Source organism: Clostridium sp. JS66 (genome assembly GCF_033561535.1).
GTDB classification, from domain to species: domain Bacteria; phylum Bacillota; class Clostridia; order Clostridiales; family Clostridiaceae; genus Clostridium_AM; species Clostridium_AM carboxidivorans.
In genome coordinates this window covers 2,652,891-2,710,561 of sequence record NZ_CP131467.1, presented here as the reverse complement: position 1 = coordinate 2,710,561, position 57,671 = coordinate 2,652,891, and the positions used below count along the sequence as shown (strand labels likewise).

The following is a 57,671-nucleotide window of genomic DNA, read 5'->3' as shown; positions in this document are numbered from 1 at the left end:
TATTATTAAAAATTCATTTTCTTATTTAATTTATACTATTAAAAATATAATACCACTTTTTAAACAAATGTCAATATTTTTTTATTATACAAATTCATCATATATACCTTTTTCTAAACCATTTTATTGCGAACACTTGTTCTCTGATGGAAAATGAGTTATAATAAATTCATAAAAATACAAAGATTGGTGATGAAGTATGGAAATAGATGAAAAGTTAAGAATCTTATCTTCTGCAGCTAAATATGATGTGTCTTGTTCATCTTCTGGCTCAAATAGAAGTTCAAAGAAAGGTAACGTTGGTTCTGTAAATAGAAGTGGTATATGCCACAGCTTTACTCCAGATGGACGATGTATATCCCTTCTAAAAATACTTTTAACAAATTATTGCATATATGATTGTTCTTATTGTATCAATAGAAGGTCTAATGATATTGAGAGAGCTTCCTTTACTGCTGACGAAGTTGTAAATTTAACAATGAATTTTTACAGACGTAATTATATAGAAGGCTTATTCTTAAGCTCTTCAATTATAAAAAATGCTAATTTCACTATGGAACTCCTTACAATAGTTGTTGATAAATTGAGAAATGAACATAACTTTAGGGGTTATATTCATCTAAAAGCAATTCCTGGAGCTGACGAAGAACTTATAAAAAAGGCTGGCTCACTTGTGGACAGAATGAGTGTAAATATAGAATTGCCTTCATCAAAATCACTTAAATTATTAGCTCCTGAAAAAAATAAAGATGATATTTTAAAGCCTATGGGTGATATTAAAAATAATATTATTGTAAATAAATATGAACGCAGAAAATACAAAAAATCACCTATATTTGTGCCTGGTGGTCAAAGTACTCAGCTTATTGTTGGAGCCACAAAAGAAAGTGATTTAAATATACTAAATCTAACGGAAAACCTATATAATAAATTTGATTTAAGAAGAGTTTATTATTCAGCATATGTTCCTGTTAATAATAGCAGAAATCTTCCTCACATTAAGACTCCACCTACTCTTAGAGAACATAGACTATATCAAGGTGATTGGCTGTTAAGAGTTTATGGCTTTAAAGCAAAGGAATTACTAAACGAAAAAAACCCCAACTTTGACATTAACCTTGATCCAAAAACAACCTATGCTTTAAATAATATTCACCTATTTCCTGTTGAAATAAATAAAGCTCCTTACAATACTCTTATAAGAATACCTGGTATTGGAGTACGTGGTGCATATAAAATAATAAGTGCTCGTAAAATTAGCTCATTAGATTTTCATGATCTAAAAAAGCTCGGTATAGTTATGAAAAGAGCTCAATATTTCATTACCTGCAAAGGTAAATATTATGGTTCTGTATCCTTTGATGATATGCGCATTAGAAAAGCTCTTACTCCCAAATTTGATTTGAATTCAATAGATAAAGGTGCTCATCAACTAAGCTTTTTTGACAACAATATAAGTAATTTAATTGCTCCTAAAGGTATTTCAAATAATAATAAATTGCTTTTATTAAACGATAAATCCACTTCAATTACTGGTGAACTATAGGAGGTTTTAGTGTGAAAGAATACATATATGATAACACTTTTGAAGGTTTGCTTACTGCCATTTTTTATGCTTACAGCTGCAAAGAAGATTGTGTTATAACAAAATCAAGTGAATATACCGCCTCATTTCTCAATGAGGTTTTAAATATTACCACTGAATATGATAAGTTCAATAGAGTTTATAAAAGTATTGTAGAGAAACTGAATACTGAAATTTTAACAAATGTATACTACTTATATCTTTGCGGAATTCCAGATTCTAGCTCTACTGCTTTAAAATATCTTAAGCTTTGTTATAAATATGGTACAAATATTAACTTGGCTAAAAATAATGACATTATAATTTTAGTTGATAAATATACTAAAAAAGTTACTCATGAAGCTCATATGTTCACTGGATTTGTAAGATTTAAAGAAATAGCACCCTTAAGCTTTTATGCTTCCATAGAACCTGATCACAATATTTTACCCTTAATACTTAATCATTTTACAACAAGATTTTCTGACCAAAACTTTATAATTCATGATTTAAAAAGAAACTTGGCAATTATATATAATAAAGAAAAAGCACTTATAACTGAGTTTGAAAGAGAAGATTCTAAAATTTTCTCTTCACCAGATGGAGAATTTGAAGCTCTTTGGAAAACTTTTTATAACTCTGTTAATATAAAAGAACGTGAAAATCTAAAACTACGCAGCCACTATATGCCTAAAAGATATTGGTCTCACCTTATAGAACTGAAATCATAATAAAAGAAGAGAAGGTTACTTTTTAGTTTTTCCTTCTCTCAATTACTTATCTTAATTTATAATTTTAAAGGATATTTTCCATAGGTTTTTCCAGCTTCCATAAACATTTCAACCTTTTCTATTGGCGTATTCATTGGAATTTGGCAGCCTGTGCTCAAAATGTAACCTTTTTTAGAATCATGTCCTTTTCTGATACATTCTTTAACTGAGTTAAAAATATCTTCTTTTGTTCCTTCATACATAACCTCCACTGGTGGAACATTTCCAGTAATAACCACTCTATCTCCCATGATTTTTTTAGCTTCTTCTAAATCTTCATAGTTATCAATACTAAAATTAGAAATACCTGCATTTACAACATCTTCCCAGATACCCTTACTTTTGCCACAAATATGTATTGCAGGAGAACTTCCTGTTTTTTCTTTTATTCTATTAATATTTTTCTTAAGAGCAGGTAATGAAAACTCTCTGAATTGTTTTGGACTTATAAGACTAGTAGATGAAACTGGATCTGCAAATCCAATAGATACACCTAACTTAGACACTTCATCTATATATCTATTATTACATTCTGCTATTATATCCATTAAAGTATGAACCTTTTCAGGACACTTAATTATCCATTTTAATAGATTTTCTGTTCCAACTACTGAAGCCGCAACACTAAAAGGTCCTGACATAGCAGCCCCAACATCTACTTCATCAAAAAGTGCATTTTTAGTGAGTTTTATAGCTTCAATTAAAACTGGCAAATTGCCATCTTTTAAAGGATCAATAATTTTAAGAGATTCTATTTCTTCTACAGATTTAATTGCTGGCTCTATTAGATAAGATATGCCATGATCAGGATATCCTATTTTTGCACCCATAGCTTCAGCAACCCCTCTAAGACTAGTAGATATACTTGCACCATCGTGGCGAAGTCTTTTAAATAGAGCTATTTCTAAATCTGACATAAGTTGTGGTGAATGGTAATATTCACTAGATTTAACTCCAATAAAAGGTGTCATGGTAACTCCCATATCAGGAACGCATACTATTCTATCAATTTCTTCTCCTTTAGAAAAAGCTTGTACTCTTTCTTTTGGTGTCATTTCTTCTTTAATCAACCAGATCAACTCCTTACTTTATGTCCTCAGTTGAATTTTATCATTACAATAATAATTTTTCCATAACCATATTAAATACCAATAGATCAAAGCTTTTCTATAAGCGTTTAATATAATGATTGATTTTATTTTTGTAAAGACACCTTTTCCACAAGCTTTTCTGGATTTACTATTTTACCTAATTTATATTCTTTACCCTGTTTATCAATTTGAATTACATCCCCTGTATCCATTACTGCTTTCAAAAACTTTTCTGGAGTTATATTTGGATTTACCTGACAACATAAAGTATATAAACCTGCCACATAAGGAACTGCCCAACTAAGTCCACCCTGTTTGTAAAATACATAATCTGATTTTCCAGTAGGAGATGCAGTACACCTGCTATCCATTGGTACCATAAAATTCTTTTCTATATCAAATCTTTTATTATCTTTAAAAAACATGCTTTCCCAGAACATTCCTGGTTCATAACTTTTAAAGTCATCTGGATTTTTCATATTTTCCCTTCCAAGCCCCCAAAAATCTACTCCATAATACTTGTCAAAGCTTGTAGAAACCACTAATATTCCTTCATCTTTAGCTCTTTTTACTGCTTCATCTACCTCTTTATAGCCTTTCTGATTTTCACTCCAGCCTACTGACATAGAAATAACTCTTATCTTTTTTTCTTTAGGCAGGGTTTTGTTTATTTCTATAACTCTATCTATAGATTGGGCTAAATATTTAAAATCGAAAGGAAATTTACCTAACATGCTGCTTAAAGTAAATTTTCCATGAGTTTCAGCAATGTAGTATAAATCTGCCTCTGGTGCAACTCCCACATTCTTCCCTACTGCAATTGAAGCAACTGCTGGTCCATGCATCTGTGCATCATCTTCTTTAGGATTATGAATTTCTTCATAAAACTTTAATCTGTCTTTATATTCTTCATGATCAGTTAAAAGAGTTTGATCAATAATAGCTATACTTACCCCTTTTCCAGTAATTCCTTTTTCATGGAGCTTTCTTATATTTAACCCTGGATTCTTTCCCATTTCCATAATTGCTTGAGCATCAAACCCTTTTGGCATATCAGAAGGCCATTTTGTCTTATTATCAAAATCTGCATGCATTAAATCTTTTAAATTATCCTTAACATTAAGTTCTGATAAGTCATAACTTCTTAAATCTACCTGCCAACCTTTTTCTGAGTTTTCATCATATTTAGGAAGATTTTTAAGCTTTCCTCTTTCATAACATGAAACCTTAGGTACCCTAGCTATTCCACTATTTCCATTCACCTTATAATTAGTATATTGGCCTAGTGGAAAATTGAAAGCAAATATTAAAAATACTCCTATTATAATGACAATAAAAAAAGTATCTTCTTTTTAAAACTAAGTTTTTTAATACTTTCTAACATACTTTACCCCATGAACTATTTATTTTTTAATTATTTTTAGTTTAGATTACAATCGTAATTAACGATTTAATATTACTATTGTAATCCAAACTTGTCAAGAAAGTATTTCCATTTTTATAATTGATATACATACTTATACATACTAAAGTTTTAAATTCCACTAAATAAAAAAGAGAAGGTTAACTTTTCCTTCTCCTTAAACTTTTATAATATCATTAAAATATTCAGTTATTTTTTCTCTATTGATTCTATTTAACTTTAGCACTTTACCATCAATATAAATGTTCAATCCATTAACTAAGTAAATATTTACGTCATATTTCAAATTTCTTTTTCTATACTCTAAAGACATAAATTCATTTATAATCTTCTCAATTTGCTTTAATGACATATTGTTTTTAGCCATTTTTTTCTCCAAAATAGCTTTTTTCAAAGAAGGCTTAACTTCCTTCATTATCTTATAAAGATTTATTTGCTTCCACCTTGCCACCCTAATATTTAAATCTCTAAAAATTTCATTTTCATTTTTTCTTATAATAGGAACATCATGAAGCTGACCTTCAAGCTTTTTTACTGTAGGATTAACACTATCAAACTTGCTCATAATAAATAAGTCACCATAATCATATTCAGTTCTTATAATTCTTCCATAAATCTGCTTTAAGTCTATGGACACAATTGGAAAATTAACCTTTGCATAAGCCTGCCAATAGTTTTTTCCTCTTTCAACTTGATTTTCTATTAAGGATTTATAAAAAGGTTCCTTACTATTGATATTAGGCACTTTATCTAAAATCACTGTAGTCATGGCATCTCCTGGAATATCTATTCCTTCAAAATATCCCTTTGACCCTAGTAGAATATATCTTTCATCCCTAGATTTCAATTTTTCTATGTCCTTTTTACCATATACGACCTTTATTCCTAAAGCTCTTAAACTTTCTGAAGCTTCTTCTTTAAAAGCATAAAGCCTTTTTCTACTGGTAAATAGAATAATAATATTTCCTTCAACATTATGTAAAAGCTTTATAACAAATTTTTTCATTTCTTCTGAAAAAGCACCTATATCGTTAGGATCAATATTCTCCATAGCATATATTACACTTTTACCTTTATAATCAAACACAGGCTTTATAGGCGGAACCTCTACTATTTCTTTATTTTGGGACTTTGCAATGTTTATTCCTAAAGTATTTCTCAAACTATTATAACCACTATCTGTGCTTAAGGTTGCAGATATAAAAAGACAACTCTTAACACTGCTTAGAACTTTTTCATAAAAAGCACCAGATACATCTAAAGGAATACTGGATATTTTCCACCATTTAAAAAATTTATCTACTTCAAAATAAAAACAATATCCTTCTTCACTTTGATTTATCACAGCTTCTAAAAGTCTACTGTAACTATTTATTCCTTCTACTTTTTCCATTAATATTTTAAGTCTTTTATCTTTTTGAAGAGTAGATATATCCTTTAAAACAGAAACTGCCTTCTCCAAGCTTATGTTCAAGCTGCTTAAATCTTCTTTAAGATATTCTAAATATCTTATTATAAATGACATTTTATCATTGTTTTTATTTAAATGATCTTTTATATTATAATCCTTGCTTATTCCACTTTGAGTTATATAATTTTCAAAGGCAGCTTTAATATTTGCCATTTGTCTTATGCACTGCTCTATGCAGGATTCTACTTCACTTAAAGGCAAAGTATCCTTTTTGGCTCTCCTTGATAAATAATACAGATATCCGCTTTTTTCCGGGCTATTATATATTTCCTTAAGATACTTTTCAAACTCATAAGAAACCAAAGCATTTTCAAAAGCATCATAAGCTTCCTGAGTGAGATTGTGTGCTTCATCTACCACAATATTTTCAAGAGGAACTATGCTTTTATACGGCCACTTTAACAATAAAGAATGATTTACCACAATAAGTTGAGCTTCCTTAAGTGCTTCAACCTTTGCTGCATAATAACATCGATCTTTATATCTACAAGCTCCCACATCACAAAGTTCCGAATCACAATTACACTGATTTATCAAAAAATCTAAATTAAACTTTTCCATTACAATAGGACTTATTTCCTCTATTTCTCCAATACCCTTTTCCAGCATTAGTCTTTTCAAATAGACATATCCAATGAGAGTTTTCATATCCACAGGATATTCTATATCACCAAACCTGTCAAAACAGAGGTAATTGCTTTTCCCTTTTATCAGAGTATAGCTTACATCTCTTTTTAAATTTAATGCTTCTAAAAGATTAGGAATATCCTTATCAACCAGTTGATTTTGCAGCCCCTTTGTATTAGTAGATACAATAACCTTCTGCTGCTTGAGATGCGTATATATAGCTGCTGGAAGTAAATACGCCATACTTTTTCCAAGTCCAGTTGGTGCTTCCATTATGGTAATTTTACCTTTTTCCAATCCTTCTCTTATAAATTTTGATGCATCCCTCTGTTGTGGCCTTAGGGTATAACTTCTCCCATTTCTTCTCCATATTTCTTTATGTTCAAAAAGTTTTTCATAATCCTTCAGTGCAAAAACAGGATATGGTTCATTAGCTTTCTCTTCAAATTCAACAGCTTTATTCTCTATAAAGCATTTTACATCCTCCATATTTACCTTTGTAATATGCTTATACCAATTCCACTTTTCCAGTTCTGTAATACTCATAGGCAGTGAATAAGCATTTTCATAATAAAAACGACTTATAGCATAATTAACCATAAGTATTATGTCTTCTACATAACTGAATTCTGTATAAGTATCTTCCCTATAATCAGGAATAAACTTCTTTAGTAAAAATTGAAGTTCAAAGGACCTAAGCTCTGGAAAAAGAATTGCAAGGAGTTCTATTATATCTAAAAATTCATTATGTATATTAAAAAGCTTTTTTTTAAAAGTTCCATCAAAACAAACCAATGGAATTTCTTCAATAAAAGTTTGTAGTTTATTAAGTACTTCTTTAAGGTTACACGAACTATCCAGTTCCTTTTGTGTAATTCCTCTTAAAAGCTGAGAAGTACTTAATTCCACTAATTTATCAGGATTAATCAAGCTTGAAAACCTTGAAATCTCATTATTTTTTATTTTAACAGCACAAATTCTTATAACTTTATCATCCCCATGTGCAGTTTCTATATCTAAAAATATTACATTATTTAGTACACTATATGTTTTCATATATTCTCCTTGATAAATAAGTTAGATATTAAAATACAATTTTCAATGTTAAAATGTCTTCTTCAATTTCTGCATAAGCTTTAGCATTTATCTTTTCAGCAAGTAATTTCACAATAGAAAGACCTAAACCTGTACTACCTGAACTTCTTGACCTGTCAGCTATATAAAATTTTTCAAATAATAGGTTTACATCTATTTTTTCGGGGTCTTTAACCTTATTTGCAAAGCTAAGTTCAACATTTTCTTTTCCTGTAAGTGAAATTTTAACATAGCTTGAGCCATATTTTAATATATTAGATATTAAATTTTGAACAATCCGTTGTAAAACCATTTTATCTGCTTCAATAAAAATCGTAGTATTTGGCAAGTCAAAAATCGGCTCAATCCCTGCTTCTTTAAAGGAAACAATATTCTGCAGCAAAGCATCTGAAAGAAAATTATTCAAATTAACTTTTTCTAAGTTTATATGTATATTATTATTTTCAATAACTGTTATCTCAAAAAAACTAGTAACAAGATTTTGCAATGTTTCTGATTTCTTTTTTAAAATATTTATTTTTTCTCTTTGCTTTTCTGATAGCTCACTTTTTTCTAATAATTGAAGATAACCCATTATAGAAGTAAGGGGTGTTCTTAAATCATGGGATATATTTGCAATGGAATCCTTAAGCTTTTGTTCATCCCTTAGAACCTCTATCCTCAGCTGCTTTTGAAAATTGATATTTCTATTAATATTACCTGCAAGATATTCTATATCCCTATCCAGCAGAGATATGTCTATTTTCTTTTCTGTTTTACCTTCCAGAATATTTTCTAACTGTTTTCCTATACTTCTTATCTGAGCCTTTAAATGAAATACATAAGAAATTAATAAAATAACAGAAAGACTTAATATTAGTATAGTAGCCATTATGATCATCCTCATATAATAAACTTATTTTAATTCACATTTACGAAATATATTATAGCTTACTAATAATATAACACTTAATAATACTATTGAATATAGAGAAAACATTACAAATTGATACCAGGAATTATTAGTTAAAACAGTTCTTAATAAACGCATTGGATGCATAGATATTGGTACTTTTAAATCACTGGCGTATGACAAATACAATGCATTAAAAAATATTGTAATAACTGATGCTGAAACTGTTCTTACTGTATCCCTAAATATTACTCCAAAGAATATTATAACTGAAAAAATAACAAAGTCTAGTAATGCAGTACAAACTAATATTTTAAATAAAGCAACTATTGATTGTAATATTGGTGCATTCCATCCATACCTTAATGTGATAACTATGCCTCCCATAATAGGAAAAATAAGCATAGCTATAGTTGAAACAGTAAATATTGAAAATACCTTGCATAAAAAAACATTACTTCTACTATTTCCAGACATTATTTTTAATGCTATTATTCTATTTGAAAAACTTTTTCCCATTAACAATGCTATAAAAGCACTAGTTAATATAATAAACCCTATAGAATCATGCAGCATTGCAATAAATACTTGATATCCACCTAAAGGTAAATTAAAATAATCATTCTCCAAATAACCGCTTGCCATAAAAATTCCAAGAATGAAATTCATTCCAATAGTTAATAGACAAATATAATCGTGTGTAAGTTCATACATTTCCCTTTTTAATAATTTTTTCATTTTATACACTTCCTTTTAATGCAGTTCTGACTTTTTAAAACATAAATATGAAGCTGTTAAAAAAAGTACTATTGTAATAAATCCAATTAATGCTGCTTTTCCAAATTGATTTGGTACTATTGGTCTATATAAAATAAGACGCATTTGTGCTAATGGTAATACTTTAAAAGAATTGTCCATTATATCACGTGTTGAATTTAAAAGAACAACACTCATCAAATATACTCCAGTAGAAAATCCAACAGATTTTCCAATGTCTTTAAATATAAAAGTAATAAATAAACTTACACTTGATATAGCCATTCCTAGTAAAGAGATTACTAAAAAAGTTTTTACTAAAATGTTTCCACTAATTACCAGATTATAAGAAGTATATCTGTAAGATACATTATTAGCAATTATGCTAATAATTGGTCTTGACAAAAGAACAATATTCACTCCAATAAGATAAGCTAAAACCTTACAAATAAATATTTTTGCTCTACTGTGTCCTGCACAAACTGCATTATTTATAGTTCTGTCAATAAAATCATTTCCAAAAGATAATGCTCCAAGTAATATAGGAAATATCATAAGTAAGCATGTATTATAAAAGCTGGCACCAACATTTTCATATTGTGTAGTGTAACCATAACCATCTAAAGGTATAGTGACTCCAATGAATGTACTTATGAAAAATATTATCCAAAAACTCTTGCTTTGAAATAATTTATAAACCTCTATGCGCAAAAGATTAACCACATTTATTACCTCCAATCCTACGAATAAAGTAATCTTCAAGATTATCTCCATCTAGAGAAATTCCAGTTATTATTAAATTATTTCTTGATAATGCTGTTGAAACAGATTTAATGTCTTCTAAATAATCATATAAGCGAATTGATTTATCTGGCATAATTTGATAGTTCATTGTATGAAGCTGTTCTTCCAAAATAGTTGCTGCTGCTGATACATCATCTACTTTAATTGAAATATGCTTTTTACATTTCTCATTTAGTTCTGCTTGAGTTAAATTTTCTAAAATCACACCATGAGAAATGATAATATAATGATCAACAGTTTGATAAAGTTCCTCCAAGATATGGCTGGAAATTAGAATAGTCATTCCCTTTTCCTTATTTAATCTTTTTATAAGTTCTCTTATTTCCACAATTCCAATAGGATCAAGTCCATTTACAGGTTCATCCAAAATTAAAAACTCAGGATCGTTAATTAAAGCAATAGCAATTCCTAAACGCTGCCTCATTCCCATCGAAAAGTCCTTTACCTTCTTTTTTCCTGTATCCTTTAATCCAACTAATTCTAATGTATCATGAATAACCTTTTTATCAGGAATACCTCTTTGAATACGCTGAATTTCTAAATTCTGATAAGCTGTCATATTAGGATATAAAGCTGGAGTTTCAACCATACAGCCTATACGCTTTCTTTGCTGTTGAAGCTGCTTTTCTCCAGTTTGTCCAAATAAATATAACTCACCAGAGGTAGGAAAAGATAAGCCAGTAATAAGCCTTATTAAAGTAGTTTTTCCTGCTCCATTTTGTCCAACAAAACCATAAGTATTTCCTTTTACAAGCTTTATATTTATACCATCCAATGCTTGTGTATTTTTATATTTTTTTGTTAAGTTTTTAGTTTCTAAAACGTAAGTCATAATTACATCTCCTTTGCTTTTCTATATTTTCATTTTAAAAATTTTGTATAAAGAAAAACTTAAATCAATTCTAAAGAAAACCTTAAATAATTTTCAACATAAGAAATAAGCAGGTGTTGTTCCTGCTTATTTATATTAGTATATAATTTATTCATGTAACTTATAGCCCATTCCCCAAATTGTTTCTATATATTCTTCATTAGGATTTGCACTTTTAAGTTTATTTCTAATATTGCTTATATGAACATTTAACGTATTATCCTCACTAAAATATTCCTCTTTACAAATGCTTTGAAATAAATTAGCCTTTGAAAAAACTTTTTGCGGATGACTTAATAATAACAACAAAATACCATATTCCTTTGATATGAGCACTAATGTATTTCCATTTACTACTACTTTTTTTCTTCTTCATTTAAAGTAATGTCTTTATAAGTTAAAATTGGCTCTTTTTCAATTGTACTTGATGTATCTGACTTACAGCGTCTTAAATTGCTTTCTATCCTTGCCAGTACTTCGTTTAAATCAAAGGGCTTGGTCACATAATCATCTGCACCTAAACGTAATAAATCTACCTTTGTATGTACCATATCTTTAGCAGATAATATTATTACAGGAATATCTGAAAAAGAATGAAGTTCTCTTAATATTTCATCCCCACTTTTAAATGGCAGCATTAAATCTAAAAGAACTAAATTATAATTTAAAGTCCTTAGTTCCCTCATGCCATCTATTCCAGTATGAGATACTTTTATATCATATCCACTTTCCTCCAAAAATTCCTTAAGTAAACTACAAATTTCCAAGTCATCTTCTATAATCAAAATCTTCTTTTGCATTCTTATCACCAACCAAATTAATACTTTTTTATTTATATGTACGAAAGTTGAGTAAATTTACAAGCTCAAGTATCATATTTAGTGAGACTTGAGCCTTCTTTACATTATAAAATCATTTAAATAATTCTTCTATATCTACTTCAAAGCTCTCGAAAATTTTTGATTTTACAATTCCAGTTTCAGTTTTAACTATACTTTGCTCATACATATTATCTGCATTCAATGTATACAGCATTACAGTATTTAATATAGGATTTACTATCCAATACTCCTTTACCCTATATTTCATATACAAATTCAATTTTGTAACTAAATCATGAGATTGATTTGATGGACTTAATATCTCTATTATGAGGCTTGGTACTCCTATATATTTATTATCCGTAAATCCACTTTTATCACATATTACTGATAAATCAGGTATTACTAATTTTTCCCCTTCAATCTCATCATTTTTTAATAATATGTCAAATGGAGCATGAAATACTTCGCAATCTTTTACTTCAAGTAAATTATACAATTTAGCATGTAACTTGCTTGATATTCTTTGATGTTTAGTAGATGGTGATGGTGACATATATACTATACCATCTATATATTCTAGTAATTTATCACTTTTTTCTTTAAGCTCTAAATATTTTTCATAGGATACTTTCTCATTTTTAAATAAAGGCTCCATTAAAATCCACCTCCTACTATTTGTATATTACTAAGTATATACTATACGCTTCAGCTTATCAAACAGAAGCTTTCAGCAGGCTTCTATTGACTATTAAATGCATTTAATTTAATGAAAAAATTACAATCTGTGTAACCCTTCCCAATTACAGGGGTTTTGCTGTATATTATAATAAGAAGCTATATAATTTGGTAACATTTATTATTTAATAGTTGAAGAAAATTTAAAATTTTAATGTCTAAAAGGTTACATAAATTAATTATTTGTGAAATCCCATAAGCAACTATAATAATAAATACAGCCGATATAGGGGGGTTTTAAAATGAAAAAAGAAAATAATGAAGATGGATTAAAAAGAGAAGTTGGTCTTGGAGTGGCTATACTTTTTGTAATCGGAAGCACCATTGGATCAGGAATATTCATGGCTCCGCAAAATTTAGCCAAATCATCATCGCCTGGTGTTTCAATTCTTGCATGGATTATTACTGGACTAGGAGCTATTATGATCGCATTAAGTTTTGCTAGCGTTGCTGCTAAAATTCCTAAAACAGGAGGTTGTGTAGAATATACTCGGGTTGCTTTTGGTGAATTTGCTGCTTTTATTGTAGCTTGGTTTTATTGGATTGGACAATCCACTGGAGGAGCCGCACTTATTATTGCTTGTTTAAGATACATGAGCAAAATTTTTCCTGTAATTGCAAATAGTAATTTACTGGCATTTGTCATTGGATGCACAATATTTTGTTTACTAACTTACATAAATATTAGAGGTATAAGACAAGGCATGATGGTATCAACAATAACAACCATTTGTAAGTTGTTACCTTTAGCATTATTTGTACTACTTGCAATTTTCCATTTTGATCCTGCGAACTTTCATACTGTTTCTCAAGTATCTGTTCAAAAAAATGGTTCAAATGGACTCTCTTCGCTTTCAGCTGCAATAGCAATTACTATGTGGTCATTTACAGGAATAGAAAGTGCAACAACAGCAGGTGGTGAAATCAAAGATCCTGAAAAAAATATAAAAAGAGCAACTATTTTTGGAACGTTAGGTTTAGTGGTTGTTTACTTATTAGTCAGTATCCTTTCTACAGGTATATTGCCACAAGATCAACTTGCACAATCAAAAGCTCCAATTGCAGATATGTTAAACAAAATGACAGGTGGAACTTGGGGTGGTTTGTTTATTGCAGCTGGTGTTGTCATTTCTACACTTGGATGTGCTAATGGTGGAATAATAGTAGCATCACGTTCAGCTTTTTCAGCTGCACAAAATAATTTATTTCCTCCAATGTTTTCAAGATTAAATAAGAAATACAATACACCTTCTGCTTCTATTATAATCAGTAGTATATTTTCATTAATACTAATTTCAATGAATTATTTTAAGGGACTTAATGCAGCCTATGAATTTGTTATGTTACTTGCAACAATGGTAGCACTACCACCTTATGTATTTGTTGCAGCTGCTGATATTGTAATTGCTAGAAAACAAGGTGATAAGATTACAATATTTAATTTTATCAAAAATTCACTTGTACCACTTCTAGCATTTATTTATGCTTTATATACAATATATGGAACTGGTTCTGAATCTGTTATGTGGGGATTTTTACTTATGCTTGGTGGTATTCCACTCTACCTATTTGTTAGATTAAGAGCTAATGTAAAAGAATCAGCTTAAATAAATTTATATTTAGGAAAACCTTATTAATTTGTAATTTAAATTATTTACAATTAGAAATTCAGATTAGCTAATATTAAGTATCTTGAATTTCTAATTGTTTTGATTATATAAAACAACCTATAGTAACTAATTCTTTAACTATGTGTATTTAATACCTTATTTAATAATCCTTTTGAATAAACATTTGTATAAATTTTTACAAATACAATCTGAATAATGATAACTATTATTGAAACTATGCCACAATACTTCGCAGCTGTCCATCCATAATTACAAATAGTATTAATGGAATAATTATAAAACATAGCAATGATAGCTCCAATAAATACAGGAACCATAAACATAAAATAATGCTTATTTAAAATCAAATGTTTAGCTTCCTCTTCCTGCATCCCCATTTTATACAAGTCTCTATATTTTCTATATTCATCCTCAAATTCTAATTGTAATTTTAAATGTAGTATTATGTTTGCTGAAAACCAAAACAAAATCACTACAAAAGCTACAGTAACAGTCAAAAATAATGATGATTGCTCAGCTGTTTTATATTGCTCAATTCTTGAACTAATTTTATAACGCTTTAACTCCGAACTATCTTCATGGTTTAACTTATTTAATTGCTGCTGTAGTGTTTCCACTGTATCCCCTGATTTTTTCCAATCCTCAAAGTTGAATAATTTTGAAACCACAATTTGATAATCCCTAGAAGTATTTTTAATTTGTTCATAATCATCATTATTGACTATTATTGTTCTGTCAGCCATATAATTTTTATCAACCAATATGTCTACTTTGCTTCCTGTAGATTTTAGATTTAATTCTTTGTCACTGCATGTAAAAAGCATCTTCTCTGGAGCACTTAAATCATGTCCATAACCATCTTTTAAATCATACATAAATATTGTCATGAAAGTACCCTTCTTTATATTATAATTACGTTTTAAAGTAGAATTTACTTGTGATTCCGACAATATATTAAATGCCCCATTTCTCAAGAATTCCATTGATTTTTCTTCTGTTACTTTTGTACTTCCACTATTCAATATTTCTTCTAAAGCTTTATCAGAAATTTGATTTATTTTGCCCATTTGAGCAAACTCCATTTCATATGGAGTATATGTAACAGCATTTTTAGTAAAACTAGGATATGTTATCATACAAAGCCCAACAAAAAATATGGCAAATTCAAACAACCATACCATTGAAGTTAAAATCCTCTTAGTGGAGTGAAAATGATACTTTAAATCAGAAAAAAACAAACTATTTTTCAGATAATATGATTTATTATTTCTTTCTAACCATAGTATAATAATATCCGAATTACCAATAATGAAATAAGTCCCTATAAGGCATAAAAGCATGCTGTAAAACCACACATCAGTAGAATGTCCTGATTTATAGTTTCTTATCATAATAATTACTGCAGTGATTAGCATAACTATACCAATATAAAATATTGCCTTATGAGTTTTTTTCTCTTTATCTGCTTTATATCGTTCCTTTACTAAATCTATAATCTTCATTTTTAATGATTGAAAAATACTTATTATTACAGTAATTATAAATACAACTCCATAAAAAAGTATTGTAACCCCATAAGCCTTAATATTCATCTGATATTTTAAAGCTGAAATGCCAACAAATTTTATGATAATTTCATAAAATGCCATAGAAATAAACGTTCCTATAAACAATCCAGATGCAACAGAAATTAAAGCAATTATTCCATTCTCAAACAACATATTGATTAAGACTTCTTTTTCTGTCATTCCCAGTGTCATCAAGATCCCATAATCATTTCTACGAAGTTTTTGAAATGCATTATGAGAATATGGAACAAACAACACAATAAATATTGAAACAAGAAGGCTTGGAGCTATAATATTACTTGAAATACTTGTATCAATTACTGATGGATTCTTCATGAATGAATTGTTTGTAAATAAAGCGGCAAAACAATAAAACAAGATAACAGAAAAGGTATTACATATAAAATACAGTAAATACCGTTTAAAGTTTACTTTAAGCATTTTTAAAGCTATCTTATTAAAATTCATCAAAATCACCACCAATTAAAGAAAGTACATCTAATATTTCATGAAAAAATTCTTTTCTTGATGCTTTTTTTGATATATCTGAAATGATCTTTCCATCCTTTAATAAAACTACTCGGCTGCAATAACTTGCAGCAAAAGAATCATGTGTTACCATCAATACACTTGTCCCCAAATTTTCATTTACTTTGCTCAAATAATTCATAACATCCTTTGTTGATTTAGAATCTAAGTTTCCTGTAGGTTCATCTGCAAATATCATATCTGGCTCATTTACAAGAGCTCTGCATATAGCTGCGCGCTGTTTTTGTCCTCCAGAAATTTCATATACATTTTTGTTCAATATATCTGAAATTCCAAGCAGCTGTGTAAGTTCTTGAGTTTTAGCCTCCATTTCTTCCATTTCCCTTTTGTCCAAAATCATTGGCATCATTATATTTTCTTTTACATTTAAGCTGTCAATCAAATTAAATTCTTGAAAAACCATTCCCATCTTATGTCTTCTAAACAATGCTAATTGTGATTTGCTCATATTAATTAGATCATTTCCATTAAATAAAACTCTTCCCCCATCAGCACAATCTATTCCACTTATTATATTTAATAAGGTGGTTTTTCCACTACCAGATGGTCCCATAATTGCAACCAATTCTCCTGCTTTTACTTTCAAATTAACTTCACTTAAAACTTTAACCTTATCTTTCTTGCTTAATTTATAGCTTTTTTCCAAGTTTTCAATATCCAATATATTCATCTTATTCTCTCCAATATTTTTACTATAATTATAATTTTACTTTTAAATCAAAAGTAACTACACCAGCTAATCAAGTGATTCTTAGACTCAGAATCCATGGGATAAAATTAGCATAGTTACAATTATACTCTTAGTTACTATACTTTTCCATAAACATAATTATTAACATAAATTTTATATGTATTGCTAATCATATTGAATTTATTAAAAGACATAATGATGTCATTACCCCAAGCATGGGAAGAATAAATCCTTATCATTTAGGTTTTGAAATGTTCAAATTCATAGAAAACAAATATGGCATAGATTAAATATTAAAAAGGCCATGTTGAATTTTAAATGATTTAACAATGGCCTTTTGTTTTATTATGTAATTGAGAAATTCAATCTATTTTTTTATCTTATGAGCAGTAATAATGGTATAGCTATATGCATTAATGTTATTTCACAGTTATCTATGTCTACATACCAGTTTTTACCCTTTCTAACTATTATGGCATTGGACTTTAATATTTTGCTGCTACACCATTTTACTACATCATCCACATCTAAAGAAAGATTGTTTTTAATTCGTCCAACTCCCAACTCGGTTGTGTGCAGCTTATCTAAGTTTTGTATTAATTCACATTTATTATCATTCATTTTCGTCACTATGTATTTTCCTTTGCAAAATTACTATTTATCTATAAGTTATATGATCAGTATTAATTTATATTAACAACACAACTAAAATATTTATATGCCTTAACTTCTTGTTATTGGCCTTATGAGAATGATAATAGCACTCCCAATTATATGAATAATTAGGAGCTATATTAGGTTCTTTTAATCCCATTACGCATTCAGGAGTTATGTCATAATTTATGAAAAATGCGAATCAATTGAGCTTATGTTTTAGTTTTTATATATTTGCTATAAACCAAGTACCTCAACACTTAATAAATTATAACATCGCAAAATATATCCCCATAAATATCTGTTCAAAATGATCTCTAAAGCTACATCATTGATTTCTACATTGGATAGTAAATAACCATACTTAATGAGCAAATTGCATCTCCGGTATTTTGATAAGCATGAGGGCAGTCTGCCTTAAATCGTATGGAATTACCTGTTGTTACAACAAAATTCTTACCATTTATACTCATAGTAAGATTGCCAGAAAATACAGTAATGAATTCCTGTGTACCTTGTTGGTGAATTTCTGAAGATAAATAACCGTTAGTGTCAATCTCAATAGAATACATTTCAAACCGCCTTACACTATCAAAGGTGAACACAGGAAATATCTTAACCCTGCCGTTATCTTCAACAAGTGGTTGCACTTGACACTTATCTACGATTTCAAAGTCAGCCTCTGGCATGCTCATAAGTTGGGTACATGATATTTTAAGCCCATTTGCAATCTTCCATACCGTTGACACAGTAGGGTTTGCTTCACAACGTTCAATTTGGCCTAGCATACTTTTGCTTACACCGGTCAACTTTGAGACATTGTCAAGGCTAAGCGTCTTTTCTGCACGAAGCTTTTTTAAGTTTTCAGCAATAATAAAATTAAGTTTTTCCAAAAAAATCCTCTCCAATCTATTGACATTATACTGCACAAATAGTACCATTATATTGCACAGTATAATATATTATCCTTTTTGTGCATTATACCATACAATAGTTAGGAGGTAAATATCCATGCCAAATTTTACAGCATTTTTATCCTATGTCCTTATTGCAAACTTTAGTCCAGGACCAAATACTATTATGTCAATGTCAAATGCAAGCCGATACGGATTTAAGAAGAGCATAATGTTTAATGTAGGCATATTCTTTGGTGTTTTTATTCTATTTTCCTTAAGTAGTATTTTTAGTATAGCGCTTTACAGCTTTATCCCATCAATCAAATCAATTATGTCATATGTTGGTGCAGCGTATATGCTATGGCTTGCATGGCAAACCTACAAGAGCAAACCTAACAGTGAGGACAAACCTGAAAAGCGTACAAATACATTTTTATCCGGCTTACTTTTGCAGTTTGTCAATCCGAATGTTATTATTTATGGACTTGCAACCGTTTCAACATTCATCGTACCATATTACAAATCTGTGTTCATGCTTACAAGTTTTTCTGTGATTCTTGCTTTCCTTGGCTTTGTAGGAACCTGCTGCTGGTCATTGTTTGGCTCTGTATTTCAGAAAGTTCTTGTAAAACATTATAAAGTCTTTAACACTATTATGGCGCTTCTACTTGTCTATTGTGCAGTGTCATTGTTTCGTTAATAAATATTATTTTGAAAATTAAAAAATAATCAAAGTAAATCCGCTTACATTTTCCAAGAGATGAAAGCGGATTTATATTGTTCAAAATATAGGCTAGTTCATATTATCTTACTATTGTGTCACTTGCTAAATTTTATTAAATGGGACCTTCAAGGCATTGAACTACCCATTATTAGCCTAATGGGTAGTTCTTAATTTAATGTCGTGTTTTAATAACATCTCTTCACAAAACTTTCAACTTTTACCCTATTAAAATGTGTATGCTAATCTATGTTATTTGTAGCATTAAATAATTCTCATACTATCTTAATGGAATCTTAGAAACGTCAATCTTTGTCTTATACAAGCCGCAAGACTTAAGGAAGCTCTTTAATTCCTTTTTATTTTGAAAACACTTTGGACCTAGAATAATTTCAGTTATTAATGTATCACTCCAAATTTCAGATAAATTCATTGAATAGTAACTTCTAATAATGTCTCCAAACACTCCATACTTTTTATTAGTTTTTAAAACTTGTAATAATTTCGCCAACTCATATGTATTTTTACTAATGTTAAAAAATAATTCTTTGCTTGTTGCTACAACTAATTCTGCATTACGTTTATAATATTGCGATACTTCTTCCGCTTCACCTTCTTCTAAATAAACACGATGCTCTCTCTCATCAGAAAACCCCAAATGCTTAAAACGTGGTCTTAACGTAGCCAAAGTTGAATAATAAATAGACGAAAAAATATGTTCTACATGTGTTAAATTGTTATCTGTCATCTTCTCAAATCCTTGAATTTTTGCCATAATTGATGCTTTAGCACACTCAACCTGTTCCTTATAAGAATATAATATTTCTGACGTTTGAAGCCAATTAGCAGTAATATTTGGAAGTGAGTAATTAAAAAATAGGTGTTCGATCAATGGAATGTTTAATCCAATACAAACCCCTTTACAATTATCAGCATATCGTTCCCAGTGCGTAAGACTATCTCTATTCTCTACAAATGAAAGCCCATAATATTTATACTTTGGTCTAACCTTTACATACTTTTCGTCATTCGGCGCATTCTCAATGTTTTTAAACATTTCCAAATAATCTGTTTCTTTATATTCATTCTTTAATTCCTTAATAGCTTGTTCTATAGTTTTTTTAGCAATTTTTAATTCCATTGAATCATTTGAAGATTCTAATGATGTTAACCAAAAAGATTTAGTATTTAATATTCCATACAATGCTCTGACACTACAATAATGATAAACAACTTTGTCTTTAAAACCTAATGACTCTCTAAGTTCTTTTTCATTCACTTTATTACCCCCAAACGTAATCATTGTTTATACAAAATTCAATATTTCGCATAATTATGTTATTACTGAAATTCACAAGGTAAGTATTGTTTTTCTAACTTCCCATTATAGACATTTTCTACATTAAAACCATCTACCTAATATTTCTACAAAAAAACTAAAGTTCCTGTAAATTATGGCTATAATGTATAAAATACCAAAATTAGTTTACATATTTGTACTCACAGACAAGGTTCCATTGTTATATTTAAGTTTTATTTACCTTAGGATATAATAAATATAAAAATATAAATTCCACATCCTTGAAGTAAATTAAAAGTGAGGTTTATTTTATGCCTAAAAAGCTTCTCTATAGTCAAAGTAATTATAAAATCATAGTAGAAAATAGCTATATATATGTAGATAAAACAAACTCCATTAAAAAATTCAAAAATCATGATTCAACTTATATAACTTTTTAAGATCAAAACGTTTTGAGAAAAGTCTTTTTGCCTATATACTTGGCTAATTACTAAAACTAACCTTAGACAGCTTAACTAGTGGATTTAACAAAACATGACGATTTTAATGAAATGATGGAATTTACCAAGGATGAAGTTACATAACTAATAAATAAGGTAATTACAGAACCTTTAAGTAAGACTGAGTTAGATGAAAAGATTGAAAATAAAACAAAAGAATTAACCCTATAGGTAAAATATAAGATTAATTCTTTTGCTATAATTATAAATTTTTTGTTTCATCAACAAGAGTTTTAGAAATTGTAGTTATTTCATCTATTGTGGCATTCATTTCTTCTGTAACTGCAGCATGATTTCCAGCAACTGCATTAGCTTCGTTTACTTGGCCCACTATAACATCAATAGATTTTTTCATTTCAACAAGGGCAGCCATAACTTTCTTAGAAGATTCGCTGCTGTTTTGTGATAGCTTTCTCATTTCCTGAGCTACAACAGAAAAGCCTTTGCCTGCATCTCCAGCTCTTGATGCTTCTATTGCAGCATTTAATGCTAATAAATTTGATTGTGAAGCTATGCTTTGAATAGAAGTAATTATAGAATCTGTTTCATTAATCTTCTCATTTGTATCATTAGCAGCAGATAAGATATCATTAATAACATTAGATAGCTTTTGAGAACCTCCAGCAATTTCTTCAATTGCTTCACTTGTTTGTCCAAGAGAAGTGAATAAATTTTTAGCTGAATTCTCTATACTTACTTGTTTATCTAAACTTTTAGCTAATCCTACAGCCCCAATTACTTTTCCATTAGAATCTCTTATTGGATAAGCAATTGCTTTAAAATCAATTCCAAAGGCTTCCTTAGGTACTACAGCAGAAAATACTCTATTTTTTTCCATAGCCATAAATAATGGGTTATCTTTTGGAACCCTGTCCCCTTCTTTAAAAGCCACTGGAACCTTATCATTTATAAATACTGCGATACATTTTTCCCTATCAGTAATGCATGTAGATACATCTTCTTGAATAAGTTCTTCCAAAATTGGTAGTACATTTTTTAAAGAGTCAATCATACTGTTTTCCATATTATTCCTCCTCGGGGTATTAAATATTTTGTTCTATAATTTGAATATCAAATAATATTTTATAAAATTTACCTTTTTATTATAGCATAAATAACAGAAACTTATAATTTATTACATTTAATTTACTAAAAATTGTTTAAATTTGTATTAAAGTGAAGTAAAAATGACATTGAAATTCATAAAAAATAAATTTTGATTAAATATAAAAAGCCATATTAAATTTTAATTCATTTAACATGACCTTTTATACATTAAATTAATTTTAGTTTTCATTATTTATTTTTCTAAAATCAAATACTAAAAGTTAACCTTCGACATTCATAAACTCTAAAGTTGAATCATTTCTTTAGGTGCAAAGTTTTTTTCCATAGTCCATATAGTAGCTGCACCATTTCTTAATTTTAATACTGCAAAGCTATTATAAAAATCCTTCAAGTCACCACTTTCTCTCCATGGCTTTAAGAATTTACGAGTTGGATGTTCTGATATTTCATCTTTAAGATTATTATCATCTACTATTTCTAACTTTCCACTTATACGTATCTGAGTTCCATTTTCACAAAAACATAATTCAGCCTTTGGATTTTTTAGTACTTGATTATATACATCCTTTGTTACAGCTGTATGAAATATAATTCCATCTTCATCAGCTCTATAAAGCAGCATTCCCCTAACTCTTGGTTGGTCTTCCTCTACAGTAGCCAAAAAAAATACTGGATGCTTCCTCATCAATTCAAAAATCTGTTCTTTTAACATATATGTTCCTCCTTTTAGTCGCAAACACTGAGTAGTTAATCCTACTCGCTTCCACTTGTGAACTACTCATTAAAGTCCATTTAGGACTTTAACCTCCTAATTTTGCTTTTTACATATTTAAATATACAAAAAACTTAAGAGGATTTCTTTCAAAATATTATCAACATATTTCATAATTTTGCTCTTTAGACATCTAAAAAATAGAAATGTCCTTAATATTTTTGAGAACATCTTATTTTGAATATAAATTTTGATATTCTGTTGGAGTAATTCCATATTGCTTTAAAAAACAGGAAGAAAAATGAGAGGAACTATTAAATCCACATTGTAACGCGATTTCTGTAATAGTGTTTGATTTTGCCCTTATAAGCTTCTTTGCCTTATCAAGTCTAAGTCTAATTAAATACTCAATTGGGGATAATTGAGTTTCTTTTTTGAATGTACGTATAAAATGAGATTCAGACATATTTACAAGCCTTGCCAAATACTCAACTTTCAATTTACAGCCAAAATTCTGATGCATATATTCTATAGCTTTTTCTGTTTCCAATTTTTCTATGAATAAATCTGATGAAGCAGGAACTTCAAGAATACTTCTTATTAGTTCATTTGTAATAATAGTTGATAGACTTTCCAGAATACTTTCATAACCTGGTCGTTTATTTTCATACTCACTCATGAATTTCTTTATATAAACCATAACATCCTGTTTGATTAAAAATTGCTTCCAAAAGTACCTTTCAGGACTTTTATCACTATATATACTATAATATTTTTCATAAAATTCGCTGGATATAAAAATAGCAATATATCTAGTAAAATTATCTGTTTCTTTTTCTTCATGACTAATTTTTGGTGACATTGCTGCAACTAAATAATGATTTGGTAACACTTGTATTTCTAATGGCACTATACTTTTTTCTTTAGAAAAGAATAACACAAAAGAATAAGCTGGATGGGTGTGATTAGGTGTGATAGCATATTCACAAAATCCAACACTAGGTATAAACATACTTAAATTCCGAGATGTATAAAAATCTACATACTTTAAATTTTCTTGTGTTATATTACCCACAAGGCTTTGAACTCTTTTTAAAGAATTTTTATCTATTTTCATGTAATCACTTCCCCAACTATCCAAGTTCCTGTTAAATCAAATTCTTTTCCAATAATTTTCTCATTGCTCTATACCTATATTCTATCATAGGTTAGACTTATTTAAATGAAAAACACCTAATAACTATTGCATTTTTTCATTTACTATTTTCTCAAACTTCTTATCTGAGAGAATTTCATTTGTCACAAATTCACCATTATAAAATAAACTATATATAACAAAAGGAGCTGGTGCCATTTTTGCTTCTTCAGTGGATTCAATTTTAATTGACTTAAAGGCAATTTTTTTCTCATGAGCAATTTTTTCAATGATAGGTACATATTTTGCAGTAAATGGACACTGGTTTGAATAATACAAAACAAAACCTTGCTCTTTAATTGAAGGTGATTTTATATGTTTCATAAAACAAGGTTTAGGTGTATTTTCATGAAAAGGTAAATAGAATAATTCATAAAAAGGCTCTGAAGTATCTGCTAGCTTAAATCCCTTATATTTTAAATACTTAGGATCTGAAATATAGGGAATTTTCTTTTTAGCAGACAATATTACTAATCCTAACTTTCCTTTTTTCTTACTATCAGCAATACAAGCCTTCAAAAGTTCATTTGAATATCCTTGTCCTTTAAATTTCCCTGATACCCACAAGCAATCAATAAACATATAATCATTTGCTTCAATAGGACACCATGCATTTTCTGCTGGCACATATTCTATAAAACATTTTCCCCTGACATTTCCCTTTAAGAATACCAAGCCTTCTTTAAAACGTTTCTTCAACCATTGTTTTTTGGATGCAACTTGGCAATCTTTATTGTTTGAAATTGCACAACAAATATGTTCTTCTTCTATATTTTCCTCTGTAACCTTTATCAGTTCCATCATATCCTCCTCCTGAATTTATTTTACCATATATCGTAATACTGTCTTCAATTTGTCTTTCTCAACTTTTCTGGCATCACTAAGGTAAATTTCTCTATGAATCATTGATTTCCTTTGAAGGCCACTATTCTCCATGAATTCTTTCATCTTTGCAAAGTTTTCTGGCTCATTGTCATAAGAACCTTTGTGCAGCATTTGAATACTTAAGCCATCCTCTAACTCATCAAACACAATTTCATCTAATAGTGGATGAGGTTTTTTCTTGCGGGCAATTGCTAATGCCTTTTGTGCAACATTTTCATCCACAAAGTCAGGCTGCCTGATCATAATAGTATATAATAACTCATCTTTATTTAAAGTATCTGATTTTTTACCTTCTTCTGTCAAATTCCACAAACCTTCTAGTGGATATACTGTATATTCAAAATATCCTTCTGGTGTAAATCCATTTTTAGGCATCATTCTAACAGCATATGACATAGTATATAGCACTCCTATTCTCTCAGAAAAATCTTCATCATTGGGGTTTCCTTTACCCTTTATCATAAAAAACTTCTGTTTTGGAATTTTAACTAACTCAGGAATTGCTTTTGGCAAATATAATTCTTTTTCATGTTTTCTCCATTCATGTTTCATGCTACTTATCTCCTTTATACTAACATTTACAATGATTGATTCTTAATGCATTTGATTTCAAATCTGCACTATGTAATGATCTTCTTGATCTTTCTTTTTTATAGTATAACAAAAGTAACATGACAACTGTATGTCATATTTCATAATTAATTATGAGATGTTTTATTCTATTGTTTATATTCTTAGATCCTAATTTTTCTACATAAAAAAAGCACCTAGTATATACATAACTAAATGCTATTTTCTATCACTTTATATTTGATAATAAATTTTCATCTGCTTACAAAAATCATCTTGTTATATTTCTACAAGTTCATATTTTCTGCTTCCCAAGCCTATCTTTTCTGCATAATCAAGAGTATATTTGCCTCTTCTGAATACACGTCTCCCGTTAACTTTGTCAAGTACATCAAGACAAGCCTGATCTATAGCAACCGGATCTGTAGCTGCAAATACTCCTATATCCTTTGCCACAGGTTTCATACTGTGACCATCACAATCACAATTTCTTGTTATATTAAAGGCAAAAGTTATGTAAATGTTATTCTTATCCTTTGAAGCTGCATAGGCATATTCAGCAAGTCTTTCATTAAAACTTTTTGAAAGTGATGCCAGCCAACTATTTGAAACTGCTCCAAAATTACAAGTTGTCATACAGGCAGCACAGCCAACACATTTATCTTTATTAATCTTAGCCTTTGATCCCATAACAATTGCTTTTTCAGGACAATTTTTAGCACATGATCCACAGCCTTTACATTTGAAATAACTTATTTTAGGTATGGAATTAGCATGTTGAGCAAGCTTTCCACCTCTTGAAGCACATCCCATTCCCAGCTGCTTAATTGCTCCTCCAAAACCAGCTAAAGCATGTCCTTTAAAGTGACTTATAACCATAACTTGTTTTTGTTTTGCAATTTCCGCACCTATTTTACACTTTTTAAAATTCTTTTTATTTATCTCTACCTCTTCATAATTTTCTCCATGATCACCATCTGCAATTACAATAGGTAATTGAGTGAATCCATGTTCTCCAGCAAGCTTAATATGATTTTTTGACGTAGTTCTCTCCCCTCTATAAAGAACATTTGTCTCCATATAAGCACTTTCTATTTCTCTTTCCTTAAAATATTCTAATATGCCCTCAAAATTTTTGGATTCTATATATGTCTTATTGCCTTTTTCACCAAAATGAACCTTTAGTGGTATATACTTTTCCAGTGTAATACTTTCGTCCTCCACCAAACGATTCAAAAGCACCTTTGTTGCTTCATTTATATCTTGTGTTTTTAAATATGAATCTACAGCCTTAAAATATACCTTTTTCATAAAAAATCTCTCCTTTAAATTTTCATCATTGAATATTCAACTATAATTATTTATTTTATCCTTTTTTTAGAAAGTAACTCTTCTAATTTTATATTAGGATTAATATATCTTTTTTTATTTATAGTTCTTGAATTGAAATAAATTGCTTTTTTAGGGCAATGCTGCACACATGCCATACAATCTTCACACTTATTTGACCATATAGGTATGCCGCTTTCCAATTTAATATTTCCAGCAGGACAAGTTTCTTCACATATACCACAACCTATACAAAAATTGTTTATCTTAAAACTTTTGCTTATTGATTTTAATCTGCTCTTCCAAATAGTATATACAACTGATGAGATTGATTTAAGAACAAATCCTTCACTTTCTCTATAAACTTGTTCATCTAGAACCTTATTTACAATTAAATATATATGTTTTTCTGCTTTTTCAAATACTTTAAGAAGAGTTTTCTCCTTAGGAGCTTCAGCCCATTTGATATAACTATCCGGAAAGGTTATGTACTCCCCATAGTTTATTTTAATATTCTTTTTATTCAGTAATGTATCAATATCCTGAAATATTCTTCCCTTGGTAATAGCTCTTGTTACAATTGAAAAAATGTAACTATCCTTTGAAATTTCCAACTTTGAAATAAATTTTTTTACCATATTAGGCATACTCATAAAATATAAAGGTATTATAAAACCAACTCTTTCATAGTTATAATATTTATATTGATTGTTATAGATAGCTTCTGGTATTGATACTAGCTTTGTATTTTCAATAATTTCAGCCAATTTTTTCGCTACATAAAGAGAGTTTCCTGATTGACTAAAATAAAAAATAATTGTTTTCTTGTTCATTTTACAACCCTCCTACAAGCTTTTATTTATCTTCATCATATTAAAAAACAATCTTAAAATAATTTTAAAGTTACTAATTACTTTTATATTTCGACAACTATCAAAGTATTGTTTAAAAATAAAAGAGATTTATTTTTTTTCATCTCTTTTAATTGTTAATATACTACAAATTTCATTTAACAATTCTTCATTTGCTCTTGCAACTAAAAATTTACCCTTTTTCTCTGTAAAAATTAAATTTGCATTGCTTAATTCCTTTAAATGATGCGAAATAGTAGGTGCACCTATATTTAATTTACTGATAACATCATTTATAAAGCATTCACAATTTGTATCAAAACTTTTTTCAGCGTTCCTTACTATTTGAAAATATAATTCCAATCTATTTTCATTAGAAAGAGCTTTAAATATCCTTGCTAACTCTTTTGTATCCATAATTGCTCCTAACACTTTGATAAATATCGAATTATTAATACAATCTTACATTATTTAGGAATGTATGTCAATAAACAAAAATTCAACAGTAAATAAGTTTTAGAAAAGTAAAACTATCCACTGTTGAATTTTGGATTACTGAGAAATTGTTGTGAAGTTTATTATTCTTTCTTGCTTCATCAATTTATTTGAAGTACTTTTTAAATTTTTGATATATATTGTATATGATGTACCAACATTATACTTACTTTTAGGCTGTATGAAAAAACTCTTATTATCATTTACAGCAGGTATTAAGTTTATTTCTACATTTTTCTTTGTTGCATTGTTTATTACAGTTACATTACTATTTGTTAATGTAGAGTAATCAATTCCTTGTGTCATAGTTACTGTCCATTTTTTATCTAATGCGACATTAGTTGTAAGCTTAGTAATAACAGCCTCCGCATTAGTTAACTTGCTGTAGTTAGCTACCAAAGATTTCTGTGCCAAGGTTAATTTATCGTAAGAAGCTCTGGCTTTAGCTATGGCATCATTATTAGGAATAACGATATTTGAAGGCAATGCACTAATCATATCATCAGTTTCTTTTGATATAGCTGGATCTATTCCCACCAAACTTGCAACTACATCTGCTGCCTTATTGGAGCCGATAACATTATTTATGTAAACATCTGCTTTTAAATTGTTATATAGAACACTTACACTATGCGGTCCAGAAGGTAAATTAGATATTGTAATCACACCATTGTCACCAACAACAGCTTGTACAGCATTACCATTATCTATAGCATAAGTTATTGACGAATTGGCAGAAACTAAATTTTGCCCATTTTTTATAGTTATGGCTGCTGTATATGGATTATAATTGAAATCAGAAGAAATTTTTATTCTCCCTTCATTATCAGGATATAAAAAAGCTCCTCCATTTTGTGATGTTAACTTTGTTATATACTGGGCAGTAACAACATCTAATGCATTTCCTTCACCTATATTTTTAAGTGATCCAAGCATTGTATAACCATCACCACCACCAACTTCATAATCATTAGAAACTAAAACTATCTTAGTAGCTGTATCATTTTTATCAAGCACATTTTTATCAGAACCATCAGAATTTAGCAAAACAATTTTAGTTATTCTATTTGAAACTGGGTTTAATGGATTATATTCAAATCTCATTCCTGAAATTTGAGGAAAACGTCCATCAGCACCGCTTATAACTCCTGTTGAAGTATCCTTTATTGTTATCTTTGAAACACCATTTTCAAGTACTTGGTATAGTAACGCTGGTGTTACTTCTTTAAGTGAAAGTATATTTCCAAAAGGAAGTACTGTTGTAATTTGTCCTTGATTTATATCACCTGCTGGAATAGAATCACGTACTCCTCCTCCATTTTCCAGTGCAACGACAGGCAATGAAGCATATTCTGTACCACTTATTTGTGATTTGCCACCATCTACCATAGCATCTGCTACTAAATCTCCCAAATTTGTTTCCACAAGTCTTGAAATAGATTGTCCATTTACTGTTCCAGACCAAAAAGAAGTATTGGTTCTTCCAACTTTTTGAGAAAACATAGCTTTTTGTGAATCACTTGCTTGTTTTGCAAGTGCTGCTACTGTCTGATCTGGACTATAAGCAGTTGTCGCTGCTGCTGCAGATATTAAATTTTCTGCTGCTGAAACCTTACCATCGCTTCCAATAGATACATCTATCCTACCAACATTTGAATTATAGCATCCTGTTTGTGCAATAAGGGTATTGTTTACCAATTTATTTTCCACAGTATGGCTGTGACCATCTATAATTACATTTATACCATCTACAGCTTTAGCAATATCCTCACTAATTGGAGAACTTGATGAATCATTACCCAAGTGCATTATTCCTACAATTACTGAAGCACCTTCTGATTTTAGTTTACTTACTTCATCTTTTGAAACCTTTATAGGATCTTCGAATGTTATACCAGGAATACTAGCAGGGCTTGTTTTATATACAGTTTCTTGGGTGGTAATACCAAAAAAGCCTACCTTAACGCCATTAACAGTTTTTATAAAGTCTTCTCCATTATTACCATTTACTCCTGAAAGAAAAGGTTGTCCATTATCCATGGTATTTGCAGAAATTACAGGAAATGAAGCCAGCTTTGCATTGCTGAGTGCTTGATCCTTGCCATAGTCAAATTCATGATTTCCAAGAACCATACCATCATAACCTTCTGCATTCATAAGCTTAATTATGTCAGCACCTTTACTTACTGTTGCAAAAGGCACCCCTTGAGTTGCATCGCCTGCATCTATAAGTAATGAATTAGGCACACTCTTTTTTATAGTTGCAGTATAATCAGAACCAATTTGAGTAAGTACAGGTGGTTTTGCACTATTAAAGCTGTCTAATAAATGTCCATGCATATCATTTGTATGAAATATAGTTATTTGTGTAACTGCTCCACTATTACTTGCTAGTGCTGGAAATTGAATGCTGTTAATTGCTAATAGAAGTGTTAATACCATTGTAAGTATTAAATTCTTCTTAAATAGTTTTTTTATCATATTTATATATCCCCCTTTTGCATAAAATGTATAATTATACTAAATTGTAACACAATATTAAATTGCATTAAATGGTTTTACGAGAATTTAACATAGATAATTTTCGGATTTTTGCAAAAAAACGTACTTTAAATATACACATCCTATATTTGCTAACATATCTTTTATTATTTTTATTAATTTTTATGGTAATTCCCTCTTGAATTGATAAAATATTAAAATTATAATAATTATATTATTATTTTCAGAAAGGACGTAATAAAATGAAAAATTATAAAATGAATACAAAATGTGTACAAGCCGGTTACAGACCAGGCAACGGAGAACCTCGTCAGGTTCCTATTATTCAAAGTACAACCTTTAAATATGATACCAGTGAAGATATGGGAAAATTGTTTGACCTTGAAGCCACTGGCTATTTCTATAGCAGACTTCAAAATCCAACAAATGACTATGTAGCTGCCAAAATTGCCGATATGGAAGGCGGTACTGCTGCAATGTTAACTTCTTCAGGTCAAGCTGCCAATTTCTTTGCTCTTTTTAATATCTGTAACTGTGGAGATCACATTGTTGCTTCTTCCAGCATTTACGGAGGTACTTTCAATCTAATTTCCATAACTATGGCCAAAATGGGTGTTACTGCTACATTTGTTTCTCCTGATTGTACAGAAGAAGAATTAAATGCTGCTTTCAAGCCTAACACAAAGGCAGTTTTTGGTGAAACAATTGCTAATCCTGCTCTTACTGTATTGGATATCGAAAAATTTGCAAATGCTGCTCACTCACATGGTGTTCCACTTATAGTTGATAATACTTTTCCAACTCCTATTAACTGCCGTCCTTTTGAATGGGGTGCTGACATTGTTACCCACTCCACTACAAAATACATGGATGGTCATGGTGCTGCACTAGGTGGAGCCGTTGTGGATTCTGGTAATTTTGATTGGATGGCTCATGCTGACAAATTTCCAGGACTTTGTACACCAGATGACAGCTACCATGGTATTACCTATGCTGAAAAATTCGGCAAGGAAGGAGCTTTCATTACCAAATGTACTGCTCAACTAATGCGTGATCTTGGTTCTATTCAATCACCACAAAATGCATTCATCCTAAATCTAGGACTAGAAAGCCTTCATGTACGCATGCCGCGTCATTGCGAAAACGGTCAGGCTGTTGCAGAATTTCTTCAAAAGCATCCAAAGGTTGCTTATGTTAACTACTGCGATCTACCAAGTGATAAATACTATGAAGTTGCAAAAAAATATCTTCCAAATGGCTCCTGTGGTGTTGTTTCCTTTGGTTTAAAAGGTGGTCGTGAAGCAGCTGAAATATTCATGAAAAATCTTAAGCTTGCAGCCATTGAAACACATGTGGCAGACGCTCGTACCTGCTGTCTAAATCCTGCAACAAGTACACATCGTCAGATGAATGATGAGCAATTAAAGGAAGCTGGTGTTCCAGCAGAATTAATCCGTATCAGCTGTGGAATTGAAGATAAAGAAGATTTAATTTCTGATATTTCACAAGCTCTAGATTGTATTAAATAATTTTACTTGTAAAAAGGGATTGGCTAGCATATCTAACCAATCCCTAATTAAATTATCCTCTATTTTAGATAGTTCTATTATGATATTTTATCCTTCCATATAACTATCTAGCCCATTTAGCAATAGCTTTAATATCCTCTGGAGTAGTTCTGCAGCAGCCACCAATAAGACTAGCTCCCTTATCGAACCAACCTTTGGCATTGCAACTATAGGATTCACAAGATGAATTACCATGCCATGTTTTGGAGTTAGCATCATACTCTTCACCTGAATTTGGATAAACTACCACAGGTTTATCAGAATTCTTTTTAATCTCTTCAATTAAGGATTGCACATACTGAGGAGCAGTACAATTTACTCCAATTGCAGCAACTTGTTCACAGTTATCCAAGAATTTTGCACACTCAGAAATTGGAGTTCCATCACTTATTTCAAGAGCATTTTTGCAGCTAAAGCTTATCCAACAATAAGTTTCAGGAAATTCTTTAAGTAATTTAACAATAGCTTTTGCCTCTAAAAGACTAGGTAATGTTTCACAAGCAAGTATATCCACTTTTTCTCCTACTAAAATCTCCATTCTTGGTCTATGAAAATTAATCAAATTTTCCTGATTAATGTTGCTGTAACCACGGTATTCAGAACCATCAGCAAGATAAGCTCCATAAGGGCCTACCGAACCAGCAATTAACGGAATGGGTCTGTTCACTCTATTAGACGGTTCTTTCCAAAAATCATCTCTTGCTTTCTTAGCAATTGTAACAGATCTTTTTATAAGTGATTTTGCTTCATCTTTTGAAAAACCTTTTTTTACAAAGCCTTCAATGGAAGCTTGATAGCTTGAAGTAATAGCACAATCCGCACCAGCGCAAAAATAATCATAATGAACTTTTTCTATCATTTTAGGATTTTCAGCAAGTATTTTAGCCGACCAGAGGGCATCATTTATGTTGCATCCTCTATTTTCAAGTTCTGTAGCTAATGCACCATCTAGAATAATTGGCGAAAATTCTTTTAAAATATTCTCTATTGGATTCATAGTAACACTCCTTTTTTATTGGTTTTGTGTATGATAACTATAACATTTTTTGATAATGCCATTCAAGTTATATATTTTATAAACTAACATCTTAACTAAAAAAGCCAGTATATATGTTTAATATACACTGGCTTTTTAAACTCACTATTTAATAGTTACTATATTCTTTTGTCCACGCTTTATTTGGCTTCCAGCTTTAACTGAAACTGTTTGACCTTCAGCTAAATTTGTGAAAACAATTGGAGTAATTAGTGTTGGAACTTTATCTTTTATTAAATCTAAGTTTGCTTTTAATATAGGCTGACCTGCTTTAACTTCAGCTCCTTGCTCTACTAAAGCTTCTAGTCCTTCACCTTTTAAATTCACTGTATCTATACCAAAATGAATTAATATTTCATTTCCGTTAGCTGCAGTTATTCCAATAGCATGTTTTGTTGGAAAAACAGTTGTTATTACTCCATTTACAGGTGATACAACTTCACCATTTGCTGGTTCTATAGCAAATCCATCACCCATCATTTTCTGTGAAAAAACTTCATCTGGAACTTCTGTTATAGGTAATATCTTTCCATCTAGTGGAGCTACAAAAGTTTTATCATCTGAGTTTGTTGCTGCCACTTCTTTTTTAACTGAATCTTTTTCAACTACAGGAACCTTTCCAGCCATAATGTCTTTAATTTGAGTCTTTAACTGGTCAGATTTTCCTCCAAATATAGCCTGAACGTTATTTCCCACTTCCATAACGCCAGCTGCTCCTAATCTCTTAAGTTCAGCCTTATCTACATTTTTAATATCACTAACACTTACTCTTAAACGAGTTATACAAGCATCTAAATTAGTTATATTTTCTTTTCCGCCTAATGCTTTTAATATTGCTGCTGGCAATTCTGACTTTTGAACATCACTTGTTGTTACTTCTTCTTCATCATCATCTTCACGTCCTGGAGTCTTAAGATCCCATTTTCTTATAGCAAATCTAAATCCAAAGTAGTAAATTACTGCAAAAACCAAACCTACTGGTATTACTAACCACCATGCTGTTCTATTTGGTATAACTCCAAATAGCATGTAATCTATTAAACCTCCAGAGAACGTCATACCTATCTTAACATTTAGCAATTGCATTGTCATGAAAGATAAACCTGCAAATACAGCGTGTATTGCAAATAACGCTGGTGCAACGAATAAGAATGAGAATTCTATTGGTTCTGTTATACCAGTTAAGAATGAAGTTAATGCTGCTGATGCAAGTATACCACCTGCAATAAGCTTCTTTCCTGGTTTTGCTTCATGATACATTGCAAGTGCTGCTGCTGGCAATCCAAACATCATGAATGGGAATTTACCTACCATAAATGTACCTGATGTAAATTGTGTACCACCGTTGCTAAGCATACCAAATTGAGTGAAGTCTTTTAATTGAGCCATAAATATTGTTTGGTCTCCTCTTACAATTTGACCAGTTGCTTTACTTGCATATTCTCCAAATTGATACCAGAATGGATTATAAAATATGTGGTGTAATCCAAATGGTATTAATGATCTTTCAATAACTCCAAATACGAATGCCGCCAATGTAGGATTTGCATCAATCATGTTGTGTGAAAATGTATTTAATCCATATTGGATTGGTGGCCATACAAATACAAGTATAATTCCTATAAATATAGATGTTACTGCTGTTACAATTGGAACAAATCTTTTTCCTGCAAAGAAACCTAAATATGAAGGCAACTCTATATTGTAGAATTTCTTATAAAGCTGCGCTGCTACAATACCAATTATAATACCACCAAATACACCTGTTTGTAATGATGGAATACCTAAAACTGATGCATAAGCTGGATTATTGCCACTTGCTAACTGTGAACTAACTCCTGCTACTATTCCTAAAGTCTTGTTCATTATTAAGAAACCAACGATTGCTGCTAGTCCTGCAACGCCTTCTCCACCTGCAAGTCCTACTGCAACACCTACTGCAAATAATAATGAAAGATTACCAAAAATAATATCTCCTGATTGCTCCATAACTTTAGCAAAAGTTTGGAATGCGTGATTATTTAAAAATGCTGCATGACTTAAGAAAGCCGGATTTTGAAACATGTTACCAAATGCAAGCAAGATACCTGCAGCTGGTAATATTGCAACTGGAAGCATTAACGCTTTACCAATTTGTTGTAACTTACCAAAAATACTACCTTTTTTAGACATATAATTGTCCCCCTTCATTTTCTATTTTTACGCTAATTGTATTCATTTTATAATTTAGATTAATCAATTAACTATTCTTATTGTGCCACAAAACACAAAAGGCATGAGCTAAGGTAGTTAAAACTATATTATATCTATCCGACTAGTATAAATAGATATAAATATAATCTAAAACAACCTTTGCTCATGCCTGATCGAATCAGTAACACGCAAATGTTAATATTTATTTTTTATAATTCGCAAACCTTTTCAGAATCTTTCTAAAACACTGTACTTGATTTGCTATGTGTTTATTATATCAAAGCATTATTATTCTTTCAATACCTTTTTATAATTTTTTTGATTTTTTTAAAGTATATTTAAGGTTGCAATGGTATATTTTATAGTAAGAGCTAAAAACAATTATTTCTGCAAGGAGGAATACCTAATGCAACAACATAATTATGATATAAAATATGAAACACTGTCACCAGAGCATGAATTCTATAAAGAATCTTATATCCTATTAGAAGGAGCAATTATTGAGGTCCTTTCTAGATTAGATATTATTCGAAAATATAAAGCAGCACAAAAATGTAAAGATCCTATTGAACACTGTAAAGCTAGAATTAAATCAGCAAGTAGTATGAAAGAAAAATTAAAGCGAAAAAATTTACCTGTTACAGTGGATAGTGCTTTAAAGGAAATTTATGATGCAGCTGGAATCCGCGTCATTTGCCCATTTTTAGATGATATCTATTGGATTGTAAATATGCTAAAAAATCAGCAGGATATTAAGGTTATTAAGGAAAAGGATTATATTCGCAATCCTAAACCTAATGGCTATCGTAGTTACCACATGATCTTGCAAGTACCATTACATTTGGAAAACCGAATTGAAATGGTTTACTGTGAAATTCAAATACGTACTATTGCAATGGATTGTTGGGCAAGCTTAGAGCATCAGTTAAAGTACAAGAAGAATATTCCCAATGAAAAAATGATTGCTGAAGAATTAAAACGATGTGCAGATGAAATTGCCTCAACAGATTTGAATTTACAGACTATTTCAGATATGATAAAGGAAATACAACATGAAAATGGAGAGGATACATATGAGAATCTTACTTGCTGAAGATTAAATAGAGAAAAATAAAAATCCTACGATTCTTTAAACCGTAGGATTTTTTTGTTAATCTAAGCTTTTACCTTCTGTTTTAAAATTATTTACGTTATTCATTACATCATTAACCATACCTAATAGTTTTTCAGCAGCATTACTAACTTCTTCTGTGGAGCCGTTTAATTCCTCAGATAAAGAACTTATCTCTTCTGAAGATGCTGAAATTTCTTCTGAAGCAGAAGATGAATCTGATAAATTACTTAATATTATAGATTTCTTACTATTTACTTCAAGCATAGAGTTATTGACTAAATTTATTCCTGGCAGCAATTTTTCCATATCACCAATTATTCCACCAAAAGAACTAGCAATACCATTTACAATTGTAATTTGATTTGAAAATTGAAAATCTACATTTTTAGTATTAATTACAACCATACTACTTTGCTCTGAAAGATTTTTTAAAAGCTCACTAATGTTTTTAGAGGATATTTTCGATTGTTCTGCAAGTACTCTAATTTCCTCTGCTACAACGCTAAATCCCTTGCCTGATTCCCCAGCTCTTGCTGCTTCTATGCTAGCATTTAACGCAAGTAAATTGGTTTGATCTGATATATCATTTATTAAATTTGTAATATCATTAATTTTGTTAATACTAGAACCTAATCCGTGAATTTTCTCTATAACAGCTTTAAAATGAATATTTAAATCATTTATTGAATTTATTAACAAACTTACATCCTTACTGCTTTCCTTAGATTTTTCTTTAATATTATTTGCCATAGTATCAAATTCATTTACTATTTTTACAGTGTTATCTATAACTCTTCCAAATTCATTGAAGTTTTCTTTTATGTTAAAAATATCTGATGCTTGTTTTACGGAATTTTCCGACACTCCCTGCGTAATTGAAGCAACATGCTCTGAAACTGATGCTATATCCTTAGCTGTATTATATAAACCATCTGAACTTTCCTGTGCAGTACTTACATCATTTTTTATATTTATTAACATATCATTAACCTTTAATCTAAAATCATTTAAAAAATTTGCTATTTCTTCAATTTCATCCTTTGTTTTTATCTCAATATTTCCTTGTAAATTTCCTTTACTCATATTTTCTAATTTGTTTTGAATTATGCCAATATTATACTTTAATTTCTTTGAAAATAACCATACTGATAATAAAGATATGATAATAGCAACTATGATTTCTAAAATGGCTATCCTAAAAAATAACTGTTTAATATTTTGAAAAGTTGAAATATCCTCGTCAGCTCCAATAATAGCTATAACTTGTCCAGATGAACTTTTTATTGGTGCATAGGCTGATACATATGTTCCCCACTTATCTGAATATGGTTTATCACTAACAACAATATTACCCTCAAAAGCACTAGAAATTTCCTTTTGCATTTCATAGTTTTCCATATATTCAGCAGGTTCTGGTGAAGCATCAAAAAGAAATTGAACATTTTTATCATCTTTCTTTATATAAATATAAAAGTTTTTTATATCTTTTTTTGCTTTAAATACTGTCATTGAATTTAATACTTCTTTATACTCTTTAGATTTATTAGAGTTATCTTTTAATACTTTTTCTATTTTATCTTTATCAACGGCATTAATTGATTCTACAATAGATGCTTTAGCACTATCCTTCAACTTCACCTCCACATTCTTAAATATAATGCCATAGCTTATAAAAGATATTAATACAACAATTCCAACTACTATGGACACTAGCTTAAGAACTTTTAAACCAAGTCTACTCATAATTTTCAAATTCCCCCTACACATAAATTCCATAATTATATTTGCTTTGACTTTTTTGTAACAATTCTACATGAACATTGATCTACTTTCAAAATACTACATTTATTACATTATATCTTATAAAGTTACTAATTAAAATTGTTTTTTGCATTATTTTTAATGTTATAATTCATTTTTCAACATATAATTTACTTTTTTTCACATATACATCAACTGCATTATCTTTGTTAAACATCTATTTTGAAATACTTTTTAAACATTATGAAACAATCATATATATTTTTATGAAAATTCAGAAAGTAGCATCTAACACACAACTTATATGCTTTATGGAAATGTAAATATAAACTTAGAAATTTATATTTTAATTGACAATTTAATTGATACTTCATATTTGTTATAATATATATATTAAATAATTATACAAATTACAGCATATTTTAAATATAAATTGTACAAATATGTTGAAATTATACATAATATGACTTCAAATAATTTATAAACAGTAATTGGATTAGTTTAGGGGAGTGCAATAATGTATGAAGTTTTATTCGATTTAAGTTTTATACTTTCTATAATTTTATTAGTTTTTTTATATAGGGTACGAAATGTTAATATTGGAGGAGTATTAATCAAATGTACTATACTTGTTTCTTTCTGGATTTTCATGGAAATCCTTAGTTATTATATTAGAATAAGTGAAATTGCAATATTATTTCAGAAAGCAAAGTTTATAAGTATTATATTTGCTTCTCCGCTTTACCTTTTAATGGTAAGAGAATATGCTAGCAAAAATGAAAATACCATTTACTACACACTAGCAATTTTTATTGTACCAATATTATCTTTATTATCATTGATCTCTAACAAAATACCTTATAAATTTATGTCACACGTTAGCATATCCTATGCTAAGGATATTCCAGTATTTTCGTTTTTTCCAGACGTGGGTTTTTATATTCATATAATTTATTCATATTCAAGTATTTTAATTGGATGTTATATTCTTATGAACATAACAATAAAGTCTTCAAAATTATACCGTAGGCAAAGTACATTCATTTTTATAGGCACACTTATATCCATTGCAATGAATTTTTTGTTTATTAGCCCTAAATTTCAATCAACTTTTATAGATATAACTTCAATTTGTGTACTATTAACCTTGATTATATTATACTGGGGATCATTCCACATGCCTAAGTCAATAGTAGTACCAATTGCTAGAGACCTTTTAATAGAAAATATTAAAGACTTTATTATTGTGGTAGATTCTTCTAACAAAATAGTAGATATAAATCCAGCAGCCATTAAATTTATAAAATTTTTAAGACATAAAAATAAAAAAATTAATACTGAACAAGAAATGAATTTTATAGGAACAAAAATTCATAAAATATTAGATTTTTTACCAGATATAAAACTTACTGCTACATCAAAGGATTCAAGCAATGAATCCATGCTTTCCTTTAATCTTAATGGCAAAACTTTTTATTTTACAATGTATAAATCTCCTATTTTGGATACAAACAAATCACAAATTGGAACATTATTCATGTTTCACGATGTAACAAAGATACAAGAATACACCAACAATCTTAAACAATTAAATGAAGAATTATCAATTTCAGATAGAATAATTAGTACTGCAATGGAAGGCATCTTAATAACAGATAGTTCAGGAAATATTACCAAAGTAAACAATTCTTTTGAAAGAATATCAGGATATAAAGAAGAAGAGTTAATTGGCAAAAAAACAAGAATACTTAAATCTGATCATCATAATAAGAGCTTTTATTTGGATATGTGGAATGATTTGCTTACTAATGGTTATTGGGAAGGTGAAATTTGGAATAGAAAAAAGGATGGTAAAGTATATCCAGAATGGATGTCAATAACATGTTTAAAGAAACAAGGTGGTATGGTAGAAAATTATATCGCTATTTCTACAGATATCAGTAAAATAAAAAAGACAGAAGCCAAACTTCAAAGTCTCGCCTATTATGATTTATTAACTGGAATACCAAATAGAACTTTATTTTATGAAAGACTTGAAAGTGCACTCATAAGGGCAAACAATAATAAAAGAGCAATAGCTTTACTTTTTATGGACTTAGATGGATTTAAAGTTATCAATGACTCCTTGGGTCATGCAGCTGGAGATTTACTTCTTAAAGAAGTTGCAGCTCGAATTGAATCTAGTATTAGTAAGTCTGATACTGTATCAAGATTAGGAGGAGATGAGTTCACTGTAATTCTTGAAAATGTGAACAAACATGAAGATGCAAAAGCTGCAGCAGAATCTATTATTGAAAAAATATTGCTTCCTTATAGTATACTTGGACGCGAAATAACTTTAGGAGTAAGTATAGGGATAGCACTAGCACCATATGATGAATCCACTGTTGAAGGTTTAGTGAGAAAAGCAGATGCAGCCATGTATGATGCAAAGGAATCTGGGAAAGGAAAATATTCATTTTCTTCAGATGAAATTGAAAAAAGAAACCATGAAATTCTTGAAATGCAAATAAAGCTTAATAAGGCTCTTGATAATAATGAATTCAATTTATATCTTCAGCCACAAATTATTTTTACTGAAAATGGATTTAAAATAATTGGTGCTGAGGCACTTATTCGATGGAAGACAATAGATGGTAAAATATTTACACCTGATAAGTTCATCCCTGTATCTGAAACTAATAGAATGATAATACCTATTGGTAACTGGATATTAGAAGAAATTTTTAGAATTGATAAAGTACTTAAAAACAATGGCATTAATATTAAATTATCAATTAATATTTCATCAAAACAATTTGAAAATGGTAACTTAGTTTCAAAAATCAAAGAACTTTTCAAGGAAAATGATTCTCAAAACATTAATTTAGTAATTGAAATAACAGAAAGTTTTTTATTACAGGATACTGAAAGTGCAATACAAAGTTTACTAGAAATAAAGAAACTAGGAATTGAAATTTCAATAGATGACTTTGGTACAGGCTTTTCTTCTCTCAGCTATTTAGCTCGTTTACCTGTAGATTATTTAAAAATTGATAAGTCCTTTATAGATGATATTCTAAGTACAAATCATAAGAACTTAACCTCAAATATTATTTCTATGGCAAAAACTCTTAATCTAAAGACAGTTGCAGAAGGAGTGGAAACAAAAGAGCAAGCTAACAGACTAATGGAGGAAGGTTGTGATGAATTACAAGGATATTATTTTAGTAAACCACTTATTATTGATGACTTTATCAAATATGTAAAGCAATTTAATTATAATTAGCATTTGATAATTGGTAGTGGACAAAAATAACCATTCACTAGCAATTATCAAGTGTTTATAAATTCAATTTAAGTATCTATTTATCCATTAAAAGCTCTATATTGCTGCTATTTAGCTGCATTGCATGCTATATGAACTGCATCCCATACTCCTGAAAAAGGAGGTGCATAACATAAATCTGTCATGCCTAAATCCATTGTAGTCATATTATTATGAATTGCTATTGCAAACATATCTATTCTCAGCACTACTCCTTTTTTACCTATGGACTGTGCCCCTAAAATTTTATTGCTTCTTTCCTCATATATAAGTTTTATCCAAATAGGTGTTGAATCAGGGTAGTATCCTGGATGATCACTTGCCTTAACAAATACAGTTTTGTAATTAATAGCTAAAGCTTTTGCTTCACTTTCTGATAAGCCAGTCTTTGCTACCTCATAATCTAAAATTTTAATAGCTGTACTTCCAAGGGTTCCTACATATTTATTATGCTTACCTGTAATATTTTCTCCAGCTAATCTTCCACATTTATTTGCATTAGTTCCTAGTGGTATAAAGGAATTTTCTTCTTTTACTTTGTTATATACTTCTGCACAATCTCCTGCTGAATATATGCTATCAATATTTGTTCTCATTTCTCTATCAATGACAACTGCACCATTTTTAGCTAGTGCAATCCCTGAATCTTTTAAAAATTCTGTAGCTGGTTTTACCCCTATCGCTAGTATAACTATATTTGCTTCATAACTTCCTTTGTCTGTTTTTACTCCTATAACCTTTTCAGAACCAATTATTTCTTCAACCTTTTCATTTAAATTAAGTTTGATTCCGCCTTGCATCATAATCTCTGATGCCATTTCGGTTATTTCACCATCAAAAGGTTGTATTATTCTTGATGCCAATTCTACAATTCTAACATTTTTACCCTTCCTGGATAATGTTTCTGCTGCTTCTATACCTATGTATCCTCCTCCAACAATTATTATATCTTTCACTTCTGGAGCTTCCACAGCTTTTTTTAATATTAATCCATCATCTAAAGTTTTAAGTACATAAACTCCTTTCAAACCCCTACCTTTTAATGGCGGTACTATTGGTACAGTACCTGTAGCTATCATAAGTTTGTCATAGGAATCTGTAAATACTCTTTCCTCTTCTAAATCCTTAACTAAAATTTCCTTATTTTCTGGTATGACCTTGATAACTTCATGCTTAATATTTATTTTCATTCCTGATTTTTGAAATTCTTCCTTAGTTCTTGCTATCATCTTAGTATGGTCTTCGTTCATACCTGCTACATAATAAGGGAGTCCACAAGCACCATAAGATAAATATAAACCTTTTTCATAAACTACAATCTCAGCACTTTTATCAATTCTCTTAATTTTAGACGCAGCTGACATACCTGCAGCAACTCCACCTATAATTACAACCTTCATAAAATCCCTCCTACTTTAAGAAACTCCTAAAATATTTATTTTATTATACCAATATGCATATATTTATGTCGAAATTTAATGAATTTTCTATAATATTTACTATTTTCCTACTCTTTTAAGGTAATAAAAACTTCTCCAATTGTTATCTCTATTTCTAAATTGAATTCTGCGACATTTTTTACGATACCACTGAAAAAAATTATGATATAATTACTAGTAGCTAAATTCAACGTTAAAAAGCAAAAAATCCTCATTGCTTATTTTATGAATACTAAAAAATTGATCTTTCATAAAATCAAAATATTATTACAAATCATTATTTTGTTATAGGAGGATGGAAACTATGAAAAAAATAGCAGGAATTTTAGCTTTGTTATTAGCGCTAGGACTAGTAGGATGTAAAAGCAGCGAATCAACAAAAGGAAATGCTAATGATTCAAATACTAAAGTAGAAGATAAAAAAAGTACTAAAGATAATGTGGATAGCATCATTGGTCAGTTGGTTACCTTAATTGACGAAAAGAAGTATGATGATGCAAAGTCATTGATGCAAAAATTAAATAGTAACGATCTCAGTGAATCTCAAAAAGTTACTGTTAACAAATTAAAAGAAAGAATTAATTCAGAATCAGCTAAAACAGAAGAAAGTAAAAATTCAATACAGCCGCAAGGCCAAAAACAACAATATGAAAATAAATTAGCTAACATTGAAAATTCTCTAAAATATTTAGATGAAAAAGAAGCTTCTGGAACAACAGCAGATATGCGAACTTCTGTTAATGAAAGATATAAGAAATGGGACGCCGCTTTGAATGAAATTTACGGTGTACTGAAGGGGCAACTATCAGCTAACGATATGAAAAATTTGCAAAGCGAAGAAATTCAATGGATATCAAATAGAGATGCTAAAGCTGAAAAATCAGCATCAGAAATGAAAGGCGGCTCAATGGAATCAGTATTGTATACTGGTTCATTAGCAGCTACAACAAGATCTAGATGTTACGAATTAGTAGAAAAATATATGCACTAATGAGGCTTTAATTTAAAAGGTGCTGTGGAACTAAGCTTAAATAATACAGTATATTGTTTTGAGTTTTTGTTTAGAAAACAATATTATTGTATATAAATTACTTAATACCACAGCCCTTTTAATAATCTTATATAACAGTATCCTGATAATAAAACTATTTTTTATTATAAATTACACTTAACTACTCATTTCACTTTAAACTCAATCAGTATGCACAATCCTTTATCAGGTAAATTTTCTGCTCTTATAAAACCTTCATGATTTTCTACAATGTCTTTACATATAGCAAGTCCCAATCCAGTTCCGCCTTTTTCTCTAGACCTGGAAGAATCTACTCTATAAAATTTATGAAAAATTTTGTCTATACAATCTTCTTTAACTCCTTCTCCATTATCCTTAACTTCAAATCTCAATACCTTCTCATTACTAGTGCCTGTTATATTAATAATACATCCTTCACCTGCATATTTAATTGAGTTATCTACTAAATTTACAAAAACTCTTCTCATTTTATTTACATCAAATTTTAGAAGTAAATTCTTATCTATTAAATTTGAATAATTAAACTTAACATTTTTGTTCTGTAATTCCGTTTTTAAATCCAGCATTAAGTTCTCAAACATTTTATTACAATTTATTAATTCTTTATTATATTTACTGCAAGAATTTATGTTAGAATAATCCTCTAATTCTTCTAAAAGCAGCTTTAAATCTGTTGATTTTTTATAAATAATTTCATAATAGTCTGTTAGTTTTTCTTCCTTAACCTTACCTTCCATAAGTCTTTTTGAATATCCCATAATAGAAGTCAAAGGTGTTTTTACATCATGAGATATAGCTTGAATAAGTTCTTGCTGGTTATCTTCTGATGCTTTAAGTCTCTTTCCCATATCTTCAAAGTTTCTGCACAAAAGACCTAGTTCGTCCTTGCCATAATAAGGGATTTGAACTAAAGTGTTTCCGTACTGTATCCCCTTAACAGACTTACTTAATTTCTTCAATGGATTAGCTATAACTCTATATATTGTAAAAAGAACTAATAAAGAAATGACTAATATAATTGTAACTATTAAGATTCTGATATTTTGTCCTTTTACAGCAATATCACTATCATATATTTTAGCTGGAAAATATCCATAAACAATATATTCTACTTTTCCTGATATTTTTAAATATCCCTCTTTTTCTATGCTAGTACTTGATCTTTTAGGTTTTTTAGAAGCATATATTGTATTTTCCTCTACATCCTTAACTACAAAATTAGTATTATATTTTTTAGATGCTTCATCCATAACCTTTTCCAATTTATCTGTTTTTTTACGATATTTTTGCACATCATCAATAGCTTTCTGTAAAATAGATTGTCTTCTATTTTCTTGATAATTTATTTCTGTAATTACCCTATTTATAACAACTTGTCTATAAAAAATTGCAAAACTTATAAGCTGAATAAAGAATCCAAAGGCTAACAATAAAGCTATTTTTTGATATATATTTTTCATTTTAACGCCCATCCTTTTAAATAAAAAAATATTACATTATAGCCTTTCTCCTATAAACTTGTAGCCAATTCCCCATACGGTTTTTATAAATCTATCACAGCCAGGTATCTTTTCCCTTAACTTTTTAATATGTACAGTGACAGTATTTATGTCACCAAAATCTCCGTTTCCCCACACATTATTATATATCTGTTCTCTAGTTAAAACTATATTATGATTTTCAATCATATAGTAAAGTACTTGAAATTCCTTTGTAGACAAAATTATTCTTTGTCTATCTACAAAAACTTCAAAGGAATTTTTATTTATTTCTATGGATTTGTACCTAATTGTTTCATCATTTTTTAAGTTCAAGCTGCTTAACCTTTTTTGCTTTCTTAAATGTGCCTTTACTCTTGCACATAGTTCACCATCATCAAATGGCTTAGTTATATAATCATCCGCTCCAATTTCAAGTCCTACTATTTTATCTACGCCTCTATTCTTAGCAGTTAAAAATATTATTGTTCCTAAGAAGTTATCTCTTATTTTTCTGCATACATCTATACCATCAATATCTGGAAGCATTATATCCAAAATAATTAAATCAAAACTTTCCTTTTCTACCTTGTTTATAGCTTCCTGGCCACTATAAGCCTTGTCCACTTGATACAGCTCATCTTCTAAAATATCACTTATTAAATTTACAATATCTTTATCATCATCTACTATAAGAATTTTTCCTTTATTCATATTAAGCACTCCTTTTATTATAGATACATAAATTAATGTTTAGCATTATTCCTTAATTTAAAATTATATCATTAGATTTCAGAAAAAAATACCTAAATTCTAAAAGGACTTAATATCATAAAAAAGTTATTATAAAAAAATGAGGGAATAAATATATTATTAATACATTTATCCCCTTATTCCCACCGAGGCTGATATCAAATACTATTTATTGTTGAGATCCATTTAAAGAATTTATGCTGCTAAGCAATTGATTCAATGTATCTCCTTTGGTCTTTATGTCATTAAGAATTTGAGTTTTGGCATCTATAATGCTTTGAAGAGTATTTCCTGCTGAAGTAAAATCTCCTGATTTTACCTGTTCCTTATATGATTCCCATAATTTATTCTTAGCTGCTTCTTCTTGAGCTATTTTTTGATGCAAATCTTTATTCTGTTGTATTAAAGGCTGTAATTGTTGAAGTTTTTGTTTTCTTGCATCATTAGCAGTCTTTAATTGTGTTGTTAAAGGCTGTACTGCTGATTTATCTGTCTGATACTGTTGTTTTGCAGTCTCTATTTGTGAGCTTAATGATTTTATTTGTGATTGTAAACTACTTATAGTGGATGTATCTTTAGCTTTTTTAGCAGTTTCTAACTGACTACGCAAAGTATTTCTTTGTTGAACTAAAGTTTTAAGCTCAGCTGAATCATTTTTCAATTTTTCCTTTCCTGATTTAACTTGTGTTTGTAAGTCACTAGAAGTACTCATTGATTTCATTGCACTTTTTATTTTATCTGATACAGCTTTATTTGAATCTAATGCATTTTTAGTTTGAGTTCTCAAATCTGTTATAGCTGCCATCTTATCCTTATAAACTGTGGAATAAAATTGCTTTTTAGCTGAAGTTTGTCCTGCAGTTTGCGTAACTGATGTAGAATTGTTTGTACTTGAAACACTTGTATTATCTGCTGCCAATGTAATTGTAGAAGTTCCTAATATTAATGAGGCGGTTAATACAGATATTATTGTTTTTTTCATTTTTAAATCCCCTTTCAGTTTCTTTAATATAATCTAATTGTAAAAAAACTTTATTAAATAAAAAGAAGATTAAAATTAAAATTTATAAATAATAATTAAAAATTATTAACAATATTACCCCCTTAAGAATTTATAATAAAATGTTATTTACTCTAATTATGATTTGCATTTTTCTCAATTTAGTGAAAGTATATAAATATAGCTAACGAAAAAATTTTGTTAATGTGATTGTTTTATGAAAGTATAAGTATTAACATTTATATAAAAAATAAATAAGTAAATATATTCATAAGGGAGATAGTATCACTTGGAAATAAAAGAATTAAGAATTGGAAACATAATTATACCCTGCAATGTTCTTCTAGCGCCACTTGCTGGATATACCTGCTATCCTTTTAGGATTTTGTGCAGCGAACTAGGCGCAGGACTCTGTTATACAGAAATGGTAAACTGCAATGCACTTAAATATAAGGATAAAGCAACACAAAAACTACTTTTTACAACACCAGGCGAAAAAATAAAAGCTGCCCAGTTAATAGGTTCTGACCCAAGGATAATGGAGAAAATGGCAAGAAGTGGTTACTTTTCAAAATTTGATATAATAGACATCAATATGGGATGTCCAGTGCCAAATGTATTTAAAAGTGGTCAAGGCAGCGCACTGCTTGGAGATCTAAAAAGAGCATCTTCTATCATTAAAGGTTGTAAAAAAAGCGGAAAAGTAATTACTGTTAAATTTCGCGTAGGAATTAAGGAAGATGAAATGATTGCAGCAGAATTTGCAAAAATGTGTGAAGCTTCAGGAGCAGATATGATTACTGTACATGGCAGAACCAGAAATATGATGTATAATGGTACTCCCTATTTTGACCAAATAGAACAAGCAAAATCGGTGGTTAGAATACCTGTGATTGCAAATGGTGGTATTTTTTCAAAGGAAGATGCTGATAAAATGATGGATCTTACAGGAGCAGATGGTGTTATGATTGCAAGATATGCCATTGAAAATCCATTTATATTCAGTGAACTTACACATAAAAAAATTAAAAAGGATAAGCACACCATAATATTTGAACAAATTGATTTGACAACCAAATACTATGATGAGACATTTACAATTTCTTATATCAAAAAACTTGCTTCTTTCTTAATGAGAGGAAAAAAAGGAAACAATAAATATAAAACAGAACTATACAAATCTGGTAATATACTAGAACTTAGAGATATTCTAGAGGAAATTTTTTACAAAGAGAGAGAGAAAGATTAATGGAAGATAAATTTATTATTCAAAATGGAGTTTTAGAAGCATATACACTTAGAGAAACCTTAGTTGAAGTTCCAAATGGAGTGAAGATAATAGGCAAAGGTGCCTTTAAAGGATGTGTATCTATTGAACAGGTTATTCTTCCTGAAACTATAACAGACATTATGGACGATGCTTTTAAAGGATGTAGAAAATTAAAAAAAATCAACTTTCCTTCAAAGCTTACCCATATAGGAGAATATGCTTTTCATAGATGTCATTCACTACATAGTGTTAAATTGCCTTTTACAGTTAGAGATCTTGAAAGCTGTGCATTTTTATATTGTGATAACCTTGAACAAGTTTCTATGTCTGGAGTAACAAAACTTGGCAAGCAAGTTTTTTCAAATGACACAAATTTAAGAGAAATAGAAGTTTCAAATGACTTAAACTTGTCCTGCATTTGCGATGTATTTACAGGCTGCAGTAAAATTTCAAAAATAACCTTATCAGATGGAACTGTTTATAATGTTGAAAGTGTCATTGATATTATATCTTCACATTCTAATATACATCCAGTAATTAAAGCAATTGCAACTGATATATATAGAATGATGAAAATTGAAGATGGTATGCTCTTAAGATTTCTTATAAATGTTAAAGATGTAGAAATCCCTAATGGAATAACTGCTATTTCTAAAAGTTGTTTTTTTGATAAAAAAGGTATAGTGTCTGTTAAACTGCCTAAAACATTAAAGGATATTGGAAGTAAAGCCTTTAGAAATTGTATCAATTTAGAAAGAGTAGAATTTGCTAGTGAAGATGTAAATATAAATGCAGATGCCTTCAAAAACTGTACAACATTAAAATATATCACATTATCTGATGGAAACACCTATGAACTTAAAGGGCTTCCAGATAAATATAATGAAAATCTTCCTGAGATAATACATACAATTCATTCTCAAATGCTGAATAACTTTTTTATTAGTGGAACAACCTTAATGCAATATAGAGGAAAGGAAGAAAGAGTAGTAGTACCTGAAGGTATTACTGTAATTGGTGAAAAAGCCTTTGCAGGTAATGAGATAATTGGCAAAATTATTTTACCAGCTTCTATAAAAGAAATTCATGAGGAAGCTTTTGTTGATTGCGTTCTTTTACAAACTATTACACTTCCAGAAGGTCTGGAGTATATTGGTCAATCAACCTTTGAAAACTGTGTAAAGCTTATACGTGTAAAATTGCCACAATCACTTAATAAGATAGAAAACTCAGTATTTAATAGATGTAAAAATTTAAATGAAGTGATATTTGGAAGCAATATTAAAGAAATAGCTAGTTTAGCTTTTTACGGATGCAATTCCCTAAAAAATGTGCACTTACCAGAAAAGCTCACAAGTATAGGTGATATGTCCTTTTATAAATGTGTTTCTTTAAAGGAAATAACGCTTCCAAAATCCTTAGTTAGGCTTGGTAATAACATTTTTACATACTCAGGTGTAAAATCAGCATCAATAAATTGTGATTTAAAAGAATGTGGAACAGATGTCTTTTCAGAATGCATCAAGCTTAGAAAACTGACTTTTGATGAAGGAGTTAAGAATATTGGTGACAAATTTGCATTTAAATGTATTTCTCTTAAATATGTAAATCTTCCTTCCACCATTGAGTACATTGGCAGAAATGCCTTTGAAGATAGCATTTATATAAAAGAACTTACGGAAAATGCAGCATCTAATATATTTATAGATGGAAGTGAACTTTCAGGAAATATTGTACTTCCTGATGGAATAACTGCCATTGCTGGAGGTGCTTTTTATGGCAATACAAAAATTACCTCTATAAACTTCCCTAATTCTCTTGTACAAATTGGTTCAAGAGCTTTTTGCGGATGTACTTCACTTAAAGATGTAATACTTCCTAACGGTGTAACTGTACTAGAAGAAGGAGTTTTTTCATATTGCACGTCATTAGAAAGTGTAAAATCACAAAGCAAAATTAAGCATATATCAGATAATGCATTTTATGGGTGCAGTTCTATAAAACAAGTTCCTTCATCAAACACCGTACATATAGGTAAAAATGCTTTTAATGGTTGTAAAAAGCTTGATAATATACAGCTAAATTGCCCAGACATACAAGCAGATGCTTTTAGAAATACTGCTTTTTTAGATAGCTTAAGGGTTAATTCATCACTTATCGTAGTATCAAATACTTTGGTAGACGGTAAATGCTGTACAGGTGATGTTATTGTTCCCAAAGGAATAGTCAGCATTTCTCCTTATGCTTTTTCAGGAAATGATAATATAACCAGTATAACACTTCCAGAAAGCCTCAAAATTATAGGCAGTGGAGCATTTAGTGGATGTAAAAGTATAAAGAAACTTGTTCTGCCTTCAATAAAATCTATTGAAAAAAAATCCTTTGAAAAGTGTATATCACTTGCTAAAGTCAGTGGCTGTGCTGAAATTATAGGAGAAGGAGCCTTTTCCTACTGTACAAATTTAGAAGATGTTACACTTCAAGAAACAGTATCTTTAAAGCAGGAAGCTTTTTGCGGCTGTGCTGCTCTTAAAACTTGTGAATGCAGTAGACTTCAATATATAGGTGATAATTGCTTTAATGAATGTATTTCATTAGAAAACTTTGATTTTTCCAATGTAAAATTCATAGGTATTAGTGCCTTTTCTGGCTGTAATTCTCTTAATAACATTTACTTAAACCAAAACACTTATGCTGCTTCCCATGCTTTTGAAGATTGTGGAAACTTAAAAGAAATAATTTTATCAGGTGAAGGCTTGAAATATGGTAGTTATGCTTTTTCAGGTTGTACTGCTATTAATGTAATATACATTGGCAATAAAAAGTATATTACAGATGAGTATTTAGTGATTTTTAAAAGAAATATTCCAGACATAGTAAAATCCATATATAATAGCGCAATGAGCTGCTTTAATATAGATGAAAATCTTTCACTATTTGGATATATAAATAAAGGCTCTTTAGTACATATTCCAAAAGGAATTAAAAGAATTGAACGTGAAGTTTTTAAAGATGCAATGAATCTTAAAGAAGTACATATATCTGAAGATGTAGAATATATTGGTGAAAGAGCTTTTTATAATACAATGTGGTTAGAAAAACAAAATTCTATTACACCTATGATAATTGTAAATAACATATTAATTGATGCTTCTTCTTGTCATGGTAATGTAATAATTCCTGAGTGTGTAAAAATAGTTTCTGGCTGGGCTTTTGTTAATTGTTATGATCTTACAGAAATCACCTTTTCTTCTTCAAAAACAATTATAGAAGAATATGCTTTTAGGAACTGTATTAATTTAAAAAAAGTAACCTTAGCTGATGGAAAAGAATATAGACTAACAAAAATTCAGGATAGAGAAAATGAAATGCTTCCTCAAAATGTAAAGCAAATTTTTATGGATTGTTTAAACTGCTTTAAAACGGATGAAAACAATGTTCTTGTGGAATGTACAGGAAATATCAACAATCTGGTTTTGCCAGAAGGTATCACTGATATCTATGATAATGTATTTGAAGATAGTAATTTACTTACAAACATAACCTTAACCAAAGATACTGTCACAATTGGTAAAAGTGCCTTTAAAAACTGTAAATGGCTTGTTTCTGTAAAAAATGCAGGTAATATAAAAAGGATAGAAAAATTTGCATTTTCAGGTTGTTATCTATTAGAAAGTATTGAACTTTCTAATAACCTTGAGTATATAGGAATGAGGGCTTTTGAATATTCCTCATTAAAAAATATTCAGATACCAGAAGGCATTACTGAAATTCCAGAAAAGGCATTTTACAGATGCAAAAATTTGAAAAAGGTTTCCCTGCCTTCCACTCTTAAAAATATAGGAAAAGAAGCTTTTGCTTTTTGTTATGAACTAACAGAAATAAATTTTCCAGAAAACCTTGAAACAATAGATTCAAGAGCCTTTGCCTGGTGCTCAAAAATAGATATTGAACATCTTCCAGAACATGTTTCAGTGAAGGATGATACCTTCAGTTTTAGGGAATCATGAGGTACAGAATTTTAGGTGGTACTGGACTTAAGGTATCCGAAATAGGTTTTGGAACAATTCCTATACTCAGTGGAAATGTTCCTGTACTACCTGACTATTTTAGCCCTGATGAAAAAACTGCCATAAACATAATGAACTATGCCTTTACACTTGGTTGTAACCTTTTTGATACTGCCATAGTTCCTGAATATGGAGATGCAGAAATAAAACTAGGCAAATTTGCAGCTTTAGTAGGAAGAGAAAAAATTATTATATCAGACAAATCTAGATTTTTCAACGGAGATGAAATGTATAATGCAGTTCATGAGTCCTGCAAAAATCTTGGTACCTTTGTAGATATTTATTTTGTACATCAGGTAGATGAAGAAAATGAGGATATTACCTTTGGAAAATATGGTGCTATCGATGCATTAAATGAACTTAAGTCAGAAGGTAAAATTAAATTTACAGGAGTTGCTACTCACTATTATGACATACTGTTAAGAGGTGCAAAAGACAAGAGAGTAGATGTGCTTCAAGGTAGTGGAAACATTCTTGAAAGAGGCATGCTTGATAGAATAGCATTAGAACCTTTATTTAAACAAAAAGGATTCATTTTAAATAAAGTATACGCAGCAGGAATACTTCCAGCCTTCTTCCCTATTAAAACTCTTTTGTCTGGTGTTCTTTCATATCCTATATCAAGTGCATTAATAGGTATAGGAACTGATGAACAAGTCGATGCAGTAATGCTAAAAGAACCTGAAGATTATAATTGTCCTACTTTTTCACAAGTAATATCAGTGCTTGAAAAGAATTTTGTTCCAATTCCATGTGACAGATGTCAAAAATGCAGATGCATATATGGCACTAAAATACATATAATTTTTAGGCAGTATAATTACTATTTTCTTGGTAAGGATTATTGGGCTCTTAGAAAACTTGATCTCAATATACAGGAAAGTGCTGAACTATGTAAAAAGTGTACAGATATGTCATGTATAAAAAAATGCCCTCAAACAATAAATATACCTGAAACAATGCAAATGATAAAAGAATTGGTAAAAAAACATATTAGGAACTCTATTATATAAATTAAGCAACAGCTTCTTTAACTTCTATTTTTATCTCAATACATATATACTGTATTAAGAACTTAAAAAATATATGTATTGATTTTAAATCTTAGCTATAAGATTTTTATTTGTGATATATACAAATTTTTAGACATATTATAAGTAATTTTTAAGTTTGACACAAATATATATCTACTTTATAATTTAGTAGGTAATTAAAAAGTAAGGAAGCGAAAATTAATATGGCAAACATTATAAAGACTGCAATTATAACTATAATAATATCATTTATATCTGGTTTACTGTTAGAGTATTATAAAAACTTAGCGCCTAGAATATTGTGTGCTATAAAAAGTTCTATGCCTGTAAGAATTAATAATAAAAAACTTTGTGCATATGTTGTTAATGTTAGTAATGTATCAAATAAGACAATTCATGATTTAACATTATATATACAAAGTTCTCAAGCTAATTTAAGATTTACAAATGCAAAAATAACAAAGGGTTTAAAATTTGATTCTTCAATAAATAATAACACTTTGGATATCAATATTCCTTTTTTAAGTAAGGATGATAAATTTTCGGTTACAGTATATTCTGATAATGAATATAAAATGAATAAGCCTGCTATTATACTCAGGTCACCAGAAAACTTTAAACAGATAGAGTCTTTAAAACAAAATGGATTATTATATACGTTGCTTAGTATACCTAAAAATATAAGTAATTCAATGTCTAATACGTCGAAAAAAACTGAGCCAATGACTCCTAATGAAAAAAATGACTTTACAATGGTTATGGATAGACCATTAATTGATGAGAGAAACTTAAATAGAGGAAATAGGAAAACACCTTATAAAAATGAAAAAACTAGTAAAATAAAAAAGGGAATAATAGTCGTTGTTTCTCTTGCTTTACTTGTATTTGTTGGAGTTTTAGCTAAATCTTATTTTAAAGGAACACCTAATAATACAGCAAGTTCTAATGAAAAAACTATAGTTCCTTCTCAATCCACCGATGCTAAAAATTCATCTGGAGGATCAACTAAAAATCCAAGTTCAAAAACATCTAATGGAAGATCAACTGGAAATACAGGCTCAAAAACATCTAATGAAAAATCAAATGAAAATTCAAAAGCAGCTAATAATGAGTCAACTAAAAGTGCAGATTTAAAGGCATCTACTGGTGATTCAAGCGGAAATACAGGTTCGAAGGCATCTACAGAAGGGACAAGTAAAAACACAGATTCAAAAGCATCTACTGAAGGAACAACCAAAAATGCAGATTCAAAGGCATCTACTGGTGATTCAAGTGGAAATACAGGTTCAAAAACCTCAACTGGAGGATCAACTGGGAACACAGACCCAAAAACACCTAGTGGAGGATCAACTGGAACTACAGGTAATTAACCTATTAAGAAACATAGCAGATTTGAATAAAATTCAAATCTGCTTATTTTTAACCAGCTACTTCTTTTCTTAAACACTTAGCAGTAATTGTATTACTTTTCTCTAACATCTCCTTTGGAGTTCCTTCAAATACTACCTGGCCACCATTTTTGCCACCATCTGGTCCTATATCAATAATCCAATCAGCTTGTTTCATCACTTCAAGATTATGTTCAATGATAATAACTGTATTTCCCCTATCAACCATTTTTTCAAAAAGCTGCAGCAGTTTATTAATGTCCGAAATGTGCAAACCTGTAGTTGGTTCATCTAGTATATAAATGTTCCCTTTCTTATTTATATATTTTGCCAGCTTCATGCGCTGCCTTTCACCACCAGATAATGTTTGAAGTGGCTGCCCTAATGTCATATATGATAATCCTACTTCTTTCATTGCCTGTAAAGTCTTTCTTATCTTTTTATCTTCAAAAAATATTAGTGCTTCCTCCACTGTCATAGATAGTACCTCTACTATATTCTTTTCCTTGTATCTGTAAGATAAAGCTTCCTCACCATATCTGCTCCCACTGCATGCTTCACATTCTGTTATAACAGGATCCATAAATACTAACTCAGTTACAATAACACCTTTCCCTTTGCAAACTGGACATGCACCCTTTGAATTGAAACTAAATAACCCTTCATCTACTCCATTTTCACTTGCAAATAGCTTTCGAATTTCATCAAAGAAACCTAAAAATGTAGCTGGCGTAGAACGGTTTGTAGCTGTTATTGGTCCTTGATCTACTTTTATCACATCTTCCTTATATATTTCAGCAAATACTTGAGATATTAAAGTGCTTTTCCCAGAACCTGCCACACCTGTTACCACAGTCATTACATTCTTTGGAATATTAACATTTATATTTTTAAGATTGTGCAATTTTGCATTTTCAATAGGAAAATATCCCTGCACCTTCCTAACTTTTTCCTTAAGGGGTACATTTATTTTCATGGCTTTTGAAGTCAACGTATCTGCCTGCAATAATTCTTTATAACTTCCTTGAAATACAATATTTCCACCTTCTTTTCCCGCACATGGACCTACATCAATTATTTCGTCTCCAATAGAAATTACATCTTTGTCATGTTCCACCACAAGCACTGTGTTTCCCTTATCTCTCAATTTTATTAGCAGCTGATTCATTCTATTTACATCCCTTGGATGAAGTCCTGTACTTGGTTCATCAAATATATATGTCATTCCTGTAAGACTACTTCCCATATATCTAACTAACTTAACACGTTGAGCTTCACCCCCTGATAAGGTAGAAGATTCTCTATTTAAATGAAGATAAGGTAATCCTATATCTATCATTCTTTTCAAACCACTACATATAGATTGTACTATTGTAGCCGTTCTTTTATCATCAACAGTTTTAAGTACTCTTAAAAGTTCTATAAATTCCATTTCACACATATCTGCAATGGAATATCCTTTTATTTTACAATTTAACACTTCTTCATTAAGTCGTTTTCCCCTACAGACTGGACATAGTTCTTCTTTTATAAGGTTTTCTGACTTCTTTTTTGTATGTTTACTCATATTGCTGGTATCTCTTTTTAAATATAAACGAGTATAGTGATTAAATAGTCCCTCAATTTTTGGATATTCCTGTTCACCCTTTCCATCTCTTGAACCATATATTAGAAGATTATATTCCTCACTGGAGTATTCATTAAGAGGCTTTTTCATATCAAATATTCCTGACTCTTTGTACTTCTTCCAATACCAGCTTCCAGGTGCATACAAAGAATCCTTTACACAGCCCTCCATCCATGACTTGCTCTTATCTAGCATGGCTTCCATATCAATTACAGTAACTTTACCAATTCCCGCACACTTTTTACACATACCCTTGGGATCATTAAAAGAAAAATATGATGCAGTTCCAACCTTTGGTATTCCTATTCTTGAAAACAACAATCGTAAGCTTGCATATAAATCTGAAATTGTTCCAACTGTTGAACGTGCATTTCCACCAAGCCTTGTTTGATCTAGAATAACTGATGCTGTAAGGTTATCTATATAATCTGCATGAGGTTTTTCATATTTAGGTAGTCTGCCTCTTATAAATGCTGGATAAGTTTCCTTCATCTGTCTTTGAGATTCTGCTGCAATTGTGTCAAATACAATGCTTGATTTTCCTGATCCCGAAACACCTG

42 protein-coding genes and 2 pseudogenes (1 of these 44 only partly in view) are annotated in these 57,671 nt (G+C 29.7%); 13 read left to right on the top strand and 31 right to left on the bottom strand.

Going from position 1 to position 57,671, the window contains the following annotated elements; translation table 11 throughout:
- The first annotated feature begins 199 nt into the window (after positions 1-199).
- Both Q6H37_RS12665 and Q6H37_RS12660 read left to right on the top strand, forming a co-directional pair.
- On the top strand, positions 200-1,546 hold the full coding sequence (locus Q6H37_RS12665) for a putative DNA modification/repair radical SAM protein (protein ID WP_318742278.1): 1,347 nt from the start codon (positions 200-202) through the stop codon (positions 1,544-1,546).
- 11 nt (positions 1,547-1,557) lie between these two features.
- Positions 1,558-2,295, top strand: a complete 738-nt coding sequence (locus Q6H37_RS12660) for a TIGR03915 family putative DNA repair protein (RefSeq protein ID WP_318742277.1) — start codon at positions 1,558-1,560, stop codon at positions 2,293-2,295.
- Between the two features lie 56 nt (positions 2,296-2,351).
- Here Q6H37_RS12660 and Q6H37_RS12655 read toward each other — a convergent pair whose 3' ends face one another.
- The 9 genes and pseudogenes from Q6H37_RS12655 to Q6H37_RS12615 form a co-directional block, all read right to left on the bottom strand.
- On the bottom strand, positions 2,352-3,404 hold the full coding sequence (locus tag Q6H37_RS12655) for a uroporphyrinogen decarboxylase family protein (RefSeq protein ID WP_318742276.1): 1,053 nt from the start codon (positions 3,402-3,404) through the stop codon (positions 2,352-2,354).
- Between the two features lie 125 nt (positions 3,405-3,529).
- Entirely contained in the window at positions 3,530-4,687 is a 1,158-nt protein-coding gene (locus tag Q6H37_RS12650) for a S8/S53 family peptidase (RefSeq protein ID WP_318742275.1), read from the bottom strand.
- 318 nt (positions 4,688-5,005) lie between these two features.
- Positions 5,006-8,002, bottom strand: coding sequence for a helicase C-terminal domain-containing protein (locus tag Q6H37_RS12645; protein ID WP_318742274.1), 2,997 nt, complete (start codon positions 8,000-8,002; stop codon positions 5,006-5,008).
- A 28-nt stretch (positions 8,003-8,030) separates the two neighbouring features.
- Positions 8,031-8,912, bottom strand: a complete 882-nt coding sequence (locus Q6H37_RS12640) for a sensor histidine kinase (RefSeq protein WP_318742273.1) — start codon at positions 8,910-8,912, stop codon at positions 8,031-8,033.
- A 24-nt stretch (positions 8,913-8,936) separates the two neighbouring features.
- A complete protein-coding gene (locus Q6H37_RS12635) occupies positions 8,937-9,671 on the bottom strand; it encodes an ABC transporter permease (protein ID WP_318742272.1) in 735 nt (244 codons plus the stop codon).
- Between the two features lie 15 nt (positions 9,672-9,686).
- A complete protein-coding gene (locus Q6H37_RS12630) occupies positions 9,687-10,412 on the bottom strand; it encodes an ABC transporter permease (protein ID WP_318742271.1) in 726 nt (241 codons plus the stop codon).
- A complete protein-coding gene (locus Q6H37_RS12625; RefSeq protein ID WP_318742270.1) occupies positions 10,405-11,325 on the bottom strand; it encodes an ABC transporter ATP-binding protein in 921 nt (306 codons plus the stop codon). Before Q6H37_RS12625 ends, Q6H37_RS12630 begins: the two co-directional genes overlap by 8 nt.
- Positions 11,326-11,472: 147 nt before the next feature.
- Positions 11,473-12,164: pseudogene (locus Q6H37_RS12620) on the bottom strand (response regulator transcription factor).
- 112 nt (positions 12,165-12,276) lie between these two features.
- Positions 12,277-12,843, bottom strand: coding sequence for a Uma2 family endonuclease (locus Q6H37_RS12615; protein WP_318742269.1), 567 nt, complete (start codon positions 12,841-12,843; stop codon positions 12,277-12,279).
- A 322-nt stretch (positions 12,844-13,165) separates the two neighbouring features.
- On the opposite strand from Q6H37_RS12615, the gene Q6H37_RS12610 reads away from it, so the two are divergent.
- Positions 13,166-14,530, top strand: a complete 1,365-nt coding sequence (locus Q6H37_RS12610) for an APC family permease (protein ID WP_318742268.1) — start codon at positions 13,166-13,168, stop codon at positions 14,528-14,530.
- Between the two features lie 137 nt (positions 14,531-14,667).
- Here the strand turns inward: Q6H37_RS12610 and Q6H37_RS12605 are convergent, their stop codons facing one another.
- Together Q6H37_RS12605 and Q6H37_RS12600 are read right to left on the bottom strand one after the other, a co-directional pair.
- Positions 14,668-16,590, bottom strand: a complete 1,923-nt coding sequence (locus tag Q6H37_RS12605) for an ABC transporter permease (RefSeq protein WP_318742267.1) — start codon at positions 16,588-16,590, stop codon at positions 14,668-14,670.
- A complete protein-coding gene (locus Q6H37_RS12600; RefSeq protein ID WP_318742266.1) occupies positions 16,580-17,341 on the bottom strand; it encodes an ABC transporter ATP-binding protein in 762 nt (253 codons plus the stop codon). Before Q6H37_RS12600 ends, Q6H37_RS12605 begins: the two co-directional genes overlap by 11 nt.
- Positions 17,342-17,490: 149 nt before the next feature.
- On the opposite strand from Q6H37_RS12600, the gene Q6H37_RS12595 reads away from it, so the two are divergent.
- Entirely contained in the window at positions 17,491-17,652 is a 162-nt protein-coding gene (locus tag Q6H37_RS12595) for a SpoVR family protein (RefSeq protein ID WP_318743009.1), read from the top strand.
- Between the two features lie 77 nt (positions 17,653-17,729).
- Here the strand turns inward: Q6H37_RS12595 and Q6H37_RS12590 are convergent.
- Positions 17,730-17,983 (bottom strand): annotated as a pseudogene (locus Q6H37_RS12590) (DUF3781 domain-containing protein).
- Between the two features lie 371 nt (positions 17,984-18,354).
- Positions 18,355-18,909, bottom strand: a complete 555-nt coding sequence (locus Q6H37_RS12585; protein ID WP_318742265.1) for a helix-turn-helix domain-containing protein — start codon at positions 18,907-18,909, stop codon at positions 18,355-18,357.
- Between the two features lie 118 nt (positions 18,910-19,027).
- Here Q6H37_RS12585 and Q6H37_RS12580 point away from each other — a divergent pair, with 118 nt between their 5' ends.
- Positions 19,028-19,612 (top strand): LysE family transporter, encoded by a 585-nt coding sequence (locus Q6H37_RS12580; RefSeq protein ID WP_007059683.1) that lies wholly within the window; start codon positions 19,028-19,030, stop codon positions 19,610-19,612.
- 301 nt (positions 19,613-19,913) lie between these two features.
- Here the strand turns inward: Q6H37_RS12580 and Q6H37_RS12575 are convergent, their stop codons facing one another.
- The 10 genes from Q6H37_RS12575 to Q6H37_RS12530 all read right to left on the bottom strand — a co-directional run bounded on the left by Q6H37_RS12575 (position 19,914) and on the right by Q6H37_RS12530 (position 31,019).
- A complete protein-coding gene (locus tag Q6H37_RS12575; RefSeq protein ID WP_318742264.1) occupies positions 19,914-20,912 on the bottom strand; it encodes a DUF2971 domain-containing protein in 999 nt (332 codons plus the stop codon).
- Between the two features lie 723 nt (positions 20,913-21,635).
- Positions 21,636-22,457 carry a methyl-accepting chemotaxis protein gene (locus Q6H37_RS12570; RefSeq protein ID WP_318742263.1) on the bottom strand — a complete coding sequence of 274 codons (822 nt, stop codon included), beginning with the start codon at positions 22,455-22,457 and terminating at the stop codon, positions 21,636-21,638.
- A 327-nt stretch (positions 22,458-22,784) separates the two neighbouring features.
- A complete protein-coding gene (locus Q6H37_RS12565; protein ID WP_318742262.1) occupies positions 22,785-23,213 on the bottom strand; it encodes a pyridoxamine 5'-phosphate oxidase family protein in 429 nt (142 codons plus the stop codon).
- A gap of 232 nt (positions 23,214-23,445) precedes the next feature.
- Positions 23,446-24,330: an AraC family transcriptional regulator gene (locus Q6H37_RS12560; protein ID WP_318742261.1), complete on the bottom strand. Its 885-nt coding sequence runs from the start codon at positions 24,328-24,330 to the stop codon at positions 23,446-23,448.
- Positions 24,331-24,453: 123 nt separating this feature from the next.
- A complete protein-coding gene (locus Q6H37_RS12555; protein WP_318743007.1) occupies positions 24,454-25,209 on the bottom strand; it encodes an N-acetyltransferase in 756 nt (251 codons plus the stop codon).
- Positions 25,210-25,227: 18 nt separating this feature from the next.
- Positions 25,228-25,845, bottom strand: coding sequence for a GyrI-like domain-containing protein (locus Q6H37_RS12550; RefSeq protein ID WP_318742260.1), 618 nt, complete (start codon positions 25,843-25,845; stop codon positions 25,228-25,230).
- Between the two features lie 297 nt (positions 25,846-26,142).
- Positions 26,143-27,174 carry a DUF362 domain-containing protein gene (locus Q6H37_RS12545; protein ID WP_007064145.1) on the bottom strand — a complete coding sequence of 344 codons (1,032 nt, stop codon included), beginning with the start codon at positions 27,172-27,174 and terminating at the stop codon, positions 26,143-26,145.
- A gap of 50 nt (positions 27,175-27,224) precedes the next feature.
- Positions 27,225-28,025, bottom strand: coding sequence for an EFR1 family ferrodoxin (locus tag Q6H37_RS12540; protein WP_318742259.1), 801 nt, complete (start codon positions 28,023-28,025; stop codon positions 27,225-27,227).
- Positions 28,026-28,154: 129 nt separating this feature from the next.
- A complete protein-coding gene (locus Q6H37_RS12535) occupies positions 28,155-28,460 on the bottom strand; it encodes a metalloregulator ArsR/SmtB family transcription factor (RefSeq protein ID WP_318742258.1) in 306 nt (101 codons plus the stop codon).
- A 135-nt stretch (positions 28,461-28,595) separates the two neighbouring features.
- Complete coding sequence (locus Q6H37_RS12530) at positions 28,596-31,019, bottom strand: 5'-nucleotidase C-terminal domain-containing protein (RefSeq protein ID WP_318742257.1); 2,424 nt, start codon at positions 31,017-31,019, stop codon at positions 28,596-28,598.
- A 263-nt stretch (positions 31,020-31,282) separates the two neighbouring features.
- Here Q6H37_RS12530 and Q6H37_RS12525 point away from each other — a divergent pair, with 263 nt between their 5' ends.
- The gene (locus Q6H37_RS12525) at positions 31,283-32,569 is read left to right on the top strand and encodes an O-acetylhomoserine aminocarboxypropyltransferase/cysteine synthase family protein (RefSeq protein WP_318742256.1); all 1,287 of its coding nucleotides are present in this window, start codon (positions 31,283-31,285) and stop codon (positions 32,567-32,569) included.
- 103 nt (positions 32,570-32,672) lie between these two features.
- On the opposite strand, the gene mmuM is transcribed toward Q6H37_RS12525, so the two are convergent.
- Both mmuM and ptsG read right to left on the bottom strand, forming a co-directional pair.
- Positions 32,673-33,605, bottom strand: coding sequence for a homocysteine S-methyltransferase (mmuM, locus tag Q6H37_RS12520; protein ID WP_318742255.1), 933 nt, complete (start codon positions 33,603-33,605; stop codon positions 32,673-32,675).
- Between the two features lie 144 nt (positions 33,606-33,749).
- Complete coding sequence (ptsG, locus tag Q6H37_RS12515) at positions 33,750-35,816, bottom strand: glucose-specific PTS transporter subunit IIBC (RefSeq protein ID WP_318742254.1); 2,067 nt, start codon at positions 35,814-35,816, stop codon at positions 33,750-33,752.
- Between the two features lie 427 nt (positions 35,817-36,243).
- Between ptsG and Q6H37_RS12510 the strand changes: the two genes are divergently transcribed.
- Positions 36,244-36,930, top strand: coding sequence for a GTP pyrophosphokinase family protein (locus tag Q6H37_RS12510; protein ID WP_048029969.1), 687 nt, complete (start codon positions 36,244-36,246; stop codon positions 36,928-36,930).
- Between the two features lie 57 nt (positions 36,931-36,987).
- On the opposite strand, the gene Q6H37_RS12505 is transcribed toward Q6H37_RS12510, so the two are convergent.
- The gene (locus tag Q6H37_RS12505) at positions 36,988-38,694 is read right to left on the bottom strand and encodes a methyl-accepting chemotaxis protein (protein ID WP_318742253.1); all 1,707 of its coding nucleotides are present in this window, start codon (positions 38,692-38,694) and stop codon (positions 36,988-36,990) included.
- A 535-nt stretch (positions 38,695-39,229) separates the two neighbouring features.
- Between Q6H37_RS12505 and Q6H37_RS12500 the strand changes: the two genes are divergently transcribed.
- A complete protein-coding gene (locus Q6H37_RS12500) occupies positions 39,230-41,980 on the top strand; it encodes an EAL domain-containing protein (protein ID WP_318742252.1) in 2,751 nt (916 codons plus the stop codon).
- Between the two features lie 107 nt (positions 41,981-42,087).
- Here the strand turns inward: Q6H37_RS12500 and Q6H37_RS12495 are convergent, their stop codons facing one another.
- Positions 42,088-43,419 carry a CoA-disulfide reductase gene (locus tag Q6H37_RS12495; RefSeq protein WP_318742251.1) on the bottom strand — a complete coding sequence of 444 codons (1,332 nt, stop codon included), beginning with the start codon at positions 43,417-43,419 and terminating at the stop codon, positions 42,088-42,090.
- Between the two features lie 334 nt (positions 43,420-43,753).
- On the opposite strand from Q6H37_RS12495, the gene Q6H37_RS12490 reads away from it, so the two are divergent.
- On the top strand, positions 43,754-44,449 hold the full coding sequence (locus Q6H37_RS12490) for a lysozyme inhibitor LprI family protein (RefSeq protein ID WP_318742250.1): 696 nt from the start codon (positions 43,754-43,756) through the stop codon (positions 44,447-44,449).
- 185 nt (positions 44,450-44,634) lie between these two features.
- Here Q6H37_RS12490 and Q6H37_RS12485 read toward each other — a convergent pair whose 3' ends face one another.
- From Q6H37_RS12485 to Q6H37_RS12475, 3 genes are all read right to left on the bottom strand, one after another.
- On the bottom strand, positions 44,635-45,951 hold the full coding sequence (locus Q6H37_RS12485; protein ID WP_318742249.1) for a HAMP domain-containing sensor histidine kinase: 1,317 nt from the start codon (positions 45,949-45,951) through the stop codon (positions 44,635-44,637).
- A gap of 36 nt (positions 45,952-45,987) precedes the next feature.
- Positions 45,988-46,683, bottom strand: a complete 696-nt coding sequence (locus Q6H37_RS12480) for a response regulator transcription factor (RefSeq protein WP_318742248.1) — start codon at positions 46,681-46,683, stop codon at positions 45,988-45,990.
- Positions 46,684-46,891: 208 nt separating this feature from the next.
- Positions 46,892-47,704: a hypothetical protein gene (locus Q6H37_RS12475; protein WP_318742247.1), complete on the bottom strand. Its 813-nt coding sequence runs from the start codon at positions 47,702-47,704 to the stop codon at positions 46,892-46,894.
- A 307-nt stretch (positions 47,705-48,011) separates the two neighbouring features.
- On the opposite strand from Q6H37_RS12475, the gene Q6H37_RS12470 reads away from it, so the two are divergent.
- The 4 genes from Q6H37_RS12470 to Q6H37_RS12455 all read left to right on the top strand — a co-directional run bounded on the left by Q6H37_RS12470 (position 48,012) and on the right by Q6H37_RS12455 (position 55,466).
- A complete protein-coding gene (locus Q6H37_RS12470; RefSeq protein ID WP_318742246.1) occupies positions 48,012-48,971 on the top strand; it encodes a tRNA-dihydrouridine synthase family protein in 960 nt (319 codons plus the stop codon).
- Positions 48,971-53,002 carry a leucine-rich repeat domain-containing protein gene (locus Q6H37_RS12465; protein ID WP_318742245.1) on the top strand — a complete coding sequence of 1,344 codons (4,032 nt, stop codon included), beginning with the start codon at positions 48,971-48,973 and terminating at the stop codon, positions 53,000-53,002. The genes Q6H37_RS12470 and Q6H37_RS12465 overlap by 1 nt, the downstream gene beginning before the upstream one ends.
- A complete protein-coding gene (locus Q6H37_RS12460) occupies positions 52,999-54,075 on the top strand; it encodes an aldo/keto reductase (RefSeq protein WP_318742244.1) in 1,077 nt (358 codons plus the stop codon). The genes Q6H37_RS12465 and Q6H37_RS12460 overlap by 4 nt, the downstream gene beginning before the upstream one ends.
- 224 nt (positions 54,076-54,299) lie before the next feature.
- A complete protein-coding gene (locus tag Q6H37_RS12455) occupies positions 54,300-55,466 on the top strand; it encodes a hypothetical protein (RefSeq protein WP_318742243.1) in 1,167 nt (388 codons plus the stop codon).
- 49 nt (positions 55,467-55,515) lie between these two features.
- Here the strand turns inward: Q6H37_RS12455 and Q6H37_RS12450 are convergent, their stop codons facing one another.
- On the bottom strand, positions 55,516-57,671 hold the 3' portion of the coding sequence (locus Q6H37_RS12450) for an excinuclease ABC subunit UvrA (protein WP_318742242.1). The gene runs 85 nt beyond the window's last position; 2,156 of the gene's 2,241 nt are visible here — the last part of the coding sequence; the start codon falls outside the window, past its right edge; its stop codon occupies positions 55,516-55,518.

Coding starts and splice junctions, on each gene's coding strand:
- Q6H37_RS12550 (WP_318742260.1), bottom strand. CDS start 25,845: ATGAAACATGAATGGAGAAAACATGAAAAAGAATTATATTTGCCAAAA.
- Q6H37_RS12495 (WP_318742251.1), bottom strand. CDS start 43,419: ATGAAGGTTGTAATTATAGGTGGAGTTGCTGCAGGTATGTCAGCTGCG.
- Q6H37_RS12485 (WP_318742249.1), bottom strand. CDS start 45,951: ATGAAAAATATATATCAAAAAATAGCTTTATTGTTAGCCTTTGGATTC.
- Q6H37_RS12465 (WP_318742245.1), top strand. CDS start 48,971: ATGGAAGATAAATTTATTATTCAAAATGGAGTTTTAGAAGCATATACA.
- Q6H37_RS12490 (WP_318742250.1), top strand. CDS start 43,754: ATGGAAACTATGAAAAAAATAGCAGGAATTTTAGCTTTGTTATTAGCG.
- Q6H37_RS12565 (WP_318742262.1), bottom strand. CDS start 23,213: ATGTTAAAAGAACAGATTTTTGAATTGATGAGGAAGCATCCAGTATTT.
- Q6H37_RS12555 (WP_318743007.1), bottom strand. CDS start 25,209: ATGGAACTGATAAAGGTTACAGAGGAAAATATAGAAGAAGAACATATT.
- Q6H37_RS12625 (WP_318742270.1), bottom strand. CDS start 11,325: ATGACTTACGTTTTAGAAACTAAAAACTTAACAAAAAAATATAAAAAT.
- Q6H37_RS12605 (WP_318742267.1), bottom strand. CDS start 16,590: ATGAATTTTAATAAGATAGCTTTAAAAATGCTTAAAGTAAACTTTAAA.
- Q6H37_RS12500 (WP_318742252.1), top strand. CDS start 39,230: ATGTATGAAGTTTTATTCGATTTAAGTTTTATACTTTCTATAATTTTA.
- Q6H37_RS12545 (WP_007064145.1), bottom strand. CDS start 27,174: ATGAAAAAGGTATATTTTAAGGCTGTAGATTCATATTTAAAAACACAA.
- mmuM (WP_318742255.1), bottom strand. CDS start 33,605: ATGAATCCAATAGAGAATATTTTAAAAGAATTTTCGCCAATTATTCTA.
- Q6H37_RS12645 (WP_318742274.1), bottom strand. CDS start 8,002: ATGAAAACATATAGTGTACTAAATAATGTAATATTTTTAGATATAGAA.
- Q6H37_RS12580 (WP_007059683.1), top strand. CDS start 19,028: ATGCCAAATTTTACAGCATTTTTATCCTATGTCCTTATTGCAAACTTT.
- Q6H37_RS12600 (WP_318742266.1), bottom strand. CDS start 17,341: ATGAATATATTGGATATTGAAAACTTGGAAAAAAGCTATAAATTAAGC.
- Q6H37_RS12455 (WP_318742243.1), top strand. CDS start 54,300: ATGGCAAACATTATAAAGACTGCAATTATAACTATAATAATATCATTT.
- Q6H37_RS12535 (WP_318742258.1), bottom strand. CDS start 28,460: ATGGATACAAAAGAGTTAGCAAGGATATTTAAAGCTCTTTCTAATGAA.
- Q6H37_RS12640 (WP_318742273.1), bottom strand. CDS start 8,912: ATGGCTACTATACTAATATTAAGTCTTTCTGTTATTTTATTAATTTCT.
- Q6H37_RS12480 (WP_318742248.1), bottom strand. CDS start 46,683: ATGAATAAAGGAAAAATTCTTATAGTAGATGATGATAAAGATATTGTA.
- Q6H37_RS12460 (WP_318742244.1), top strand. CDS start 52,999: ATGAGGTACAGAATTTTAGGTGGTACTGGACTTAAGGTATCCGAAATA.
- Q6H37_RS12510 (WP_048029969.1), top strand. CDS start 36,244: ATGCAACAACATAATTATGATATAAAATATGAAACACTGTCACCAGAG.
- Q6H37_RS12530 (WP_318742257.1), bottom strand. CDS start 31,019: ATGATAAAAAAACTATTTAAGAAGAATTTAATACTTACAATGGTATTA.
- Q6H37_RS12635 (WP_318742272.1), bottom strand. CDS start 9,671: ATGAAAAAATTATTAAAAAGGGAAATGTATGAACTTACACACGATTAT.
- Q6H37_RS12615 (WP_318742269.1), bottom strand. CDS start 12,843: ATGGAGCCTTTATTTAAAAATGAGAAAGTATCCTATGAAAAATATTTA.
- Q6H37_RS12610 (WP_318742268.1), top strand. CDS start 13,166: ATGAAAAAAGAAAATAATGAAGATGGATTAAAAAGAGAAGTTGGTCTT.
- Q6H37_RS12665 (WP_318742278.1), top strand. CDS start 200: ATGGAAATAGATGAAAAGTTAAGAATCTTATCTTCTGCAGCTAAATAT.
- Q6H37_RS12540 (WP_318742259.1), bottom strand. CDS start 28,025: ATGAACAAGAAAACAATTATTTTTTATTTTAGTCAATCAGGAAACTCT.
- Q6H37_RS12505 (WP_318742253.1), bottom strand. CDS start 38,694: ATGAGTAGACTTGGTTTAAAAGTTCTTAAGCTAGTGTCCATAGTAGTT.
- Q6H37_RS12475 (WP_318742247.1), bottom strand. CDS start 47,704: ATGAAAAAAACAATAATATCTGTATTAACCGCCTCATTAATATTAGGA.
- Q6H37_RS12570 (WP_318742263.1), bottom strand. CDS start 22,457: ATGGAAAACAGTATGATTGACTCTTTAAAAAATGTACTACCAATTTTG.
- Q6H37_RS12525 (WP_318742256.1), top strand. CDS start 31,283: ATGAAAAATTATAAAATGAATACAAAATGTGTACAAGCCGGTTACAGA.
- Q6H37_RS12560 (WP_318742261.1), bottom strand. CDS start 24,330: ATGAAAATAGATAAAAATTCTTTAAAAAGAGTTCAAAGCCTTGTGGGT.
- ptsG (WP_318742254.1), bottom strand. CDS start 35,816: ATGTCTAAAAAAGGTAGTATTTTTGGTAAGTTACAACAAATTGGTAAA.